Origin of the sequence: Burkholderia sp. Cy-637 (genome assembly GCF_011753175.1) — a bacterium.
Lineage (GTDB): Bacteria > Pseudomonadota > Gammaproteobacteria > Burkholderiales > Burkholderiaceae > Burkholderia > Burkholderia gladioli.
In genome coordinates this window covers 1-55,295 of sequence record NZ_VWWC01000004.1, presented here as the reverse complement: position 1 = coordinate 55,295, position 55,295 = coordinate 1, and the positions used below count along the sequence as shown (strand labels likewise).

The 55,295-nt window shown below is 68.8% G+C and carries 52 protein-coding genes and 1 pseudogene (1 of these 53 running past the window's edge); 20 read left to right on the top strand and 33 right to left on the bottom strand.

Going from position 1 to position 55,295, the window contains the following annotated elements:
- Nucleotides 1-22 carry the start of an NAD(P)-dependent oxidoreductase gene (locus tag F3J10_RS02385; protein WP_025097825.1) on the bottom strand. Its footprint begins 878 nt before the window's first position, so the window shows 22 of its 900 coding nt (coding positions 1-22); the start codon lies at nucleotides 20-22; the stop codon falls past the left edge of the window.
- A 277-nt stretch (nucleotides 23-299) separates the two neighbouring features.
- Here F3J10_RS02385 and F3J10_RS02380 point away from each other — a divergent pair, with 277 nt between their 5' ends.
- The 4 genes from F3J10_RS02380 to F3J10_RS02365 all read left to right on the top strand — a co-directional run bounded on the left by F3J10_RS02380 (nucleotide 300) and on the right by F3J10_RS02365 (nucleotide 4,635).
- Nucleotides 300-1,298, top strand: a complete 999-nt coding sequence (locus F3J10_RS02380; RefSeq protein ID WP_013691262.1) for an ABC transporter permease — start codon at nucleotides 300-302, stop codon at nucleotides 1,296-1,298.
- Between the two features lie 48 nt (nucleotides 1,299-1,346).
- On the top strand, nucleotides 1,347-2,315 hold the full coding sequence (locus F3J10_RS02375) for a sugar-binding protein (RefSeq protein WP_172535059.1): 969 nt from the start codon (nucleotides 1,347-1,349) through the stop codon (nucleotides 2,313-2,315).
- A gap of 94 nt (nucleotides 2,316-2,409) precedes the next feature.
- Nucleotides 2,410-3,912 (top strand): sugar ABC transporter ATP-binding protein, encoded by a 1,503-nt coding sequence (locus F3J10_RS02370; protein WP_167240869.1) that lies wholly within the window; start codon nucleotides 2,410-2,412, stop codon nucleotides 3,910-3,912.
- A 45-nt stretch (nucleotides 3,913-3,957) separates the two neighbouring features.
- Entirely contained in the window at nucleotides 3,958-4,635 is a 678-nt protein-coding gene (locus tag F3J10_RS02365; RefSeq protein ID WP_167240867.1) for an aspartate/glutamate racemase family protein, read from the top strand.
- Here F3J10_RS02365 and F3J10_RS02360 read toward each other — a convergent pair.
- Together F3J10_RS02360 and F3J10_RS02355 are read right to left on the bottom strand one after the other, a co-directional pair.
- Complete coding sequence (locus F3J10_RS02360; protein WP_167240864.1) at nucleotides 4,621-5,403, bottom strand: Crp/Fnr family transcriptional regulator; 783 nt, start codon at nucleotides 5,401-5,403, stop codon at nucleotides 4,621-4,623. The two genes, F3J10_RS02365 and F3J10_RS02360, sit on opposite strands and share 15 nt — an antisense overlap.
- A 300-nt stretch (nucleotides 5,404-5,703) precedes the next feature.
- A complete protein-coding gene (locus tag F3J10_RS02355; RefSeq protein ID WP_167240862.1) occupies nucleotides 5,704-6,636 on the bottom strand; it encodes a LysR family transcriptional regulator in 933 nt (310 codons plus the stop codon).
- Between the two features lie 109 nt (nucleotides 6,637-6,745).
- On the opposite strand from F3J10_RS02355, the gene F3J10_RS02350 reads away from it, so the two are divergent.
- Complete coding sequence (locus tag F3J10_RS02350; RefSeq protein WP_036055483.1) at nucleotides 6,746-7,699, top strand: NAD-dependent epimerase/dehydratase family protein; 954 nt, start codon at nucleotides 6,746-6,748, stop codon at nucleotides 7,697-7,699.
- A gap of 54 nt (nucleotides 7,700-7,753) precedes the next feature.
- On the opposite strand, the gene F3J10_RS02345 is transcribed toward F3J10_RS02350, so the two are convergent.
- From F3J10_RS02345 to F3J10_RS02320, 6 genes are all read right to left on the bottom strand, one after another.
- A complete protein-coding gene (locus tag F3J10_RS02345; RefSeq protein ID WP_167240860.1) occupies nucleotides 7,754-8,299 on the bottom strand; it encodes a hypothetical protein in 546 nt (181 codons plus the stop codon).
- A gap of 117 nt (nucleotides 8,300-8,416) precedes the next feature.
- Entirely contained in the window at nucleotides 8,417-9,403 is a 987-nt protein-coding gene (locus F3J10_RS02340) for an alpha/beta hydrolase (RefSeq protein ID WP_167240858.1), read from the bottom strand.
- Between the two features lie 55 nt (nucleotides 9,404-9,458).
- Complete coding sequence (locus F3J10_RS02335) at nucleotides 9,459-9,842, bottom strand: nuclear transport factor 2 family protein (protein ID WP_167233064.1); 384 nt, start codon at nucleotides 9,840-9,842, stop codon at nucleotides 9,459-9,461.
- 288 nt (nucleotides 9,843-10,130) lie between these two features.
- Nucleotides 10,131-11,192 (bottom strand): hypothetical protein, encoded by a 1,062-nt coding sequence (locus F3J10_RS02330; protein ID WP_025097835.1) that lies wholly within the window; start codon nucleotides 11,190-11,192, stop codon nucleotides 10,131-10,133.
- Between the two features lie 141 nt (nucleotides 11,193-11,333).
- Nucleotides 11,334-12,590, bottom strand: a complete 1,257-nt coding sequence (locus tag F3J10_RS02325) for a M20/M25/M40 family metallo-hydrolase (RefSeq protein ID WP_167240856.1) — start codon at nucleotides 12,588-12,590, stop codon at nucleotides 11,334-11,336.
- Between the two features lie 79 nt (nucleotides 12,591-12,669).
- The gene (locus F3J10_RS02320) at nucleotides 12,670-14,376 is read right to left on the bottom strand and encodes a M36 family metallopeptidase (protein WP_166912665.1); all 1,707 of its coding nucleotides are present in this window, start codon (nucleotides 14,374-14,376) and stop codon (nucleotides 12,670-12,672) included.
- A gap of 732 nt (nucleotides 14,377-15,108) precedes the next feature.
- Between F3J10_RS02320 and F3J10_RS02315 the strand changes: the two genes are divergently transcribed.
- Nucleotides 15,109-16,002, top strand: a complete 894-nt coding sequence (locus F3J10_RS02315) for a LysR family transcriptional regulator (RefSeq protein ID WP_167240854.1) — start codon at nucleotides 15,109-15,111, stop codon at nucleotides 16,000-16,002.
- Between the two features lie 24 nt (nucleotides 16,003-16,026).
- On the opposite strand, the gene F3J10_RS02310 is transcribed toward F3J10_RS02315, so the two are convergent.
- From F3J10_RS02310 to F3J10_RS02290, 5 genes are all read right to left on the bottom strand, one after another.
- Nucleotides 16,027-16,959, bottom strand: a complete 933-nt coding sequence (locus F3J10_RS02310; protein WP_167240852.1) for a 2-hydroxyacid dehydrogenase — start codon at nucleotides 16,957-16,959, stop codon at nucleotides 16,027-16,029.
- Nucleotides 16,956-18,728: an IlvD/Edd family dehydratase gene (locus tag F3J10_RS02305; protein WP_152554340.1), complete on the bottom strand. Its 1,773-nt coding sequence runs from the start codon at nucleotides 18,726-18,728 to the stop codon at nucleotides 16,956-16,958. Before F3J10_RS02305 ends, F3J10_RS02310 begins: the two co-directional genes overlap by 4 nt.
- 96 nt (nucleotides 18,729-18,824) lie before the next feature.
- Complete coding sequence (locus F3J10_RS02300) at nucleotides 18,825-19,772, bottom strand: dihydrodipicolinate synthase family protein (protein ID WP_025097840.1); 948 nt, start codon at nucleotides 19,770-19,772, stop codon at nucleotides 18,825-18,827.
- A gap of 58 nt (nucleotides 19,773-19,830) precedes the next feature.
- Complete coding sequence (locus tag F3J10_RS02295) at nucleotides 19,831-21,138, bottom strand: MFS transporter (protein WP_167240850.1); 1,308 nt, start codon at nucleotides 21,136-21,138, stop codon at nucleotides 19,831-19,833.
- A 383-nt stretch (nucleotides 21,139-21,521) separates the two neighbouring features.
- Nucleotides 21,522-22,181, bottom strand: coding sequence for an HAD family hydrolase (locus F3J10_RS02290; protein WP_167240847.1), 660 nt, complete (start codon nucleotides 22,179-22,181; stop codon nucleotides 21,522-21,524).
- 219 nt (nucleotides 22,182-22,400) lie between these two features.
- Between F3J10_RS02290 and F3J10_RS02285 the strand changes: the two genes are divergently transcribed.
- Together F3J10_RS02285 and F3J10_RS02280 are read left to right on the top strand one after the other, a co-directional pair.
- Nucleotides 22,401-22,868 (top strand): MEKHLA domain-containing protein, encoded by a 468-nt coding sequence (locus F3J10_RS02285; RefSeq protein ID WP_025097843.1) that lies wholly within the window; start codon nucleotides 22,401-22,403, stop codon nucleotides 22,866-22,868.
- Nucleotides 22,869-22,987: 119 nt separating this feature from the next.
- Nucleotides 22,988-24,043: a hypothetical protein gene (locus F3J10_RS02280; RefSeq protein ID WP_025097844.1), complete on the top strand. Its 1,056-nt coding sequence runs from the start codon at nucleotides 22,988-22,990 to the stop codon at nucleotides 24,041-24,043.
- 164 nt (nucleotides 24,044-24,207) lie between these two features.
- Here the strand turns inward: F3J10_RS02280 and F3J10_RS02275 are convergent, their stop codons facing one another.
- Complete coding sequence (locus F3J10_RS02275; protein WP_025097845.1) at nucleotides 24,208-24,867, bottom strand: metalloregulator ArsR/SmtB family transcription factor; 660 nt, start codon at nucleotides 24,865-24,867, stop codon at nucleotides 24,208-24,210.
- A 208-nt stretch (nucleotides 24,868-25,075) separates the two neighbouring features.
- Between F3J10_RS02275 and F3J10_RS02270 the strand changes: the two genes are divergently transcribed.
- Nucleotides 25,076-26,539 (top strand): MFS transporter, encoded by a 1,464-nt coding sequence (locus tag F3J10_RS02270; protein ID WP_167240845.1) that lies wholly within the window; start codon nucleotides 25,076-25,078, stop codon nucleotides 26,537-26,539.
- Here the strand turns inward: F3J10_RS02270 and F3J10_RS02265 are convergent.
- From F3J10_RS02265 to F3J10_RS02255, 3 genes are all read right to left on the bottom strand, one after another.
- Nucleotides 26,536-27,561, bottom strand: coding sequence for a hypothetical protein (locus F3J10_RS02265; protein WP_167240843.1), 1,026 nt, complete (start codon nucleotides 27,559-27,561; stop codon nucleotides 26,536-26,538). The two genes, F3J10_RS02270 and F3J10_RS02265, sit on opposite strands and share 4 nt — an antisense overlap.
- Entirely contained in the window at nucleotides 27,558-28,511 is a 954-nt protein-coding gene (locus F3J10_RS02260) for a hypothetical protein (RefSeq protein WP_167240841.1), read from the bottom strand. The genes F3J10_RS02265 and F3J10_RS02260 overlap by 4 nt, the downstream gene beginning before the upstream one ends.
- 151 nt (nucleotides 28,512-28,662) lie before the next feature.
- Complete coding sequence (locus F3J10_RS02255; protein WP_166913410.1) at nucleotides 28,663-29,469, bottom strand: sulfite exporter TauE/SafE family protein; 807 nt, start codon at nucleotides 29,467-29,469, stop codon at nucleotides 28,663-28,665.
- Nucleotides 29,470-29,923: 454 nt separating this feature from the next.
- On the opposite strand from F3J10_RS02255, the gene F3J10_RS02250 reads away from it, so the two are divergent.
- Both F3J10_RS02250 and F3J10_RS02245 read left to right on the top strand, forming a co-directional pair.
- The gene (locus F3J10_RS02250; RefSeq protein WP_166913409.1) at nucleotides 29,924-30,235 is read left to right on the top strand and encodes a hypothetical protein; all 312 of its coding nucleotides are present in this window, start codon (nucleotides 29,924-29,926) and stop codon (nucleotides 30,233-30,235) included.
- 27 nt (nucleotides 30,236-30,262) lie between these two features.
- A complete protein-coding gene (locus F3J10_RS02245) occupies nucleotides 30,263-31,366 on the top strand; it encodes a class I SAM-dependent methyltransferase (protein ID WP_025097849.1) in 1,104 nt (367 codons plus the stop codon).
- Between the two features lie 117 nt (nucleotides 31,367-31,483).
- On the opposite strand, the gene F3J10_RS02240 is transcribed toward F3J10_RS02245, so the two are convergent.
- From F3J10_RS02240 to F3J10_RS02220, 5 genes are all read right to left on the bottom strand, one after another.
- Nucleotides 31,484-32,905, bottom strand: coding sequence for a cytosine permease (locus tag F3J10_RS02240; RefSeq protein ID WP_088555590.1), 1,422 nt, complete (start codon nucleotides 32,903-32,905; stop codon nucleotides 31,484-31,486).
- A 492-nt stretch (nucleotides 32,906-33,397) separates the two neighbouring features.
- A complete protein-coding gene (locus F3J10_RS02235) occupies nucleotides 33,398-33,739 on the bottom strand; it encodes a hypothetical protein (protein ID WP_167240839.1) in 342 nt (113 codons plus the stop codon).
- Complete coding sequence (locus F3J10_RS02230) at nucleotides 33,736-34,074, bottom strand: phage holin family protein (RefSeq protein ID WP_345791181.1); 339 nt, start codon at nucleotides 34,072-34,074, stop codon at nucleotides 33,736-33,738. The genes F3J10_RS02235 and F3J10_RS02230 overlap by 4 nt, the downstream gene beginning before the upstream one ends.
- An 88-nt stretch (nucleotides 34,075-34,162) precedes the next feature.
- Nucleotides 34,163-35,155, bottom strand: a complete 993-nt coding sequence (locus F3J10_RS02225; protein ID WP_167240837.1) for a YrzE family protein — start codon at nucleotides 35,153-35,155, stop codon at nucleotides 34,163-34,165.
- 141 nt (nucleotides 35,156-35,296) lie between these two features.
- A complete protein-coding gene (locus F3J10_RS02220) occupies nucleotides 35,297-35,545 on the bottom strand; it encodes a CsbD family protein (protein WP_025099978.1) in 249 nt (82 codons plus the stop codon).
- 464 nt (nucleotides 35,546-36,009) lie between these two features.
- Here F3J10_RS02220 and F3J10_RS02215 point away from each other — a divergent pair, with 464 nt between their 5' ends.
- From F3J10_RS02215 to F3J10_RS02195, 5 genes and pseudogenes are all read left to right on the top strand, one after another.
- Nucleotides 36,010-37,539 carry a helix-turn-helix transcriptional regulator gene (locus tag F3J10_RS02215; RefSeq protein ID WP_167240835.1) on the top strand — a complete coding sequence of 510 codons (1,530 nt, stop codon included), beginning with the start codon at nucleotides 36,010-36,012 and terminating at the stop codon, nucleotides 37,537-37,539.
- Nucleotides 37,540-37,591: 52 nt separating this feature from the next.
- Nucleotides 37,592-38,155 carry a lipocalin family protein gene (locus F3J10_RS02210; RefSeq protein WP_167240833.1) on the top strand — a complete coding sequence of 188 codons (564 nt, stop codon included), beginning with the start codon at nucleotides 37,592-37,594 and terminating at the stop codon, nucleotides 38,153-38,155.
- A 140-nt stretch (nucleotides 38,156-38,295) separates the two neighbouring features.
- On the top strand, nucleotides 38,296-39,219 hold the full coding sequence (locus tag F3J10_RS02205) for a LysR family transcriptional regulator (protein ID WP_167240831.1): 924 nt from the start codon (nucleotides 38,296-38,298) through the stop codon (nucleotides 39,217-39,219).
- 89 nt (nucleotides 39,220-39,308) lie between these two features.
- Complete coding sequence (locus F3J10_RS02200; protein ID WP_167240829.1) at nucleotides 39,309-40,052, top strand: type IV toxin-antitoxin system AbiEi family antitoxin domain-containing protein; 744 nt, start codon at nucleotides 39,309-39,311, stop codon at nucleotides 40,050-40,052.
- 33 nt (nucleotides 40,053-40,085) lie between these two features.
- A pseudogene (locus tag F3J10_RS02195) lies at nucleotides 40,086-40,223 on the top strand (nucleotidyl transferase AbiEii/AbiGii toxin family protein); the annotation flags it as partial.
- A gap of 32 nt (nucleotides 40,224-40,255) precedes the next feature.
- Here F3J10_RS02195 and argE read toward each other — a convergent pair.
- The 5 genes from argE to F3J10_RS02170 form a co-directional block, all read right to left on the bottom strand.
- Complete coding sequence (gene argE, locus F3J10_RS02190; RefSeq protein ID WP_230678028.1) at nucleotides 40,256-41,452, bottom strand: acetylornithine deacetylase; 1,197 nt, start codon at nucleotides 41,450-41,452, stop codon at nucleotides 40,256-40,258.
- Complete coding sequence (locus F3J10_RS02185; protein WP_013691297.1) at nucleotides 41,445-42,122, bottom strand: DUF1028 domain-containing protein; 678 nt, start codon at nucleotides 42,120-42,122, stop codon at nucleotides 41,445-41,447. The genes argE and F3J10_RS02185 overlap by 8 nt, the downstream gene beginning before the upstream one ends.
- A 20-nt stretch (nucleotides 42,123-42,142) precedes the next feature.
- Nucleotides 42,143-42,580, bottom strand: coding sequence for a RidA family protein (locus F3J10_RS02180; protein WP_167240827.1), 438 nt, complete (start codon nucleotides 42,578-42,580; stop codon nucleotides 42,143-42,145).
- 88 nt (nucleotides 42,581-42,668) lie between these two features.
- Complete coding sequence (locus tag F3J10_RS02175) at nucleotides 42,669-43,103, bottom strand: RidA family protein (RefSeq protein ID WP_025099971.1); 435 nt, start codon at nucleotides 43,101-43,103, stop codon at nucleotides 42,669-42,671.
- The gene (locus F3J10_RS02170; protein WP_167240825.1) at nucleotides 43,103-44,443 is read right to left on the bottom strand and encodes an NAD(P)/FAD-dependent oxidoreductase; all 1,341 of its coding nucleotides are present in this window, start codon (nucleotides 44,441-44,443) and stop codon (nucleotides 43,103-43,105) included. Before F3J10_RS02170 ends, F3J10_RS02175 begins: the two co-directional genes overlap by 1 nt.
- A 452-nt stretch (nucleotides 44,444-44,895) precedes the next feature.
- Here F3J10_RS02170 and F3J10_RS02165 point away from each other — a divergent pair, with 452 nt between their 5' ends.
- Nucleotides 44,896-45,516 carry a hypothetical protein gene (locus F3J10_RS02165; RefSeq protein ID WP_240155325.1) on the top strand — a complete coding sequence of 207 codons (621 nt, stop codon included), beginning with the start codon at nucleotides 44,896-44,898 and terminating at the stop codon, nucleotides 45,514-45,516.
- Between the two features lie 88 nt (nucleotides 45,517-45,604).
- On the opposite strand, the gene F3J10_RS02160 is transcribed toward F3J10_RS02165, so the two are convergent.
- From F3J10_RS02160 to F3J10_RS02145, 4 genes are all read right to left on the bottom strand, one after another.
- Entirely contained in the window at nucleotides 45,605-46,795 is a 1,191-nt protein-coding gene (locus F3J10_RS02160; RefSeq protein WP_036055457.1) for a M20 aminoacylase family protein, read from the bottom strand.
- Nucleotides 46,796-46,889: 94 nt separating this feature from the next.
- Complete coding sequence (locus tag F3J10_RS02155; RefSeq protein WP_167240823.1) at nucleotides 46,890-48,224, bottom strand: DUF3100 domain-containing protein; 1,335 nt, start codon at nucleotides 48,222-48,224, stop codon at nucleotides 46,890-46,892.
- 47 nt (nucleotides 48,225-48,271) lie between these two features.
- Complete coding sequence (locus F3J10_RS02150; protein WP_167240821.1) at nucleotides 48,272-49,789, bottom strand: aldehyde dehydrogenase family protein; 1,518 nt, start codon at nucleotides 49,787-49,789, stop codon at nucleotides 48,272-48,274.
- Between the two features lie 69 nt (nucleotides 49,790-49,858).
- A complete protein-coding gene (locus F3J10_RS02145) occupies nucleotides 49,859-50,731 on the bottom strand; it encodes an NAD(P)-dependent oxidoreductase (RefSeq protein WP_036040212.1) in 873 nt (290 codons plus the stop codon).
- A 143-nt stretch (nucleotides 50,732-50,874) separates the two neighbouring features.
- On the opposite strand from F3J10_RS02145, the gene F3J10_RS02140 reads away from it, so the two are divergent.
- Nucleotides 50,875-51,783: a LysR family transcriptional regulator gene (locus F3J10_RS02140; protein ID WP_025099964.1), complete on the top strand. Its 909-nt coding sequence runs from the start codon at nucleotides 50,875-50,877 to the stop codon at nucleotides 51,781-51,783.
- Between the two features lie 95 nt (nucleotides 51,784-51,878).
- The gene (locus tag F3J10_RS02135) at nucleotides 51,879-52,598 is read left to right on the top strand and encodes a YceH family protein (RefSeq protein WP_025099963.1); all 720 of its coding nucleotides are present in this window, start codon (nucleotides 51,879-51,881) and stop codon (nucleotides 52,596-52,598) included.
- Nucleotides 52,599-52,727: 129 nt separating this feature from the next.
- Here the strand turns inward: F3J10_RS02135 and F3J10_RS02130 are convergent, their stop codons facing one another.
- Complete coding sequence (locus tag F3J10_RS02130) at nucleotides 52,728-53,990, bottom strand: MFS transporter (RefSeq protein WP_025099962.1); 1,263 nt, start codon at nucleotides 53,988-53,990, stop codon at nucleotides 52,728-52,730.
- 732 nt (nucleotides 53,991-54,722) lie between these two features.
- Here F3J10_RS02130 and F3J10_RS02125 point away from each other — a divergent pair.
- Nucleotides 54,723-54,860 carry a hypothetical protein gene (locus F3J10_RS02125; protein WP_013691309.1) on the top strand — a complete coding sequence of 46 codons (138 nt, stop codon included), beginning with the start codon at nucleotides 54,723-54,725 and terminating at the stop codon, nucleotides 54,858-54,860.
- Nucleotides 54,861-55,295: the final 435 nt, after the last annotated feature.

Sequence of the window (55,295 nt, the reverse complement as noted above, 5' to 3'; positions counted from 1 at the left end):
TCACTATCACGCGCTTCGTCATCTGCTGCTCTCCTTCAGATCGGGGTCACATGGCGAGCGCCCACGCGTTCGCCGCTTCGCAGAGCTTAGCGAGGGAAGCCGCCGCAAATCTGTGACGTCCGTCATAGCCCGGCCCGGCTTGTCGGGATCGCGCGCGGCCCGGCCCGCGCCTGGCGCCCCTCGCCTCCGGGACAACCCCGATCCGCTTGTATGACGGGCGTCACAGTTTCCCGTTCGGACCTGCTCGTATGCTTGCCGCATCGACGAACGACAGCCGTGCACGATCCAGGAGACCCGCGTTGAAAGCCATTCCCAGCCACCTCGACACCCATCGCGAAGCGCGCCTGCCGGCCCTGCTGCGCGCCTGCCTCGGGGTACGCGAATTCAACATCCTCGCGGTGCTGATCGCGGTCGGCGTGCTGATCAGCCTGTTCTCGCCGTACTTCCTCACCACCAACAACCTGATGGGCGTGTTCCGCTCCTTCTCGCTCACGGCCATCATGGCGATCGGCATGATGCTGGTGATCGTGACGGGCGGCATCGACCTGTCGGTCGGCTCGGTGATGGGGCTGTCCTCGCTGGTCACCGCGCTGGCCTTCCAGCACGGCCTGGGCAGCCTCGCGGCGGTGGCGGCGGGGCTGGTGACGGGCATGCTGGCCGGCGCCGTGAACGGCCTGCTGGTGACGCGCATCGAGCTGCCGCCCTTCATCGCCACGCTCGGCACGCTCAGCATCGGCCGCGGCCTGATGTACATCATCACCAAGGGCGTGCCGGTCACGCCGGACGTGCCCGACGGCTTCACCTTCCTCGGCCAGGGCTACCTCGGCTTCATCCCGTTCCCGGTGATCGTGATGGCCGCGCTGGCCGCCTGCTTCGCCGTGATCATGCGCCGGACCCGCTTCGGCCGGCACGTCTACGCCACCGGCGGCAACGAGACGGCCGCCCACCTGAGCGGCGTGCGCACGCGGCGCGTCAAGTTCCTGGTCTACCTGCTGTCGGGCACCATCGCGGCGCTGGCCGGCGTGATCAGCTTCTCGCGCTTCGTGTCGGCCGAGCCGGCCGCCGGCTTCGGCGCCGAGCTCGACGTGATCGCGGCCGCCGCGATCGGCGGCGCCAGCCTGTCGGGCGGCATCGGCAGCGTGGAAGGCGCGGTGATCGGCGCCGCGCTGGCCGGCATCATCGCCAACGGCGTGGTGCTGCTCAACATCGATACCTACGCACAACAAACCATCACCGGCTGCGTGATCCTGATCGCGGTCAGCATCGATATCTGGCGGCTGCGCCGCAAGGCGCGATGAATTCGGTCGCGCATCCCTGAACGTCCCTTCCCTCCTTCTCGACACACCATGAGCAAATCCGGTCTGCTTCGCACCACCCTGGCCAAGGGCCTGGGCATCCTCCTCGCGGCTTCCGCGCTGGGCGGCCTGGCCGCGCAGGCGGCCGCGGCCAAGGATGCGAAATCCATCTCGATCGCCGTGATCCCGAAGGTCGCCGTGCCCTTCTTCGACGACTGCAACACCGGCGCCAAGGGCGCGGCCGACAAGCTCGGCGTGCAGTACCAGTGGGTGGTGCCGCAGAACACCCAGGGCTCGACCCAGGTGCGCATCATCGAGGACCTGATGGCGCGGCACGTCGACGGCATCGCGATCTCGGTGAACGAGCCGAAGTCGGTGGAGAGCGTGATCCGGCAGGCGCAGCGCAACGGCATCAAGGTGCTGACCTACGATTCGGATTCGCCCAACAGCGGGCGCTCGATGTACATCGGCACCAGCAACGTCGCGGCCGGCGCGACCATGGCGGCCACCATGGCGCGTGCGATCGGCAGCAGCGGCGAGGTGGCGATCATCACCGGCCAGCTCGGCGCCGTGAACCTCAACGAGCGCATCGCCGGCATCAAGCAGGAGCTGGCCAAGTATCCCGGCATCAGGATCGTCGAGACGCAGGGCACCGACGACGATCTCGCACGCGGCGTCTCGGTGGTCGAGACCACGCTGCGCGCCCATCCGCAACTGAAGGGCATCTTCGGCGTCAGCCAGGTGGGCGGCCCGGCCGTCGCCAAGGTGCTGGCCACGCGCGAGTTCGGCGCGCAGAAGGGCAAGCTCGAGGTACTGGCCTTCGACGACCTGCCCGATACCGTCAAGGGCGTGAAGGATGGCCTGATCCAGGGGATCATCGTGCAGCGGCCGGTGACCATGGGCCGTCTCGCGGTCGAGCACCTGTATGCGCAGATACAAGGCACCGAGGCCGGCGCCAAGGACATCGACACGGGCGTGACGGTGGTGACCAGGGACAACCTCGGCAGCTACAGCAAATGAACCCGATGCGAGCTCACGGGCAGCCGGCAAACACGAGGCACGCGGCGCGGGCGGCAGCCCGTGCCCGCCGCGAGCGCCGGGCGCGAGGCAGCCGATGACACCCTACCTCGAAGTCAGCCGGATCTCGAAGACCTTCCCCGGCGTGCGCGCGCTCGACCAGGTGAGCCTGCACGTCTCGCGCGGCGAGGTGCTGGCGCTGGCCGGGGAGAACGGCGCCGGCAAGAGCACCCTGATGAAGATCCTGACCGGCGTGCTGCAGCCCGACGCTGGCGGCACGATCGCCGTCGAGGGCCGCCCGGTGGTGCTGGCCGACAGCCATCATGCGCGCGCGCTGGGCATCGGCATCATCTACCAGGAGCTGTCGGTGGTCGACAACCTGAGCATCGCCGAGAACATCTTCCTCGCCCGCGAACCGCTCAACCGCCTCGGCTTCGTCGATCGCGCGCGCATGAACCGCGAGGCGCGCGAACTGCTGGCCGGCATCGGCATGACGATCGACCCGCGCCGGCTGGTGGGCGAGCTCAGCGTGGGCCAGAAGCAGATGGTGGAGATCGCCAAGGCCGTGTCCTGCCAGCCCCGCATCCTGATCATGGACGAGCCCACCGCCTCGCTGAGCCATCACGAGACGCGCCTGCTGCTCGAGCTGATCGCCAGGCTGCGCGCGCGGGAGATCGGCATCGTCTATATCTCGCACCGGCTCGAGGAACTGTTCGAGCTGGCCGATCGCGTCACCGTGCTGCGCGACGGCAGCACCGTGGCCGACGCGCCGATGGCCGCGGTGGACCGGGCCTGGCTGGTGCGCAAGATGGTGGATCGCGAGCTGGACGAGCTCTACTCGAAATCGGCCTCCCACGCGACGCGCGAGGTGGTGCTCGAGGTCGAAGGCCTGTCGATGCGCTCGCGCAAGGGCGCGCCCGGCTGGGTGCGCGACGTGTCGTTTCGCGTGCATCGCGGCGAGATCCTCGGCATCGCCGGGCTGGTGGGCGCCGGGCGCACCGAGATCATGGAAATGATCTTCGGCATGCGCCCCGCCTCGGGCGAGGTTCGCGTGGCGGGCAGGCCCGTCGCGATCCGCGGCCCGCACGACGCGATCGCGCACGGCATCGGCTTCGCCACCGAGGATCGCAAGGGCCAGGGCCTGGTGGCCGGCATGAGCATCCGCGAGAACTTCAGCCTCACGCATCTCGAATCCTATTCGCCCTGGCAGTTCGTCAGGCATGCCGAGGAAGCGCGGCGCTGCCGCGAGTTCGTGCGCGAGCTCGGCGTGAAGACGCCGTCGATCGAGCAGAAGGTGGTCAACCTGAGCGGCGGCAACCAGCAGAAGGTGGTGCTGGCGAAATGGCTGGCGCGCCGGCCGCGCCTGTTGATCGTCGACGAGCCCACGCGCGGCATCGACATCGGCGCCAAGGCCGAGGTGCACGCGCTGCTGGCGCGCCTCGCGGAACAGGGGGTGGCGATCATCGCGATCTCCTCGGACCTGCAGGAAGTGCTGGCCATCAGCGACCGGATCCTGGTGGTGCGCGAAGGCCGCGTGACCGGCGATTTCGCGCGCGACGAGGCCAGCCAGGAACGGGTGATGGCGGCCGCCACGGCCTGAGCCACGCACCCGGCATATCGATCATTCAAGGGAATCGCAGACAACATGACCACCATCGTCGTCATCCATACCGGCCCCGTCACGGTGCAGCCGCTCAAGGACCAGTTCAGGCAGCAGCTTCCCGACGCGCGCATGATCAACATCGTCGACGACAGCCTGCTCAACGACGTGCGCGCCGCCGGCCACCTGACGCCGGCCGTCACCGCGCGCCTCTATACCTACATGGCGAACGCGCAGGCCATGGGCGCGGACTACATCCTGAACGCCTGCTCCTCGGTGGGCGAGGCGGTGGACGTGCTGCGCGGCATGATCGACACGCCGATCGCGAAGATCGACGAGGCGATGGCCGACGAAGCCAGCCGCATCGGGCCGCGCATCGGCGTGCTGGCCACCGTGCGGACCACGCTCGAGCCGACCGTGCGCCTGATCCGCAAGAAGGCGCAGCAGGCCGCGCGCGAGGCGCGGGTGGTGGAGCGCGTCGCGGAAGCCGCCTTCGAGGCGCTGCTGGCCGGCGACACCGTGGGCCACGACGCGATCCTCAAGCAGACCATCCTGGAACTGGCCGAGCAGGTGGACGTGATCGTGCTCGCGCAGGTGTCGATGGCGCGGCTGCAGCCCTCGCTCGGCACGCTGCGCGTGCCGGTGCTGTCCAGCGCCGCGAGCGGCGTGGCGGCGCTCAGGCAGGCGCTGGCCGGGCGCGAACGCGTCTCAAGCGTTGGCTGAGCTGGGCTTGATCTCGTCGCGATAGGCCGGCTTCGCCAGTGCGGCGCCGGCCGCGACCGGCGGCATGGCCGGCAGGTCCAGCTCGGACAGGTGGCGCGAGACGAACAGCGGCGTGAGCACGATCTTGCGCTGGTGCGTGTCGACCAGGCCCTCGGCCTTCAGGTCGCTCAGGTGCCGGTTGACCGACTCGCGCGAGGTGCCGATGAAGTCCGCCAGCTTGTCCTGCGCGATCGGCAGGTCGATCAGCAGCGCGCCGCCGCTGCCCTCGTGGACGAAGGGGCTGCCGATCTGGCCGGCGAACATCGACAGAATGTTGACCAGGCGCTTGCGCACGTCGTGCAGCGAGAGGTTCTCGATCAGGCGCTGCGCCTCCTGCCAGCGCTGGTGGTGGCTGCGCAGCACGAAGCGGCTGATCACCGGGTAGCGATCGAGCAGGTCGCGGAAATTCGCCTTGTTGATGTAGCAGATCCGGCAGTCGGTGAGCGTCTGCGCGTAGTGCGAGTAGCCGGCTTCGTTGAGCACGTCGCCGTCGCCGAAGATCATGCCGGCCTTGATGAAGGACAGCGTGATCTCCTGGCCGTCCTCGGTGATGCGGTAGAGCCGCAGGTGGCCGACCTTGAGCAGGTAGACGTAGTCGCTGCGTTCGTCGGGACGATAGACCACGGCGTTCTTGCGCAGCGCCCGATGATCGCTGAACGCGGGCATCACGTCTTCCAGGCAATTCTTTTCAATCAGCGAGAGAAGCTCGCTCTTTCCGACGAACCACATCGCATGTCTCCTTTCATGAGCGTCGTGTTCCCGACGCATGTCCTCATCGAATCCGGCGCGGCCCCGGCAGGCGTTGGGGGGGCGGATCGGCGCGCCTCGCACCGGCCGGGCCAGCGGGGCTAGCGTAGCAAGAACAACCGCCCGCGCGCCAGCTTCGCATGACATCGCAGTCCCGCGCGGCGCGGACGGCGAACTGACAGCCTGTAAGTGTCGGACCACGCTGCCGGGCCATGACGCATCATGCGCCAGGCCGCGGATTCCGGCAGGCTCGCCGGATCGCCGCCATGCGGCGCCGCCGGTTCAGGCCGTGCCGCGCGCGTATCGGCCCAGGCCCTCGGCCAGCGCCGTGAACACCGCCATGCAGCGCGCGCTGCGCCGCAGGTCCTCGTGCATCGCCACCCAGGTGTCCAGCGTCAGCGAGATCGCGCGCGGCAGCAGGCGCACCAGCTCGGGATCGCGCGCGCCCAGCGCCACCTGGCACAGGCCGATGCCGAAGCCGGCGCGGATCGCCGCCAGTTGCGCGAGATCGCTGTCGGTGCGCAGCGCGAAATCCTCGCGCGTGAGCGGCGCGATGCGGTGGCTCAGGGAACGCACGAAGGCCGTCTCGCGATCGAAGCCGATCAGCGTGTGGCGCGACAGCTCGGCCATCGTGCGCGGCGTGCCATGCCGCGCGAGGTAGGCCCGGTGCGCATGCAGGCCGATCTCGATGCTGCCGGCGCGGCGCACCAGCAGCGCGGCCTGCTCCGGCCGGAACATGCGCACGGCGATGTCGGCCTCGCGGTGCAGCAGGTCGTCGACGCGGTTCGACAGCATCAGCTCGATGCGCAGCGCCGGATGCGCATCGCGCAGCGCGGCCAGCATCGGCGGCAGCACCTCGACGCTCACCACCTCGCTGGCAGTGATCCGCACCGTGCCGCGCACGCCGTCGCCATGGCCGCTCGCGGCGCGCCGCAGCGCGGCCGCCGAGGCGGCGATGGCCGCCGCGTGCGGCTGCAGCTCGCGCGCGGCGTCGGTGGGCGCGTAGCCGTCCACCGAGCGCGTGAACAGCGTGAGGCCCAGCGCGGCCTCCAGGCTCTCGACATGGCGGCCGACGGTGGGCTGGGCGAGGCCCATCGCGCGCCCCGCCGCCGACAGCGAGCCGGTGTCGAGCACCTGCAGGAAGCTGCGGTACCACTCCCAGTTGGGCTCGCGGCTTGCCGCCCGGCCCGCTTCAGCGTCGCTCATGATATGCATTTATGTATGGATGAGCCACGATATTAGCCAATTTTCATTCAGGCGCGGGAAGACCACACTGCAAGGCATCGAAGGCGGCACCGGGCCGCCGACAACAAGGAGCCTCGATATGTCGAAAATCGCCCTGTTCGGCGCCGCCGGTGCCATCGGCCAAAGCATCGCCGCCGCGCTGCGCGCCTCGCAGCGTCCCTATCGCGTGGTCGGCCGCAACGCCGCAGCCCTGCAAGCCGGCTTCGGCGACGACCCGCTCGCCGAGATCGCCACCTGGGATCCGGATGCGCCGGGCTCGATCGAGGCCGCCGCGGCGGGCATCGACACCCTGGTCTACCTGGTCGGCGTCAATTATTGGCAGTTCGAACTGCATCCCGCCCTGATGCGCAAGACCATCGACGGCGCGGTGGCGGCCGGCGTCAAGCGCATCGTGCTGATCGGCACCGTCTACCCCTATGGACGGGCGCAGGCCAACCCGGTGCGCGAGGATCATCCACGCGAGCCGCACACGTTCAAGGGCAGGATGCGCAAGGCGCAGGAGGACCTGCTGATGGAGGCGCACGCCGAGGGCCGCATCGAGGCGACCGTGCTGCGCCTGCCGGACTTCTACGGCCCGGGCGTGACGGCCAGCATGCTGCACGGCGCGATCCGCGCGGCCGTCGAGGGCGGCACCGCCGAGCTGCTGGGCCCGCTCGATCGCGACCACGAATTCGTGTTCGTGCCCGACGTGGGGCCGGTGGTGGAACGGCTGCTCGACACGCCCGCCGCCTATGGCCGGATCTGGCACCTGGCCGGCGCGGGCACCACCAGCCAGCGCGTCCTGCTCGACGAGATCGAGCGGCAGACCGGCCGCAAGCTGAAGCTGCGCGTGGCGAACAAGACCATGCTGCGCGTGCTGGGGCTGTTCAGCCCGATGATGCGCGAGCTGGTGGAGATGAACTACCTGATGACGGAGCCGTTGATCCTCGACGACACGGCCCTGCAGAAGCTGATCGGGCCGATCCGCAAGACGCCGTATGCCGAGGGGATCCGGCTTTCGCTGGCGGCGCAGGCCGCGCGCGTGGCGGCCTGAAGCCCGCAAGCGCGTGCCTGGAACGGCCGGCGCGGGCGCCGGCCGCCGGCGCGCTCACATCTTGCCGATGCCGGCCAGGATCGCCCCGCGTACCTGCTGCAGCGCGGAACGCGCGTTCGCGATCTCGGTATCGCGCGGCTTGTCGCCGGCGCCCTGGGTGATCTGCTTGAGCACCTCGGGATCGATCGCGGCATCGAACATCCGCTTCACAGCCAGTTCCGCGTACAGCTTGGCGTCGGTCACCAGCCTGGCGGCCTGCATCACCAGCTCGTTGCGCTTGGCCTGGTCCTTCTCCGAGCCCAGATCGCGCCGGTGCTCGAGGACGAACACCAGGCTGCTCATCGACTGGGTGAAATCGCGGCTGGCACGGCCGAAGGCGACCGAGTGTGGATCCGAGCCGGTCACGATCCGGCCCCGGTTGACGGTGGTATCGAAGGCGCCGCCCGTCAGGCTGCGCTGCAGGGAGGCGACGCTGGCATGCAGCACGCGCCCCTCGCTGGTATCGCCGATCTTCGAGCGGATCATCATGTCCGCCACGTCCCGGATTGCCTTCAGCAATCCGGCGGCGAACAGGTGGTCGCCACGCTTGCTGGTATTCATCGCCTCTGCTCTCTCTTCGTTGTTGTCGATGTTGCGGGCTCCCCCGGCGCGCGGTCGCCGGGGCCCCGTTACTGTAGGAGAAAATCGAGCAGGGCGAAAGCGCCGGGCGTCCCGGCTTCAGTCCTTGAGCGTATCGAGGAAGGCCAGCGTCAGCTGGGCGATCCGATCGACCTGCTCGTCGGTCGCGAAATGGCCCGCGTCGAGCACATGGATCTGCGCATCGGGCAGGTCGCGCCGATAGGCCAGCGCGCCCGGCACCAGGAACGAGGGATCGTAGCGGCCCCACATCACCAGGGCAGGCGGCCGGTGCTCGCGCAGCCAGGCCTGCCAGCGCGGGTAGGCGGCGACATTGTTGCGGTAGTCGTAGATCAGCTCGCCCTGGATCTCGCGCTCGCCCGGCTTCGACAGGAAGGCGTATTCGTCGAGCCAGGCCTGCGGATCGTAGCGCTCGGGATGCGGGCTGCCGATGATGTGACGGTTGCGGGTCAGCACGAAGGAGGTGAAGTTGTCGAGCACCTCGGGATGCGCGTCGCGATCGGCCCAGTAGCCGGCGATCGCCTGCCAGTTCTTGCCGAGCCCTTCCTGGTAGGCATTCGCGTTCTGGATCACCAGGGCACGCACGCGCTCGGGATGCGCCTCGGCGATGCGAAAGCCCACCGGGCCGCCATAGTCCTGCATCAGCAGCGTGTAGCGGCCGAGCTTGAGTTGTTCGAGCAGGGCATTGGTGGTTTCGGCCAGGTGATCGAATGTATAGGTATAGCGCGACGGCGGCGGTGCATCGCTTTCGCCGAAGCCGGGGTAGTCCGGCGCGATCACGTGGTAGCGCGTCGCCAGCAGCGGGATCAGCGATGCGTACTGCTTCGACGACGACGGATAGCCGTGCAGCATCACGACCACCGGCGCATCCTTCGGCCCCGCCTCGCGATAGAACACGCCGACGCCGTCCACCTCGGCGCGGTGGTAGGTGGTGGTCGAGGCATCCGAGGGCGTCGTGGCGGGCTCGGCCGAGGCAGCGGAGGTGCCGAGCACGCCGGCCAATGCACCGGCCGCCAGCATTGCGCCGAGCCGGGCCAGCAGCTTCAGCGGCGTTCGATTCTTGTTCATCCATACTCCTAAGCAAATAGATTGCAATCCAGCGGTCCCGATCGTGTCGATCGGATCAGATGCGTGCGTCAGCCACGGCCTTGGTGTCGATGTACTGGCGGAAACGCGCGATCCGGCCGCTCCGCACCGTCCAGACATGCGCGTAACCCGCATCGGCGGTCTTGCCGGTCGCGCCATGCGTGCCGACAAAGCGCCCGATCGACACCACCGTCTCGCCCTCGTTCACGAATTCGGTGGGCGCGATCCGGAAGCTCGACCACTCGGCCATCAACGGCGCCAGCAAGCCCTCGGCCACCGCCTGCGGCCCGCGCTCCTTCACCTGGTAATGCCACATCGTGGTCCATTCGATGTCGTCGGCCATCAGCGCGAGCGCCTGAGGCGCGTCGCCGCGCTCCAGCGCCGCGTAGAAGTTCTGGACGATTTCGACCGCGGTAGTCATGGTGATGTCTGCCTTCTGAAAGTGAGGAAACGAGGGGCGCCCAGCCCGATGCGGGGCTCTTCCCGGGTCATGTCGATCAACCGTGGGCGTAACGTAGCATCGCCATTAGTAACCTGTCAAAGTATATTTTTACGGTTACCAAATCGAAACGAACGAAGTGGCGACGCGGCCTGGGCAGGCCGGTGATATCGATGGGGAAGGTGATGAAGCGAACAAGCGCCGGCATGCCGGCGCTTGCAGGTGAAGCGGGAAGGATGGGGAGCAGGCGCCTTGTCGTGGCGCGCGGGCCTATTGGATCGCGTCGGGCTTCACCTCGATCCAGTTGCGATCGGCCGTCACGCGCTGCCCGAGCGCCTTCTGCCGCGCCGCCGCTTCCGTCCGCCAGCGCCGCATCTCCTTCAGGTTCTTGTCCTTCTTGTCGACCCAGACGCGCACGCCGCCATGTTCGACGTCGGTGGCATTGAGCAGCATGTAGCCATCGGATATCGGCGTATCGCCGGCCACCAGCACCGGCTTCTTCCATTGGTCGATATAACCGACGATCGAGCCGAGCTTGCCCTCGTACCAGGTCATCGGGTTCATCAGGTAGGGGGTGATCACCAGCGAGCGGTTGCGCATCTCGTCGTAGTCGCCCTTGCGGATCTGGATCCGCGAGGTGGTCAGCGCCTGCGTTTGCGGATCGCGCAGCAGCGTGGTCACGCCGATCACGTTCTGCGGCTTGACGTTGTAGCCGTATTTCGGATCCGCCACCACCATGCGCGTGAGTTCCTCGTGCGCGGCCGTCATCACGTAGACGGTGATGCCGTTCTCGCGCAGCTTGTTGTACAGCTCCTGCATGCCGGTGAAGAAGCGCGGCGGCTCGACCGTGCCCTCCTCCACCTTGTCGCCGCTCCAGTAGCGGATCGGGATCGGCTTGCGCGTGGCCAGCATGGCGTCGATCTGCGTCTTCAGCTCGGCCAGCGACAGCCCCGAGAAGGCCTGGGCGATCCAGGGATAGCAGACCAGGTCGTCGATCTCGCAGAGCCGGTAGTAGTAGCTGGTCAGCGATTCGCGGTAGTCGGGCGTGTCCTTGAAGGGGATCAGCTTCAGCGAGGGATCGAGCGTCTCGCGCGTGAGCCGCCCGTTCTGCTCCAGGTAGGGGAGCAGCGATTCCTCCAGGTCGTAGCGGTAGGTGGTGTTGTCGGCGTCGAATACCGCGTAGTCGCCGCGATTGGCGTGGGCGGCGATCATCGCGTCGAGCTTGCGCGCCGCCTCGGGCGGCCAGTGCGCCAGGTCGGTGGCGCCCGCCGAGGCGGCGAAGGCGAACAGGGCGAGGCTGGCGGCGGCAAGGCGCCGGACGGATTTCGGCATGGAGGGCTCCTGGGGATCGCTGCGGCAGCGTCGATTGTGCAGACGCTTCGCGATCCGAAGCGTCACGAAAACGTCACACACTTGTCTACCCGCGCCATGCCGCCGGCAGGCAGCGGCCCGGAGGCCGCGCCGCCGCCTGCCTCAGCGTTTCGCCACCGCCGCGCCGTCGCCCAGGTCCACCGCATAGGCCAGCGCCAGCTTGCCGAACTTCAGCGCGTGGTTCGCCTGCCGGTCCGAGTTCGCCAGCGTGTCGTTGACGGTATGGATATACGGGCTGTCGTTCTGGTCGGCCTCGAACGGGAACGAGGCGCGATAGCCCTGCGCGGTCCACGAGGCATGATCCGAGCACGCATAGCCGCACACCGAGGTTCCCACCGAGAGCTCCGGCAGGTAGGTCTTCGCGAGCGTCTGCAGATAGCTGTTCTGCGCGGCGTTCGTGTAGTCGGTGATCAGGTAGATATCCTTGGCGTCGCCCTTGTAGTTCGTCATGTCGAGCTGCAACACGCCCACCACGTTGACGTTCTGCGCGCGGAACTGCTTCGCGATCTCGTTCGAGCCCAGCAGGCCGGCTTCCTCGGCCGAGTAGCCGATGAACTTGATGGTGCGCTTCGGCTTGTAGTTGTTGGCCAGCATCACGCGCAGCGCCTCGGTCAGGCTGGCGATGCCGGAAGCATCGTCGTCGGCGCCCGGCGCGCGCGTGTTCTCCGAGGTCCGGCCGACCGTCGAATCGAGGTGGCCGCCCAGCACCACCGTGCCCGCCGACGGGTCGCTGCCCTGGATCGTCAGGATCACCGACTTCTGCGCCCACTTGCTGTGCGTGAACTGCTCGACCGTGATGTCCCCGCGCGAGCCGGCCAGTTGCTTCCATTGCTGGGCCAGCCAGTTCGAGGCGGCCACGCCATGCGAGGTGGTGTAGTAGCGATTGGTGAAGTTGGTCGAGAGCGCCGTGATGGTGCTGACGATGTTGCTGGCCTGCAGTTGCTGGACCCATACCGCGATCGGCTGGGCGCTGGCGAGCGCGAAGTCGGCGTCGTCGGCGGCGGCGGCCTGCTTGGCCTGCGGCGCCGGCTGCAACGCGCGCCGCGCCGCGTCGAAGGAATCGTGCACGATGAAGCCGGGCCCGTGGCCGCGCCCGTGATGCACGGCGTAGGCGAGCTCGCCGAGCACGGCGTCGTCGACGCGCGCGATATGCACGGTCTCCTCGTGCGCGGCGCCGTCGGCGGTCTTGCCGGCGGAAAGCGTGGTGCTGTAGAGCGAGGCCGCGCCGGCATCGAGCTGCCGGAGCTGCTGGAAGGCCGGATCGCCGAGCGTGATCCAGACCGGCGCCGCGTGCGCCGCGGCCGCGAACAGCGCGCCGCACAGCGCGAGCGCCAGGTGTTTCGGTTTCGGTAGAGGCATGGTCGTCCCGTCAAGGGTCATGATGTCGAGAAATCGGCGCGCGCCGCGGGTCGCGCGGCACGCGCCGGCCAGGCGATCCTCAGGATTTCTGCGGCACCGTCACGGCGTAGGTGCAGCTCTTGTTGTAGGCGTTCGCGATCGCGTTGATCTGCGTGCTGCTGTAGCCGAGCGCCGAGGCCGCCGTGATCACGGCCTGCGCGGCCGCCTTCTGGTTGGTCGAGCCGTTGGTCATCGACAGGCCCTTCAGGAAGGCCTTGTCCATCGCCTGGCCGCCGATCGCGTCGCGCGCCACCAGATTGCACGAGGCCCAGTACTGGCCGGCCGTGTGGATCTCGGAGCTGCGGATCTGCGCATAGGTGCGGCCGACGTTGTAGTTGGTCACGCGGCCCGGCCAGAATTCGTTGTGGCCGTCCCAGTTGTAGACCCAGTTGTACTGCGCGTCGGACGGGCTCCACTGGTTGAAGTCGCGGCTGTAGCCGGCCGCCAGGTAGTCGCCCACGCCTTCCGACAGGCCTTCCGATTGCGACAGCCCGCCGTTGGTGATCCAGTCGTGGATGCCGTGGCCCAGTTCGTGGATCACCACGTCGGCGTCCTCGGCGTCGTCCACGCCGCCCTGGCCGAAGGTCAGCTGGCCGCTGCCCGACGAATAGGCCGAGTTGTCGTCGCCCGATTCGCCATGCGGATCGAACTGCACGCCGCCCGTGTACTGGTAGGGCAGCGCCTTGATGCCCAGCGTCTGGTTCACGTAGCGCAGGAAGGTATCGATGTGGTAATAGGCGTTGACGGCCTCGAAATAGAGGTTGCCGCGCGTGAACTCGAAGGCCGGCGAGGACTGCACCGGGCAGGCGTTGTCGCGCGGCGCATCGAAGTCGACACAGGAGGCGAACGGTCCCGACAGCGAATAGCTCGCGCCCGATTGCTTCAGGTCCTTCAGCGTCACGCGCACGCGCGCGGCGGTCAACTGGGTGGAATCGGCGTTGTTGTTGTCCTTGTAGCCGGTGCTGCCGTAGCTGCTCTTGGTGGAGGACAGCGGATCGGGGCGGAACACGTAACCCGAGCCGTCGACGGCGTAGAAAGCCTTGTCCTCGGCGCGCAGCACCTCGCCGCTGGTCGCGTCGATCAGCAGTTCCCAATCGCCCTTCGGGCCGCCGTCGGGCCGGCCGCGCACCTTCCAGGCCGTGTGCGTGCCGGCCGCGTCGCGGAACGCCACCAGTTGCGCCTCGGCGTTGCGCAGCTCGCCGATGCCGAGATAGCTGCGCGCGCGATCGAGCGCCTGCTGCTGGTCCACCGCCTGCGTCTTGGACGCCTTGGGCGCCACGCCGCCGATCGCATTGCTGGCGACGTACAGCACGCTGCCGTCCTTGCCGATCGTCACGGCGATCTCGCTGCCGTAGACGGGCAGCCCCGCCGCCACCTGCCGCAGCCGCACCACCGTGAAATCCGGGTCCTGGCGCTGCGACACCAGCTCGAGGCCGGCCAGCGCGGTCGCGTCCAGGCCGAGCTGCCCGGCCTGCGTGGCCAGGAAATCGCGGGCGGTCGCCTCGGGCGTCGAGGCGGTCTTCTTCACGCGGTAAGCCGGATTCGCGAGCGTGACCGACACCGCGCCGGTGCTGCTCGGCGCGGCCTCGCCGCCGGCGGCGGGCTTGGCCACGCCGCGCGTCAGGCTCTCGCGCAGGTTCTCGGCCTGCGGGTTGCCGGGCTTCGACTGTGCCGCGACGCCATGCACCATGCCGAGACCCAGTGCGATGCTCAATGCGAGCGGCAATGCCTTGCGTGCTGTCTGCATGTGTTCACCTCTTGCTACGGTTAGGTTGGAACCGCGCCCGGGCGGGTCGCGGGTACGGCAGGTACGACCAGGCGCCGCGCGGCGGCACGACGATGCCGTCACGCAGTGCGAGACTGCGATGCCTTGATTAGTGAAACTAAGTATCTTGCGCGGGCCGGGCGCGCGAAGCGGGCGCGCTGGCTACGAGGTGCCGGAAGGCGGCGGGCGGACGGAGGAAACCGGGGATTGGCCGCTTGCTTGCATCGTCATCTGATACCCCTCGATGGATCGAAACGTCGATGGTGCCGCGGCAGCGATGCGTACCGATTGTGTCGGCCGGATTCTCGTGCAGCCCGCGGAAGTGTCGGACATATTACAGAATATTTTCTTGGAGATTGCGAATTATTTTCGATACTTCTTTCGTTGAAACCTTCCATTAACAAAATGACCGCCGCATGCCGCTGAAGCGGCATGAAATACCGGCCGCATCGCCTTGTCGCTTATGGCGCGGCAGGAACGAATCCATTCCATTTCGCGTCGATTGCGCTGCCAATGCGGATTCTTTTATTTATGGCAATTGATCACGATTCGATTAAAGATAAACGCGATCATCGACGGCAGGCTGAATGGCGCCGGTAAACGCGGCCTCCATCGCGATAGCCGGGCGAACCGGTTCCGGTCGCGGCCCGCGCGAACCCGCGCGTCAGCACTGGCACCGATGGAAGCGGTTCCGCCCCGCCCCTACAATGCGCCATGGACATTCGTTACGTGCAGAGCTTCGTCGCGGTGCTGGAATGCGGTTCGATCGCCGAGGCCGCGCGCCGGCTCGACCTGACCGCAACGGCGGTGTCGGCGCGCATCCATTCGCTGGAGGAAGCGCTCGGCGCGCAACTGGTGCGCCGCTCGGGCCGGCGCGTGGTGCCGACCGCCGAGGGCCTGAAGATCATCGACAGCGCGCATGCGGTGCTGCGCTCGGTGCGCGACATGCAGGCGGTCGCGCAGGACGGCCGCACCGAGCTCGGCGAACTGCGCGTGGGCGTGTTCGTCTCGGCGATGGTCAGCCTGCTGCCTTCGCTGCTGCAGCGTGTCTACGCGGCTTATCCGGGCTTCCGGATCTTCGTCGAACCCGGCGCCTCGGTGGAGTTGTGCAGGAAGGTGGGCACGGGGGAGCTGGATATCGCGATCGTCGTCGAGCCGCAGTTCACCATCCCCAAGACCTGCGAATGGCGCATTCTCACCGAGGAACCGCTGGTGGTGGTTGCGCCCGCAAGCATGGCGGGGCGCGACGCGCACGAGCTGCTGCGCGCCGAGCCCTTCATCCGCTACGACCGCAGCGTGCTCGGCGGCCAACTGGTCGAGCGCTACCTGCGCGACCACGACCTGCATCCGAGGCAGCGCCTGGAGATCGACGGCCTGCTGGCGATCGCGGCGCTGGTCGACAAGGGGCTCGGCGTGTCGCTGCTGCCGGACTGGCCCTCGCTGTGGACCAGCGGCCTGGCGATCGCGCGGATCGCCCTGCCCGATCGCGCGCCGGTCAGGCGCATCGGCATGATCATCGCGCGACACACGCCGCGCCTGCCGCTCGCGCAGGCCTTCGCGCACGAAGCGGCCGAGTTGTTCAGTCCCGAACGCGACGGCGGTGACTGAGCCGTCGACATCGACACGCGCGCATCACACCGGCGTCAGCGGCGCCTCCCCCGCCAGCACGCGATGCACGTTGTCGAGCATCAGCCGCAGCATGGTGCGGCGCGTCTCGTGCGTGGCCGAACCCGCATGCGGCGCCAGCACCACGTTGGGCATCGACATCAGCGGCGAATCCGCCAGCGGCTCGGCCTCGAACACGTCGAGCGCCGCGCCGCGTATCGTGCCGCGCGCCAGGGCGCGGGCCAGCGCGGCCTCGTCGACCACCGAGCCGCGCGAGACGTTGACGAGATAACCCACGGGGCCGAGGCTCTCCAGCACGTCGGCATCGATCATGCGATGCGTGGCCGCGCCGCCGGGGCAACTGACGATCAGGATCTCGGCGTGCCGCGCCAGCGCCGCCGCCTCGCGAAAGTGGAGATAAGGCACCGGCTTCGGCTCGCGGCCGCAATAGGCGAGTTCGACGCCGAACGGCGCGAGCCGCTTCGCGATCTCGGCGCCGATGCGCCCGAGCCCGACGATGCCGACGCGCTTGCCGGCCAGCCCCGTGGTCAGGGGATAGGCCGCGCGCGTCCAGTCGGAGGAGCGCACGTGGCGGTCCATCGCCGGAATCTCGCGCAGCAGCGCCAGCAGCAGGCCGACCGCCAGCTCCGCGACGGCCGCGTCGAGCACGCCCGGCGTATTGCTGACCACCACGCCGTGCTCGCGCGCCGCCGCCAGCGGAATCGCGTCGTAGCCGACGCCCGAGGTGGCGATGATGCGCAGCGCCGGCAGACGCTCGAGCCAGGCCGGCGCGACGGGATACTGGCTGCGCGTGACGATCGCGCGGATCCGGCCGGCGAGCGCCGCGTCGTGCGCCAGGTCCGCCTCGACGTGGCATTGCAGCTCGGCGTCGATCGCCTGCTGCAGCTCGGCCGGGAATTCGCCGATCCGCAGCACATGGGGACGTTCCGGCCGGCTCATCGCGGGTCGCGCTCCTTGGCCCCGGCCTGCAGGCTCGCGGCGCGCAGGAAATCGAAGTCGACGCCTTCGTCGGCCTGCGTGACCGTCTGCAGGAACAGCTTGCGATAACCGCGCTCGGCGCTCGGCCGCTCGATCGGCGTCTCGGCCGCGCGCCGCGCGAGTTCCTGGTCGGATACCAGCACCGACACTTCGCGCCGCGCCACGCTCAGGCGGATCCGATCGCCGTTGCGCACATGGGCCAGCGGGCCGCCGATCGCCGATTCGGGCGTCACGTGCAGCACGATGGTGCCGAACGCGGTGCCGCTCATGCGGCCGTCCGAGATCCGCACCATGTCCTTCACGCCGGCCCGCGCGAGCTTGCGCGGGATCGGGATGTAGCCGGCCTCGGGCATGCCCGGCGCGCCCAGCGGCCCGATCCGCTTGAGCACCAGCACGTCGTCGGCGCTCACGTCGAGCGCCTCGTCGTCGATCCGCGCCACCAGGTCCTCGATGCTCTCGAACACCACCGCGCGCCCTTCGTGCTCCATCAGCCGCGGATCGGCGGCCGACTGCTTGATGATCGCGCCGCCCGGCGCGAGGTTGCCGCGCAGCACCGCCAGCCCGCCCTGCGGATAGATCGGCCGCGCGAAGGGGCGCACCACCTCCTGCTCGAAGCCGGCGCCGCTCGCCTCGATCCGCTCGCCGAGCGTCTCGCCGGTCACCGTCAGCGCATCGAGGTGCAGCAGCGGCTTGAGCTCGCGCAGCAGGGTGGCCACGCCGCCGGCCTTGTGGAAGTCCTCCATGTAGTGCTGCCCGGTGGGCTTGAGGTCGAGCAGCACCGGCGTCTCGCGGCCCATGCCGTCGAGCGCGTCCAGGTCGATGCGATGGCCGAGGCGCCCGGCGATCGCGGCCAGGTGCACGATCGCATTGGTCGAGCCGCCGATCGCCAGCAGCACGCGCAGCGCGTTGTCGAAGGCCTTCGGCGTCAGCACGCGGTCGATGGTGAGCCGCTCGGCCGCCAGCTTCACGGCCGCCGTGCCGGTTTCCTCGGCCGCGCGGATCCGGTCGGCGGTCACCGCGGGCGGCGTGGCCGCGCCGGGCACCGTCATGCCGAGCGCCTCGGCGATGCAGGCCATGGTGCTGGCGGTGCCCATCACCGAGCAGGTGCCCACGCTCGCCACCAACTGGTTGTTGACGTCGGCCACCTCCGGCTCGTCGATCTCGCTGGCGCGGAACTTCGCCCAGTAGCGACGGCAATCGGTGCAGGCGCCCACCCGCTCGCCGCGATGCGAGCCGGTCAGCATCGCGCCCGTCACCAGCTGGATCGCCGGGATCCCGGCCGAGGCGGCGCCCATCAGTTGCGCGGGCACGGTCTTGTCGCAGCCGCCGATCAGCACCACCGCGTCCATCGGCTGCGCGCGGATCATCTCCTCGGTGTCCATCGACATCAGGTTGCGCAGGTACATCGAGGTCGGCGAGGCGAAGCTCTCGTGGATCGAGATGGTCGGGAAGTCGACCGGCAGGCCGCCGGCCAGCATCACGCCGCGCTTCACCGCCTCGATCAGCTGGGGCATGTTGCCGTGGCAGGCATTGAAGCCGCTGCCGGTGTTGACGATGCCGATCACGGGACGGTCGAGCGCCTGGTCGGTATAGCCCGCGCCCTTGATGAAGGCCTTGCGCAGGAACAGCGAAAAACCGGCGTCGCCGTATGAGGTGAGGCCGCGCTTCATGCCGGTGGCTTCGTCGTCGCCTGGGTTGCGCTTCGTCTGCTCGGAGGATCGATCGTCCATCATGTGTTCCTTGCTGGTGTCGCTGGTGTTGCCTGTGGCGCGGGCCTCGAAGGGCTCGCGCCTCCTTTGGAGTGCTGCGTGTTTCGTCTCGCGCGCTCAGGCCCGCTGCGCGGGCGCCACGCCCGGCATCGCGAAGCCGGCCGCGTCGAGCTCGGCCTGCAACTGCGCGGCGGCCGCTGCGTCGAGGGCCGTCAGGGGCGGGCGCACGATGCGCCAGCGCTCGGCGCCGCGCCGGTGCGCGAGCGTGGCCTTCATCGCCGGAATCATCGGCCGCGACTGGAAGATCTGGCGGATCGCCGTCACCGCCTGTTGCTGCGCCTGCGCCTCGGCACCGCCATCGCCGCCCAGCGCGCAGAGCCGCGCGATGGCGGCCGGATTCAGGTTGGCGGTCGCGCTGATGCAGCCCGCGCCGCCGATCGGCAGCGCCGCGCCGAGCAGGGCCTCGCTGGCCGGGAAGATATCCAGGCCGTCGGCCGCGAAGCGCTCGATCATCGCGCGCGTGTTGTCCCAGTCGCCCGAGGAATCCTTCACGCCGGCGATCGTGTTCGGGTAGCGGCGCAGCAGCCGCTCGATCAGCGCCAGCGTGATCGGCACGCCCGACAGCGCGGGGATGTGATAGAGGTACAGCGCGAGCCGCGCGTCGCCTACCCGCTCGATCACCTCCGAGTAGTAGGCGAACAGGCCGTCCTCGCCGAGCGGCTTGTAGAAGAACGGCGGCAGCATCAGCACGCCGGCCGCGCCGGCCCGCACCGCGTGCCGCGTGAGCCGCACCGTGTCGGGCAGGGCCGAGGTGCCGGTGCCCGGCATCATCCGCGCGGCGGGCACGCCGGCCGCGAGCAGCGCCTCGGTCAGCTCGATGCGCTCGCCCACCGACAGCGAGTTCGCCTCCGAATTGGTGCCGAAGATCGCCAGGCCCGCGCCGCTCGCGACGAGCCAGCGGCAGTGTTCGACGAAGGCCTCGGCGTCGGGCGCGAGATCCTCGCGAAACGGCGTGAGCACGGGCGCGAGGACGCCGCGCAGGCGAGGGAGGGAAGAAGCGTTCATGCCTGGATTTCCTGGAGATCGGGAACGGGGCCGGCGCGGCGCGGCTGGCGCGATGCTTTCATCGGTTGACGATCCGCGCGGGCAGGAAGACGACGATCAGCAGCGCGGACAGCGTCAGCGTGCCGGCCACCAGATAGAGGCCCGAGGACAGCGTGTGGGTCTGCGTCTTGAGCCAGCCGATCGCGGCGGGGCTGACGAAGCCGGCCAGGTTGCCGGTCGAGTTGATCAACGCGATGCCGGCGGCGGCGCCCGTGCCGCCGAGGAACGAGGTGGGCAGCGCCCAGAACATCGGCAGCGCGCAGATCACGCCGACCGTGGCCAGCGTCAGGCCGATCATCGCCAGCATCAGCGAATTGCCGCCGAACGCGCACAGGCAGAAGCCGGCGGCGGCCAGCAGCGCCGGCGCGCCGACGTGCCAGCGGCGCTCGCGGGTGCGATCGGCGTGGCGGCCCACCAGCAGCATCGCCACCAGCGCGCAGGCATAGGGGATCACGGTCAGCAGCCCGACCATGAACGGGTCGGCCACGCCCGAATTGCGGATGATGGTGGGCTGCCAGAAACCGATCGCGTAGGAGCCCATCACGATCCCGAACAGGATCAGGCACAGCAGCCAGACGCGCGCCGAGCCGAATACCGCGCCAACCGAGCCGTGCGTGCGCACGGCGGCATCGCTGCCCACCTCGTCGGCGATCACGGCCTTCTCGTGCTCGCTGAGCCACTTGGACTGCTCGACGCGATCGTCGAGGAAGAAATAGATCACCACGCCCAGCACGACCGCCGGCAGCGCCTCCACCACGAACAGCCACTGCCAGCCGGCATGGCCGGCCGCGCCGTTGAAGGCATGCATGATGTAGCCCGACAGCGGCCCGCCGACGATGCCCGACACGGGATTGCCGGCCATCAGCACGGCCACCATCTTGCCGCGCCGGTGCGAGGGGAACCAGTAGGTCAGGTAGAGGATCATGCCGGGGAAGAAGCCGGCCTCGGCCACGCCGAGCAGGAAGCGCACCACGTAGAACATGGTGGGCGTGGTGACCCAGGCCGTCACCAGCGAGAGCACCGCCCAGCTCACCATGATCCGCGCGATCCAGCGGCGCGCGCCGAGCCGGTGCAGCAGCAGGTTGCTGGGCACCTCGAAGAAGAAGTAGCCGACGAAGAACAGGCCCGCGCCGAAGCCGTACACCGCCTCGCTGAAATGCAGGTCGCCGAGCATCTGCAGCTTCGCGAAGCCGACGTTGACGCGATCGAGGTAGGCGACCACGTAGCAGATGAACAGCAGCGGCATGAAGCGCCAGGCTGCCCGCCGGAAGGTCGCGTCGGCGGACGGCCGGGCCGCCCCCAGGGGTATCGCGGGGTGAGTCGACATTCGCTTGTCTCCGTGTGCCGGCGCGCGCCCGGACGAGGCGCGCCGTCTTGCGAGCGCGTCTCTGGCGGACGCGCTTCGTCGGTACCTGGATCGGCTCAGGTACGGTCCGCCGGAGCGTGCTGCGGGAATCGCTTGGTTTCCGGCGTTGCAGCGAGTATTGCAAGCTTCACCAGGCCGAAAAAGCAGGGATTGCGTCGTTCAGACCTCAAAATTTTTTCTGTTTGGCGTCGAGGCTCGGAACGTGGACTTCGTGGTTTCGAGGGGAAATGGCACGGCTCGCTCGAGTCAATCGGCCAACTTGACGAATCCAGAACAAGCACATCGCAGCTGTCCACTGTCCATGGACCGTGGACAGCTGCGCAACATCGCGATCGGAATCCGGCTCAGCCCTCCGCCCCCATCTCCAACACCTCCCCCAGCTCCCGCTCGATCGCGCGGCACCCGCGCTCGCGCCATTGCGCGCTCGAGATCTTCCCCGTCACCGCCCCGACGAAACGCGTGCCGGCCGCCGCCGCGGCCTGCTGGTCGGCCGTGTGATCGCCGACGTAGATCGCCTCGTCGGCCTTCACGCCGAGCAGGTCCAGCGCTTTGAGCAAGCCTTCGGGATCGGGCTTGTGCCGGCCGACATCCTCGTGGCCGACGATCACCGTCACCAGCTGGGCGAGATCGAGATGGCGCAGGATCTGCTCGATCCGGTAGCGGTACTTGGTCGAGACGATCGCGACCGGGATCCGCCGCGCATGCAGCTCGGCCAGCAGCGCGACCGCGTCCGGGTAGAAGCGCGTCATGCCCACCATCACCCGGTCGGCATGCGCGACGAAGCGGCTCCGGTAGCTGGCGGCCAGCGCCGCATCCTGGTTGCCGGTCAGGAAGGCGAAGGTCTGCTCGAGCGTCAGCCCGATCGAGTCCTCGATGCGCTCGCGCGGGGGCACCGCCTGCCCCATGTCGGTCAGCGCCGCCGCGGCGCAGAAACAGATCGCATCGCTCGAATCGGCGAGCGTCAGGTCGAAGTCGAACAGGTAGGCGCGGGGAGAAAAGGACATGGTCGGGCCGGGCAAAAAGGGCTTTCGATCATAACGGATCGCACCGCGCGACGCCGCTTCGCGTCGTCCCCGCCAAGCTCGGGCACGGCGCCGACGCGGCGCGCGTTTGTCGCCTACAATGCCCCGAGCTTCGCCGCCTCGCGCCCGCTCCGGGCGCGCCGGTTTCATCCATCCACGCCCCGTCGCCTCACAGGTATGACCCAGCCCACCCCCGCCCCGCTGTCGCGCAGTACCGATCCCGAATTCTTCGCCCTCCTGGCCGACAGCTATCGCCGCCTGCTCGGCAAGCCGCTGGTGCCCGACAGCGTGCCCGCCGAGGCGCGCGCGGCCTGGCTCTACGAAAGCGCCCCATTCGGCATCCTCGCGCACAACACCGAGGCCGATCCGGTGTTCGTCTACGGCAACCGGCGCGCGCAGGCCATCTTCGGCTACGACTGGCAGGAGCTGACCTCGCTGCCCTCGCGCCTGTCGGCCGAGGCGCCCGAGCGCAGCGAGCGCCAGGCCTTCCTCGATCAGGTGGGCGCGCACGGTTATGTCGACAACTATCGCGGCATCCGCATCGCCAAGTCGGGCGAGCGCTTCTGGATCGAGGGCGTGACGGTCTGGCAACTGAGCGATGCCGACGGCACCTGGCGCGGGCAGGCCGCGCTGCTGCCGAACGTGACGCCGATCGAGGCCGCGCGCTGAACCTCGCCCGGCGCCGCCGGGCCGCCTGTCGATCGACGGAATAAGCACGCCCCGCCGGGCGTTCTGCCTCTGAACGGAGCGTCATCCCCGACGTCTCCCCCGCTTCGGAGCGCAGTTTCATGGACCCTACGCGCAGCACCGCCCGCCGCCGGCTCGCCGGCGCCCTGCTCGGCGCCTGCCTGGCCGGCACGATGGCCCTGCTCGCCAGCCTGCCGGCCGGCGCCGAGCCGGCCCCCCACCTGAGCGACGTCGAGCGCAATTACCGCCGCCTGCTGGAGGTGCTGCAGCACAGCCCCGCGGCGCTGTCCGACCCTGCCCAGCGCACCGAGCTCACGCGCGCCTCGGCGCTGTTCCTCGCCGCGCTCAAGCGCGACGGCAGCGCCCGCGACGCGCTGGTCACCGACACCCGCAACATCGTCGCCTCGCTCGGCGACGGCAGCTTCAGCGCGGCCGGCAGCATTCGCGCGCTGCAACGCGACGCGGCCGCCGGCAACGCGCTGCAATCGGGCCCCTGGGACCCGAGCACGCTGCCCGGCGCGTCGATCGCGGCGCCGATCGGCATCAACCTGGTGCAGAAGCACGAGGGCGACTGCGTCGGCATCTCGGTGGTCAAGGCCTTCTCGACCACGCCGACCGGCAAGGACATCCTGCATCGCGCCGTGCGCCAGCTCGGCCGCGACCGCTACAGCGTCAGCCTGCCCGGCGATCCGTCGCGCACCTACACGCTCGCAGCCGACAGCCTCGACCAATACGGCACCGGCGATCCGGCGGCGGCCGCCATCGTCGGCGCGATGTTCCAGTATTTCCATCTCGACCCGGCCAAGGGCTCGCTGCCGACCAACAAGGTGATGGCGGTGCTGGCCGGCGGCTACGGCACGCATGCGCGCCTGGCCGATCGCGACAGCAGCAGCCAGGACATCGTCGGCTTCCTCGGCCAGCACGCCGACGAGCTCGGCTCGCGCGTGGCGATGGTGTTCGGCGGCAAGCCCGACCGGCACGGCGACTGGTCCAAGGGCGACGGCCATGCCTTCGCGGTGATCCGCGTCGACGTGCCCGGCAACATGGTCTATTACACCAACCCGTGGAACGAGTCGGTGGTCAGGAAGATCGCGCTGTCCGATCTCGCCAGCCAGGCGGCAGGCACCTCGGCCGACTTCGAGTTCGTGCGCTTCTAGGCCGGCGCGACGGCTTCAGACACGGGCTTCAGACCCAGGCTTCACACAGGCTTCAGAGCGAGCCCGGCCGCCGGTCCGGGATTTCAGTGCCGAAGGCGTGCCGCGCCTTCGGCTTTTTTTCGTCGGCGTCGCGGCGAGATCGAACGTCGAACGCCCGACCTCGCTCAGGCGGCGGCCCGCTCCCGCACGCGATAGACGCAGCGCCGCGCGCCTGCCGGCACATGCTCGACGCGCTCGATCGAGGCCGCGTCGCCGAGCATCTCGCGAAAGATCTCCAGCTCCGAGCGGCAGAACCCCTGGCAGGCGGTGGCCGCCGCGCAGATCGGACAATGGTTTTCGATCAGCAGCCAGCCGTCGCCGTCCTCGGCGCGCGCCCATTCCGCGAAATACCCCTCGCGATCGCGCAGCTCGGCCAGCTTCGCGAGGCGCGCCTCGAGCCCGGTCACGCCCGCCAGCGCGCGCGCATAACTCTCACGCGTCTCGGCCTCGCGCGCGCGGATCAGCAGGTCGAGCGTGGGCTCGCCCAGCGTGCCGCGGATGATGCGGATCAGGTCGACCGTCATGTCCGCATGCGCGTCGGGGAAATGCCCGTGCCCGAGCGCCGTGAGCCGCCAGACCCGCGCCGGCCGCCCGACGCCCTGCGGCACGTTCTCGGCCGCCACCAGGCCCTCCGCCTCCAGCTTCTTCAACTGCTGACGCGCGGCCTCCGAGGTGGTGCCGAGGCAGGCGCCCAACTCGGCCGATTGCTGCGGGCCGCGGCGTTTCAATACGTTCAGCACGCGCTCGGAAACAGGCAGCGCGGACTGCGGAAAGGATTCGTCCATCGATCGCTTGTCAATCAGGGGGCTTGTTCAAAGCAGGGAAACAATCGGAGCCAGCGCAATATTCACCCGAATAAAACAAGGGAATTCTTGACTAACTGGCCCACCAAGGCAAATCATGTGCGCGATTCTTACAAAATGCCTGGGAGATTGTCATGCCCCGTTCCCTTCTATTTCCGGTTCTCCACCGTCCAGCCCGGCGGGCCGCGAGATGAGCCCGGCCACCACCACCTCCTCCTGGGGCGAGCTGCTGTCCGGCCGCAACGGCCTGCGCTCGATCGCGCTGGCCGGCGGCGTCGCGCTGCACGCGATCAACATCTACCTCGCCACCACCATCCTGCCTTCGGTCGTGCACGAGATCGGCGGCCTCGAGTACTACGCCTGGAACACCACGCTGTTCATGGCGGCCTCGATCGTCGGCGCGCCCTTGTCGACCAACCTGCTGGCCCGGGTCGGGCCGCGCGCCGCCTACCTGGTCGCGCTGGCGGTGTTCTGCGCCGGCACGCTGGCCTGCGCGGCCGCGCGCGACATGCCCTGGATGCTGGCCGGGCGCGTGGCGCAGGGTTTCGGCGGCGGGATCCTGGTCGCGCTCAGCTACGCGCTGATCCGCATCGTGTTCGCGCCGCGGCTCTGGTCGCGCGGCATGGGCATGGTGTCGGGCATGTGGGGCATCGCCACGCTCTGCGGCCCGGCGATCGGCGGCCTGTTCGCCGAATCGGGCCACTGGCGGCTGGCCTTCCTCGCCCTGCTGCCGATCGCGGCCCTGCTGGCCCTGATCGTGATCGCGCAACTGCCGGCACGACAGACGCAACGCGTCCCGGCCGCGCCCGCCGCGCTCGGCCGGATCCTGCTGCTGGCCGCCTCGGTGCTGGTGGTGTCGGTGGCGAGCCTGTCGCGCAGCGCCGCGGCGAACGTGGCCGGCATCGCCGTCGGCGTCGCGCTCACGCTCTGGATCGCGCGCCTGGAGCGCGACCCGCGCGTGAGACTGCTGCCGAGCGGCGCCTATTCGCTGCGCCAGCCGCTCGGCGCGATCTACGCCTGCATGAGCCTGCTCGGGATCGGCGTGACCACCGAGATCTTCGTGCCGTATTTCCTGCAGACGATCCATGCCCAGCCGCCGCTGCTGGCCGGCTACCTGAGCGCCCTGATGGCGGCCGGCTGGTCGATCGGCTCGCTGGTCGGCTCGGGCCGCGGCCCGCGCGCGGCGCGTGTGCTGATGCGCGGCGGGCCGGTGCTGGTCGCGCTGGCCTTGCTCGCGCTCGCGCTGCTGATGCCGGTGCCGGGCCTGCTGGCCGCCGGCGCGGGCATGGCGGCGCTGTGCGGCGCGCTGGTGGCGGTCGGGCTCGGCGTCGGGATGGGCTGGCCGCATCTGCTCACCCAGGTGCTGACGCGCGCGCCCGCCGGCCAGGAAGACCTCGCTTCCGCCTCGCTCACCACGGTCCAGCTTTACGCGACGGCGATCGGCTCGGCGCTGGCCGGGCTGGTCGCGAATCTCGGCGGCTTCACCGAGCCGGGTGGCCTGGACGGCGCGCGGCAGGCGGCCGCCTGGCTGTTCGCGGTATTCGCGATCGCGCCGCTGCTGGCCGCGATCCTGGTGCGACGCGTATCGGGGGCGCCGCCGGCGGCAACGGCCGCGCCCGTGGCGGCAGCCTCGAAGTCGACCGAGGACGCCTAGGTCGAGGCCGGCGACGAGGGCGCCGGCGCTGCCGCCGTGGGCACTGCCGCACCGGCGGACGATGACGCAGCAGCAGCAGCAGGCGCCACCGCACTGGTGGATGATGGCGCAGCCGCCACCGCGGGCACCGCCGCACCGGCGGACGATGGCGCAGCAGCAGCCGTGGGCACCGCCGCACCGGCAGACGACGGCGCAGCAGCTACCGCCGCGGGCGCCACCGCACCGGCGGACGACGGCGCCGCCATCGCCGCAGCCGGTGCAACGGCAGCGGCAGCCACCGCGCCACCACCGAGAGCCATGAGGGCAGCAGCGGCAGGATTCGCAACGGGGGCCGGCGGCGCCACCGCCGCCCCGGCAGTCACCGCCGCCGGATACGCCGGCCGCATCGCGATTGCCAGCGGAAACCCGCTGACCTCGTGCATGCCGTGATCCACATAGACCTGGTCCGGTTCGCTCGACGGCTGCGCGTTGGTGATCAGCCCCGAGCGCGCATAAACGCCGCTACCCACGCCGTGGAACGGCCCCGGCGGCACGCGCGGGAAGCCGAGCTGCTGCGCCGTGTAGAGGAAGTCGCTGACGTTGGTGTCGCCGATCGGCGAGCCGGCTCGCTCGGAGAACTTCGCGTCCCAGATCGCGGTGACCTGCCCGAAGGCCGGCGTCGCATCGCCGGTCTTTTCCGTGATCGAGATATCGGGCGCGCGCAGCTTGCCGTAGCGGTCGCTGATCTTGATGCCGGGGTTGAGATCGTATTCGTGCGCGCCGCCGGCCTTCGGCGTGATCCTCGCGTAGGAAAAATTGCACTTGAGCGCCGGCCTCTTGGGCCACACCGCCTTCTTCTTGCGCGTTACCACCTCGAGTTCGTGACCGACCTCGAGCTCGGCGCACAGGTTCAGGAAACACAGGAATTCGAAGACATAGGAATCCTGGTCCGTGTCCACCGCCGCGTGGGTGCTCCAGACAGCGGCATCCGCGAGCGTGTGTTTGACGGCGCGCAGGCGTTTCAGCAGATCGATTCGTTTCATCGTGCGGCGAAGGTCCGTTCGAAGCTCAGTTCGCTGGTGCGATTGCCGTCGCTGGAGACGAAGGCCATCAGTTGCGCGAGAAAACCGCCGTCGACCGGGCCGAGGTCGATGTCGAGATAGCTCGGCGGCAGCCGCTGCAGATCGTCCAGCGACTCGAGCACGATCCGGTTAGGGTTCGCGGCGTCATCGGGCAGCGGCTCGAGCTCGGCGAACAACGCCTCGAAGGCGCGCAACTGGCGGCCCGCCGATGCGCTGCCGCGCGTGTCCTCGTCGGCGAAATGCACGGCGTCGAAGGTGCCGATGCGCTCGGCGGCGCCCAGTTCCCGCCACTGCGCGGCGGCCTCCACCAGCATCTCGCCGACCGGCAGGATGCGCGCCTCCACGAAGCCGATCAGCCGTTCGAGCCGCGCCCGGTAGCTGGCCTGCCGGGACGGGTTCAATGCCTCGCGATGGTCGAACTCGATGCGCGTGCGCGCCGGCAAGGCGTAATAGAGCGAATAGAAGGCCGTGCGCGAGACGAAGATGCGATTGTTGAGCAGCACGTCGGCGTCGACCTGGGGAATCTCGCGGAACGGAAAACGGAAATGCCGTTCCGGTGCCTCCAGGCGCTTGACGAAGCTGAGGCTGTAGAGGAAATCGTCGAGTTCGAGCGGATGATCGAGCCCCAGCTTGCGCCCGAGTTCGAAGCGATAGCGATAGACCTTGGCCTCATCCTCGATCGGCAACTGATAGCCCAGCGCGAAGTCTTCCGGCAGCTCCGGCGCCGCGTCGCGCTCCTTCATCTCCACGGCCTCGACCACATAGAGCATCGGCTCGATATGGCCCATGCCGTTGCCGAGAAACAAGGCGTCGCCGACGGCAATGCGCACGCGGCGACGCGATTCGATTCCCAAGCTGTCGTCGCCGAATCGGATCGATTCGGCCTTCCCGTTGATCAGCCAGAATTTCATTGGCCCGTTGGTCGTTTGAATTGTGATGGTTCCTGCCTCGAACCCCGGGCCGCGCCTTCAATCTCGGCCGTCCCATGGTTCCCCCGTGGGACGGCATCATACAGCGGCGGCGCGCGCTTGGCCCAAGCCGGCACGCGCCCGCCGCCCGCCCTCAGGCGCCGAACGCCGCCTTGGCCAGCAAGCCGGCCGCCACCAGCGTCAGCACCACGGCGAAACCCGTCTGCACATGGCGCGCCGCGAGCCGCCGCGAAGCCAGGCGCCCCGCCACCATCCCGGCCGCCGTGGTCGCGCTGAACCAGAGCGCCACCTCCACCGGCACCGGCGTGCCATGCGCGATCGTCGAGGCGATGCCGCCGGTGCCCACCAGCGCGATCACCATCAGCGAGGTGGCGACCACGCCGTGCATCGGCACGTCGGTCAGCTTGCGCAGCATCGGCACGATGATGAAGCCGCCGCCCACGCCGAGCAGGCCCGTCATCAGCCCGGTGACGGCGCCGGTGCTCGCCAGCGCGGCGGCGGTGGCCGGCGTCCAGGCCAGGCGCCCGGTGTCGGGATTCATATGGCCGACGCACAGCGGCGAATGATCGACCACCTCGGCGCGGCCGGCGCGCACCTGCCGCCAGAGCCGCGCCGCCACCACCAGCATCACCACCGCGAACAACGCCAGCAGCAGCCGCTGCGGCAGCGCCTGGGCCGCGCGCACGCCCAGCGAGGTGGCCGGCACGCCGGCGGCGGCCATCAGGAGCGCCGCGCGGTAGCGCACCAGCCGGCGCCGGAACGCTTCCAGCGCGCCGATCGCGGCGCTGCCCGCCACCGCGATCAGGGCCACCGGCGTAGCCTGCTGGATGGTCCAGCCGAGCCCGGCCACCAGGGCCGGCACCGCGAGGATGCCGCCGCCCGCGCCGGTCAGGCCGAGCACCGCGCCCACCAGCGCGCCGAGGATCAGGGCGATGGTCATCCGCGCCCTCCCGCCAGGGGATCGGATGCAGCGGCTGGAAAGCGGGACCGGCTTGGCGACAAACCGGGGAGACGAGAAAGCATGGAACGATCGGGCAAGACGGACCTCGGGGAATCGATCGCCCGCGCTGACGCGGGCACATGAACTGCGCTCCCCTACACAAGTCGCGTGCCAGATGTGCCGCGCCGTCCGGGCCTGTCGCAAGCCCTTGATTTTGTTGATCGCGCCGGGCCGCGCCGGCGCGGCCGCCGGGCGAAAACCGCCAGCCGGGCCGCATCGTGGCAGTCGATGGCAGTGCTGGCAGTCGCGCCGGCCGGGGCCTGCCGGCGCCCGTCGGCGTTTCATCGCGCTCAACGCCGCGCGCGAATCCTGTCGTTTCTGGCTGGGCATTCCCCCGTATTGACCTGCGGCCCGACTTAATGAAAATGGAAGCATTCATCCGCCAGGAGAGGCGATGCGTAGCGTTTTCATTTCCCACGATGCAAACCGCGCGACGAGCACGCCGATGGCGTGCGGCCTGTCTCCGACCTGTCCCTCCTTGCCCTTCCCCGCGTTTGCCGCGGTCGATTTTTTTTCGCACCGCAACCTGAGTGCTCCTGACGATCGCCGCGAACCGCTCGCGGCGCCGCTGTCGCGTCATGCTGCAAACGCACGTAACCGCCTCTTCGCCGCCCCGGCGATGCCGATTCGGGGCCAGATATCCGGCGTGCCCGAGAGACGCGCCTGCCTCCTCCATCCCGCGACCGCCGCCGGCGGCCGACCATAACGATTCCTACGAACGGAGCCCACGATCATGACTGCGACCACCTTCGACTCGAAGTCCGTCACCGACACCGATGGCTGGTTCATCCGCTATTGCGAGCGCGGGCGAATCTCCGACTCGGTGATCCGCGGCGGCATCAGCGCGCTGCTGTGGCAGAAGCTGCGCGCCGAGCATGTCGACGACGACGTGGCGCGCATCGACGCGCTGAACGCCTTCGTCGAGGAGCTGAACCGCGCCCCGCTGATCGCCGACGCGCAGACCACCAGCCGCGAGCTGCACGACATGCCGGCCAGCTTCTTCGAGGCCTATCTGGGCCCGCGCATGAAGCAGTCCTGCTGCTACTTCCCGCAGGGCGAGGACACGCTCGCGCATGCCGAGGACGCGATGCTCGAGTTGTACGGCGAGCGCGCGGAGCTGGTGGACGGCCAGCGCATCCTCGATATCGGCTGCGGCTGGGGCGCGCAATCGCTGTGGCTGGCCGAGCGCTATCGCCAGTCGCAGGTGGTCGGGCTCACCAGCTCGGCGCGGCAACGCGAATTCATCGAGCAGCGCGCCGCCGCGCGCGGCATCACCAACCTGAAGATCGTCATCGGGGACGTGGCCACCTATGAATTCGCCGCCGGCGACGCCGGCTTCGACCGCGTGCTGTCGATCGAGAACTTCGAGCACATGAAGAACTATCGCGCGCTGCTCGCGAAGATCTCGCACTGGATGAGCGACGACGGCAAGCTGTTCGTACACCTGTTCGCGCACCGCCTGATCGCGTATCACTTCACGGCGCAGGACGGCAACGACTGGATGTCGCGACACTTCTTCGGCGGCGGCACCATGCCCTCGGCCGACCTGCTGCTGCGCTTCCAGGATCACCTGCGCGTCGAGAAGCAATGGTGGCTCGACGGCACGCACTACCAGCGCACCGCCAACCATTGGCTGGCCTCGCTCGACGCGGCCCACGAACAACTGCTGCCGATCCTGCGCGAGACCTTCGGCGAGGACGACGCGCCGATCGTGTTCCAACGCTGGCGCATGTTCTACATGGCGGTGGCCGGGCTGTTCGGTTATCGGCACGGCCGCGAATGGGGCGTCGCGCACTACCTGTTCGACAAGCGTTCGGCCAGCGGCGCGCAGGCCTGAGCCGGCCCGCATCTCCCCTACAACGACAAAGCCGCGTGGGCCTTTCGGTCCACGCGGCTTTTTCATTGCGGGCCCGTGCATCGTGCACGGGCCCTTCCTCTTTCAACGCATCCTCGCTCAGCGCGCCGCGCCGGCGGTTGCCCGCGCATCGGCCTGGCGGCGGCGATACGCCGTGTCGCGCGTGGCCAGCCAGTAGTACAGCGGCGAGGTCAGCACCAGCCCGATCACCCAGGACAGGTCCGCGCCGTCCAGGTAACCCGGCACCGGGCCCGCGTACATCGGCGTGTTCATGAACGGGATCTGCACCAGGATGCCCACCGCGTAGGCGATCAGCGCCTGCGGGTTGAAGCGGCCGTAGATGCCGCCGTCCACGCGGAAGATCGACTGGATGTCGTAGTCGCCCTTGTGGATCACGTAGAAGTCGATCAGGTTGATCGCCGTCCAGGGCACCAGCACCACCAGCAGCGCGAGCACCAGGTCCACCAGGCTCGACACGAAGTTGGTCGACACGCCGATCGCGAAGTAGCAGCAGGCGGCCAGGATCACGATCGAGAACACGGCGCGCGCGCGGGCGGTGGGAATCCAGCGCCAGGCGAAGGTCTGGATCGAGGTGATCGAGGACAGCACCGCGCCGTACAGGTTCAGCGCGTTGTGGCTGATCACGCTGAGCAGGAACAGCACCAGCATCAGCGAACCGAACGGGCCGGTGGCCTGCTTGACGGCGTCCATCGTATCGACGCCCGGCGCCACGGCCAGCACCGCGACCGCGCCGAACACGAAGGCCAGCGACGAGCCGATGGTGCAGCCCAGGTAGGTGGCCCAGAAGGTCGAGGACACCTTCACGTCGGCCGGCAGGTAGCGCGAATAGTCGGAGACGTAGGGGGCGAAGGCGATCTGCCAGAGCGCCGAGAGCGACACGGTGGCCAGCCAGCCGGCGAAGTTGAAGCCGCCGCGCGTCAGGAAATCGGCGGTGCCGACGTGCGTGAAGATGTACCAGAAGCCCACCACGATGCCGATGCCCAGCACCCAGGTGCCGATCCGGTTGAGGATGTGGATGAAGCGGTAGCCGATGATGCCGATCAGGCCCGAGCCCAGCGCGCCGATCACGATGCCCACCGGCAGCGGCACCGCCGAGGAGATGCCGTGCAGCGACTTGCCGGCCAGCACGATATTCGAGGCGAAGAAGCCGACGTACATCACGCCGGCGATCACGGTGACCAGCAGCGCGCCCCAGGAGCCGAACTGCGCGCGGCTCTGGATCATCTGCGGGATGCCCATCTGCGGGCCCTGCGCCGAGTGCAGCGCCATCAGCACGCCGCCCACCGCCTGGCCGACGATGATCGCGACGATGCCCCACAACAGGTTCAGGTGGAAGATCTGCACGCCGAGCGCGCCGGTCACGATCGGCAGCGGCGCGATATTGCCGCCGAACCAGAGCGTGAACAGGTCGCGCACCTTGCCGTGGCGGTCCTCGGGCGGCACGTAGCCGATCGTGTGTTTCTCAATCAACGGGGACGCATTGCGCTCCGGGGTGCTCACGATGGTGTCTCCTTGCGTGCGCGGGCAACCGCGCTGGTCCGGTCCAGGGCTCGCCCGGACCCCTGCGATCATCAGCCGGCATCGCTGCCGCCACCCTGCCCCGAATCCGTTCCTGTTTCGATATCCGAATCAATTTCGAATGCGCGGCGAGCTTGGCGCCGGTGCCGCGGCAAGCCCTTCCGGGCCGGTCCGCTTTGATGTGAAGCAAATTTAGCGAAGCCGAAAAAAATTGAGAAATATCGTTTTAGTGTGTCTTGCAAAGCTTTTTGCTATGTCCAGAAGTGAAACAGTTCCGGCACGAAAGCGGTGCGCGCATGCACTGGATCGGGGGCGAGGCGGGAGGGGATGGAGACGGGCGCGGCGCGGCGCCCGGATGCGGTTTTGGCGATTTCGAGCCGGTTTTCGTGGATTTCCGCTGGAAAACACGGCTCGAATCATCGATATCGAATCGACGACGCAACAGTCTTACATTTCGTCAGGAAGTGGATGTCGTCAGTCGCGGCTCGATTCGCGCCCCCGTCGCCCGGCCAGCGCATCACGCATGATGCGCTCGATCGCGCCGCTCAGCCCGGCGCGCATGGCGAGCCGCAGCAGGCGCCCCGGACGCAGCACCAGCGCGCCGGCGAGCAGGACGGCAACGGTCGCCACGGCCGCGCCGTCGATGCCGGAGCGCCTGACGACGGGGCTCGCGGCGCGACCGCCCGGCGACAGGCGCCGCGCGGCCGCGATCGTATCGTTGGCTTGCAGCAGGCGCGCGCGGGATCGCGCCATGCCGGCAAGCAGGGCTTCGCGCCGGGCCAGCGGGCGGCTTCCGGAATCGGATCGGGAACTCATCGCAGGCTCTCCCGGATCGCTTCGATATCGCGCTGCCAGGTGTCCTGCAGCGCCTGGAAGGTGCCGGCCGCATCGCGCCGGCGCACCGCCACGAACGCGCCCAGGCCCACCAGCACCCAGAAGCCGGCCACCGCCCAGGTGGTTTCGATCAGATAGGGCGTGCTCGCCGCGCTCACGATCACGGCCACGCAGACGAAGGCCAGCCCGAACATCGCGCTGAGCCCCAGCAGCGAATAGAGCATCAGGTCGCGCAGGAAGCGCTGCCGGGCGATCTCGAGTTCGACGGCCGCGAGGTTCGCGTAGTCGCCCAGGCGCGACGCGGAGAATCGCGCCACGTTCTGCCATTTCCTCAAGCTGGAAAACATCGGCTCCCTCCCCCAGGAGATCGCCCGCCGGCAGCGGCGGCCGGCGGGCGGGACAGGTTCAGACGCGGGCCACGTCCCGATCCGGGTTGCTGCGCCATCCGGCGAAACCGGCCAGCCCCGAGACGATCATGCCCAGCAACAGCAGCGCCGCCGCGGCCCAGGCGGCCTGGCTGAGCTTCCTGGCCGCGAGTTCGCCGGCCTCGCGCGCCCGCTGCTCGGCCTGCTGCTTCAAGGCCTGGTACTTCGCGACCGCCTGGTCGTAGGCCTGCGCATAGTTATCGGCGATCTGCTCGGCTTCGGCCCGGCTTTTCCCCGTGCGCGCCATGATCAGGTTGACGAGCGCGCTCTTGTCGGCGGCGTTCAAGGCCGGATTGGCACGCTGCCTGAGGCTGGCGAACCAGTCGCCCAGATCGTCCGAAGCCTGCTGCGGATTGGCCGCGGCATCGCTGGCCGCCGCCTTGCCGTCGTTGACCGCGTCGCGGGCACCTTGCTTCAGCTTGGACGGGGCGAGTTCCGGCTTGCCGGTCTGGCGCAGCAGGGTATCCAGGCGGCCTTGCCAGTTCGAGAAATCGAAGGCATCGCCGTCCTTGTGCAAGGCACCGGCCACGCCCGAGGCCAAGCCCGGCGCGGCGGCCGCCACGCCCTGCCCGGCCAGCGACAGGCCCGCCTTCGCCATGCCCGAGGCCGCGCCGATCGCGCTGCCGGCCAGGCCGGCGAGCAGGTAGAGCGTGACCAGGATCGACACCGATCCGCTCAGCACGCCGTGCAGGGTGCCGCGCCGCGGCGCCGAGCGGCCGGCGAAGAAGGCGCCCACGGCCAGCGAGACCAGGGTGGACAGGCCCAGCCAGATGCCGGCGCCGGTACCGAAGCCGGCGAACGGATCGCGCCGGCCGAGCGGGTCGAAGCTGCCGGCGCCCAGCGCCGTGCCCAGCATGCCCAGAATCAGATAGGTCATCGAGGCCAGCAACACCCCGGCGAACACGGCGCCCCAGGAAATGCGCGTCGGATGCACGGCGACCACGGGGTCGGCCGGCGAGAGATATCGGCTCATGTCGGTTCCTTGTTCCTTGCTTGTTATCGATGTTCCTTCCCGGCATCGTGGCCGGGAGCTACGCCAACGGACTTCGACGACGGCCCGGCCCGGACCGTCGCGCGGCCACCGGAGGCGATCCGGAGGCCGCAACGCGGCGGCTCAGCGCCGGGACCAGAGCGCGCCGACCACGAAGCTCACGGCGGCCACCGCCGCCAGCGCGGCGAGCGGCTGGCTGGCGGTCACGTCGCGCAACTGGTCGAGCGCGCCGCCGTAGGACTCCTGCATCCGGCCCGCGACCTGGCGCGCCCGGCCCTCGAATTGCGTGCCGCGATCGCCGATCACGTCGCCGACCGCTTCCTGGACCTTGCCGGCGAGGTTCTGGGCACGGCCTTCGGTTTTTTCGAACATGGTGTCTCTCCTGGTCAAGACGGACGACCCGCCGGTCGTCAGCATGGATACCCTGCGCGGCTTGCGAAGCCGCTGGGCCCGGGGCGGGCTGCCCCGCTCGGTCACGCCGGGAAGCATCGAGCCCGGCTCGCGAATCCGATGCCGGCAACTGTAGCGAGGCGCAGATTGGGTCGTCTCCGTAGAAATTGACCAGGTGGACTAGTATGTTTGGCCCAGGTCGCCTGCCTCGCGCGAGGGGATGGGAGGATCGGCCAGCCGGCCCGTTTCCTTGCTCCGGGCCGGCCCGGCGGCCATGAACCGTCGTCGCGGAGGCTCGATGGGGTATGGATGCACTATCCCGCCCGGTGCATCCGTCCCTTGCACCGCGCCAGCCCACCGGCGAAGATTCCGCAGACACGCCAACGCCCGGGCAAGCCGCCCGAGCCACGCCGGAACGAGCCGGCATGTCATCCGGAACACCAACCATGAACGAAGCCGTCAACGAAGAACAGGCGCTCAAATCGCATACCGATCGGCGCCAGTTGCACCAGATCATCGCCGGGCTCACCGAGGGCGTGATCCTGGTCGAGCCGGACCAGCGCATCGTCTGGGCCAACGACGCCGCGCTCGAGATGCACGGGGTGCATACGCTCGACGAACTCGGCGCGAACGTCACCGAATACCGCGAGCGCTTCCGGCTGCGCTACCGGAACAATCATCCGGTGCAGGAAGGCCATTACCCGATGGACCGCGTGATCTCCGGCGAGGAATTCAGCGACGTGACCGTGGAAGTGTTCCGCGCCGACGACGAGGAACAGAGCTGGGTGCACCGGATCCGCAGCCTGGTGCTGACCAACTCGGCGGGCGAACCCGATTGCCTCGCGCTGGTGCTGCACGACGCCACCGAGCTGGCCAGCGCGGAGCAGCGCTTCGAGCGGACCTTCAACGCGAATCCGGCGCCCGCCGTGATCTGCCGGCTCAGCGACATCCGCTACGTCAAGGTGAACCAGGGGTTTCTCGACATGACGGGCTACCAGCGCGACGACGTGCTCGATCGCACCGTCTACGAGGTCGACGTGCTGGAGAACGCCGAGCGCCGCGAGCTGGCGATCGAGCGCCTCGGCGAAGGCGCGACCATCCCGCAGATGGAAGCCGTGCTCAAGCTGCCGGGCGGCGGCACCAAGGCGGTGGTGGTGGCCGGGCAGCCGATCGACATCGGCGAGGAGCCCTGCATGCTGTTTACCTTCATGGATCTCGAGCCGCGCAAGCAGGCCGAGCACGCCTTGCGGCAGAGCGAGGAACGCTTCGCCAAGGCGTTCCGCGTCGCGCCCGTAGCCACCGCGATCGTCACCGCCGAGCGCTTCGAGATGCTCGACGTGAACGATGCCTTCATCGCGCTGACCGGTTATCCGCTCGACGAGATCCGCGGCAAGTCGGTCTCGAGCATCGGCCTGTGGGTGGACGTGGACGCCTTCGGACATGCCGCCGCCCTGCTCACGCGCGACAGCCGGCTGCTGAACGTCGACATCCAGATTCGCAGCCACGACGGCGAGGTGCGCGACTGCCTGATCTCCGCCGATTCGGTCAGCATCCACGATCAGGACTGCATCCTGTTCGCCCTGCTCGACATCAGCGATCGCAAGCGCAGCGAGACGGAAATGGTGCTGGCCATCGAGACGGCGATGCAGGACGCGTCCTGGTTCAGCCGCATGCTGATCGAGAAGCTCGCCAACGTGCGCCGCACCAACTCGCCCGATGCCGGCGCCCAGTTGTCGGACCTGACGGGGCGCGAGCGCGAGGTGTTCGACCTGCTGTGCCGCGGCCTGGCGGACAAGGAGATCGCGATCAAGCTGAAATTGTCGCCCAACACCGTGCGCAATCATGTGGCGACGATCTACGGCAAGCTGGACGTGCACAGCCGCACGGAAGCGATCGTCTGGGCGCGCGAGCGGGGGTTCTTCGGGGATGGCGAGGCGGAGCCGGCGCGCGCATCGAAGGCGAAGCCGCGCGCCTGAGCGCGGCGCACTTCGCGCCTTCCCTCCGCGTTCCCCTTTACCCGGAGCACACATGAAAGCTGGCATTCTCGGTAGCTATGGAAGCTGGGCTCTTTTCATCGCGGCCGTCGCCGTGCTGGCCGGATGCGCCGCGCTCGCCGGCGGCCCCAAGGGCAACGCGAAGGTGCCCGAGCCGGCCAAGGAAGTCGAACTCGAGCGCTACCTGGGGCGCTGGTTCGAGCTGGCGCGCTACGAGAACCGTTTCGAGCGCGGCTGCGAAGGCGTCACCGCCGACTATTCGCTGCGGGCCGACGGCCTGATCGAGGTGCGCAACGCCTGCCGGCAAGGCGCGCCCGACGGGCCGGCGCGCGAATCGCTGGGCCGTGCCAAGCGGGTTCCCGACAGCCGGGGCGCGAAGCTGAAAGTGTCGTTCTGGGGACCGTTCTACGTCGGCAACTACTGGGTGCTCGATCACGCCGACGACTACACCTGGTCGATCGTCGGCGAACCTTCGGGCCGCTTCCTCTGGATCCTGACGCGCGAGGCGCGTCCTTCGGCCCAGCTCCGGCGCATGCTGTTCGAGCGCGCCGCCGCCCTGGGCTACGACACCTCGCGGCTGCGGCCGACCGCCCAGTAACTTCTCCAGAGCCCAGGCGGCGACGGCAGGAAATAAAAATTATGCTCGCGGGATAGGATAAATATCGGCCGGCGGCCCGCACGCGGGCACCCATCATGCGGTAAGGTGCCGACTGGATCGGCGCAGCAGCAGGGGTACCCGTGGCCTTCTATACACTGAGACAACTGAAGTATTTCGTGACGACGGTCGAGGCCGGCAGCGTGGCCGAGGCCTCGCGCCAGCTCTTCATCGCCCAGCCTTCGATCTCGAACGCGATCAAGGGCCTGGAGGAGAGCTTCGGCGTGAAGCTCTTCATCCGCCACCATGCGCAGGGCGTGTCGCTCACGCCGAGCGGCACGCGCTTCTATCGCAAGGCCCAGGAACTGCTGCGCATGGCGCACGAGTTCGAGCAGAACGCGCTGGCCGACAACGACGTGGTGACGGGGCAGATCGACATCGGCTGCTTCGAGACCGTGGCGCCCCTGTACCTGCCGCAACTGATCGCGGGCTTTCGCGAGCTGTACCCCGGCGTCAACATCCGGATCCGCGACGGCGAGCAGCAGGAGCTGGTGCAAGGGCTCACCGCCGGCACCTTCGATGTCGCCTTCCTCTACGACCACGAACTCGACGGCACCATCGAGACCGAACCGCTGATGCCGGCGCAGAAGCCCTATGTGCTGCTGCCCGAGAATCATCGCTTCGCCGGGCAGTCGCAGGTGTCGCTGCGCGACCTCAGCGTCGAGCCGATGATCCTGCTCGATGTGCAGCCGAGCCGTACCTACTTCGTGAGCCTGTTCCATGCGCTCGGCCTCACGCCCAACATCGTGTTCGGCTCGCCCTCGATCGAGATGGTGCGCGGCATGGTCGGCCAGGGCTTCGGCTTCTCGCTGCTGGTCACGCGCCCGCATTCGGAATGCACCTACGACGGCAAGAAGGTGGTGATGATCGACATCAGCGAACCGGTGGCGCGCTCGGGGCTGGTGAGCGCGCGGCTCAAGCGCGGGCAGTTGACCAAGCCGGCGCAGTTGTTCGTGGATTTCTGCCGGGAGCGGTTGACGGAGTTGAGTTCGGTGCAGCGGGGGTGAGGGCGCGGGATGCGCTTCGTTGCATGATTTATTCTCGTTAACTATCGATTTTTCGATGTATCCTTGAAAAAATCATGCGGATTTGACTCATGGCCAGCCGATCGCTTCAACGTGTCATGCAGGGCGCACCGCGCGGACAACCGCTCGATCCGCAACTGCTGCGTGACCATGGCGTGACCGCTCAGCAGACCACCTACCTGGTCAGCGCCGGCTGGTTGCAACGCCTCGCCAAGGGCGCCTATCTACTCGCTGGCGACACGCCCACGCGCGACGGCATCCTCGTGTATCTGAGCCGTCGCGTGCCCGGCCTGCACGTCGGCGGCAAGACCGCACTCGACTGGCAGGGGGTTCGCCATCACGTAGGCTTTCGCGAGCGCGTCGTATTGTGGGCCCCGCGTCCTTGCATGTTGCCGGATTGGGTTGGCGACCACATGCCATACACGCTGCAGACCACCAGTCTGTTCAACACGGCGCTACCCGAACATTTCGGCTTGTCGGCACTGCCTGATCGCCCCGCATCGATACTCGTCGCGGAGCCGGAACTCGCCCTGCTCGAACTGGCGAGCGATATCGGCAAACAAAAATCCAAGGGGCAATCGCTGGAGGAAGCGATGGACATCGTGTCGTCGCTGCGCAATCTGCGTCCCTCCGTGCTGGACACGCTGCTGACTCACTGCATGCGAGTCAAGGTCGTGAAACTGGTGCGGGACCTCGGCGAAGCCGGCGGATACGCCTGGGGACAAGATCTTCAGCGACACGTCGATCGCCTCGGGCCGAACCGTCGTTGGACACGTAGTCGCAAGGGGGCTCCGAAGCTCAATCTGCGGCCATGATGTCGATCTCCTCCCTCCTCGCCCGGGACCGTCATGGACGATCGATATCTCGATACGGTGCGCCTGATGCTGGCAATCGCACCGGATGTATTCGACACGCCGCACTTCGCAATGAAGGGCGGCACCGCCATCAACATGTTCGTGCAGGATCTGCCGCGCTTGTCGGTCGACGGCCCGCATTCGCATGCGGGCCGTTCGTCGTTTCAGGCCGTCGTCAGGTGCTCGACCAAACGGGCCAGCATCGCGTCGCAGCGCTGCAACTGCTCGAGGCTGACGAACTCGTCGGGCTTGTGCCCCTGGTCCATGCTGCCGGGGCCGCAAACCACGGTCGGGATCCCGGCGCGCTCGAACAGGCCGCCCTCGGTGCCGAACGCCACCGTGCCGAACTCGGTCGAGCCCGACAGCAGCGCCAGCAGTCGAGCGGCCTCGCTGTCCGGCGAGGTGGCCAGCCCCGGATACGCGCTCAGCGGCTGGAAACGGATATCCGTATCGGGCTGCACCGCCTGCATCCTCGGCAGCAGCTCGGCGTCGGCATAGGCGCGCAGATCGTCGGCCACTTCCTGCGCGTCGTAGTCGGGCAGCGCGCGCACCTCGAAATCGAACTCGCATTCGGCCGGCACGATGTTCAGCGCGCGGCCGCCCTTGATCACGCCCGTCTGCACGGTCGAGAACGGCGGATCGAAACGCGCGTCGTGATGCTCGGGCTCGGCCAGGCGACGGCCGATCTCGCCGAGCTGGCCGATCAGCCGGGCCGCGTATTCGATCGCGTTGACGCCATACGGCGCATAGGCGGAATGGCAGGCGGCGCCCTTCACGTGGCAGCGCATCGCCAGCTTGCCCTTGTGGCCCAGCACCGGCTTCAGCTCGGTCGGCTCGCCGATCAGGCACAGGCGCGGGCGCGGCTCGCGCCGCTCGAGCTCGGCCAGCATAGGCCGAACGCCGAGGCAACCGACCTCCTCGTCGTACGAGAAGGCCAGATGCACGGGCATCGAGAGTTCGTGCGCGCGCTCGACGAAGGCAGGCACGGCCGCCAGCACCGAGGCGAGGAAGCCCTTCATGTCGGCCGTGCCGCGCCCATACAGCTTGCCGTCGTGCTCGCTCATGCGGAACGGCTCGACGCTCCAGGCCTGGCCGTCCACCGGCACCACGTCGGTATGACCCGACAGCACCACGCCGCCGCGATCGCGCGGGCCGATGGTGGCGAACAGGTTCGCCTTGCTGCGCTCGTCGTTGTAGAACAGCTCGCTCTCGACGCCGAAACTCGTCAGGTAGTCGCGGATGAACTCGATCAGCGCCAGGTTCGAATCGCGGCTGACAGTGGCGAAGCCGATCAGCTTCCCGAGCAGCTCGCGGCTGCCGAGGCGGCCCGCCGCGGCGGGCATGGAGGCGATCTCACTCATCGCCGGGCACGCCATAGCTCGGCGCCGCGGTCGGGTTGATCGCGCGCGTCAGGTAGTCGGCCATCTGCGGCTGGTAGGCCTGCCAGAGGCCGGCGAGCTGGCCGATCGGGTCTTGGTCGGCCCAATCCACGCGCAGGTCGATGATCGGCCAGACCACGTCGCCGACCACCTTGAGCGCCGCCGAATGCACTGGGCCGGCCTCGCCGCCCGCGGCCATCGCGGCCTGCATGGCGGCCAGCAGCCGGTCGGCGAGCGTGCCGGGCGCCTCCTCGAAGGCCGGCACCATCGCCTCGATCACCTTCTGGTGCGAGAGCAGGTTGCCGGCGGCCACGCACTGCTCGCCCGCCACGGCGTGATAGAGGCCCAGCGATTCCTTGCCGCTGAACAGCGCCGTGCGGCCCTGGCCGTCGATCACCGTCACCTGGCGATACTGGCTCCAGCCGTTCGCCGACAGCGCGCGATCGAGCGCGGCGGCGGGATCGAGCTGGCCGGCCTCGAGCAGGTCGAGGATCTGCGGGCCCAGCGCCGGCAGCGTGACGTTCTGCGTGGCCACCGCGCCCACGCCCGCGCGCACCCAGGGGCAACGCGCGCCCACCGCGATGCTCGACGAGCTGATCGCGATGCCGAGCTGCCCGGTTTCCTGACATCGTCCGACGATCGAGAAAGTCATGTTCGGCTCCTTGGCCTGGTTCAGGCCTGTTGCGGCGTCCAGTTGTCGGGGATCACCGCGATCACGTCGATTTCCATCAGCCATTGCGGCTGGCCCAGGGCACTCACCACCAGCCCCGTCGAGATCGGGAACACGCCCTTCAACCACTTGCCCACTTCCTGGTAGACCGGCTCGCGATAGCGCGGGTCGATCAGGAAGGTGGTGGTCTTGACGATGTGCGAGAGGTCGCTGCCGGCTTCCTCCAGCAGTTGCTTGACGTTCTTCATCGCCTGCTCGGCCTGCGCCTGCGGATCGCCCAGGCCCACCAGCTTGCCGTCGAAGTCGGTGCCGACCTGGCCGCGCACGTAAACGGTATTGCCGGCCCGCACGGCCTGGCACAGGTCGTTGTCGAGCGTCTGGTTCGGGTAGGTATCCTTGGTATTGAACATCCGGATACGGGTATGCGTCGGTTGGCTCATGGATGCACCTCGAAATCTTGATTCGGGAAGCCGCGTTGCGGCGGCTTCGTATGGGTCCGCACTGAGGGTCCGCGCTGAGCGTTCGCGCTCAGGCCGCGGCGGGCGGCGTCCAGTTGTCGGGGATCACCGCGATCACGTCGATCTCCATCAGCCATTGCGGCTGGCCCAGAGCGCTCACCACCAGCCCCGTCGAGATCGGATGCACGCCCTTCAACCACTTGCCCACTTCCTGGTAGACCGGCTCGCGATAGCGCGGATCGATCAGGTAGGTGGTGGTCTTGACGATGTGCGAGAGGTCGCTGCCGGCTTCCTCCAGCAATTGCTTGACGTTCTTCATCGCCTGCTCGGCCTGCGCCTGCGGATCGCCCAGGCCCACCAGCTTGCCGTCGAAATCGGTGCCGATCTGGCCGCGCACGTAGACGGTATTGCCGGCTCGCACGGCCTGGCACAGGTCGTTGTCGAGCGTCTGGTTCGGATAGGTGTCCTTGGTGTTGAACATCCGGATACGGGTATGCGTCGGCATCAGTTCACTCCCATTTCGCTGGTCTGGTTCCGGGCTTGCGCCTGGCTGGCGGCCGCGTCGGCCGGTTCAGCGGCTTCGCGCTGCGTGCTGTCGCGGTAGTCGAGGTACTTGCGCTGCGTCGCGATGTGATCGGCGACGTGCTTCGCGTCGTGCCAGACGCCCCAGATGAAGCTGGAGCCGCGGCGCGACTGCCACGGCAGGCCGAGGAAATAGATGCCCGGCTCGACCGACACGCCGCGCTGGTGGCGCGGCTTGCCCTTCGCGTCGAAGGCGTCGACCTGCAGCCAGCGGTAGTCGGTGGCGTAGCCGGTGGCCCAGATGATCGAGGTGACGCCGGCCGCGGCGAGATCGAGTTCCAGGCGCGGCTCGCTCAGGCATGCGGGATCGGCGGGAATCGCTCGCGCCTGAAGTTCTTCCGGCAGGTCGAGGCCGTTGCGCTCGATATAGGCATCGGCCTCGTCGAGCAGCGACAGGTAGTTCTCGTCGCCGCGCGCGATGTTGGCGACCAGGTCGTCCTGGAAGGTGACGACATTGCCCTCGAAGGACTTCGTCAGGCCGACCAGGTTCACGCCCTGGTGCGCGAGACGGCGGAAATCGACGGTATGGCCGCCGCGCGCGCCGCTCACGGCGATCGTCACGTGCTCGCGGCCCGGCACGGCCGCCTCGGCGTCCCACTTGCCGAGCACGCCCAGCCACCAGCAGAAGTCGCGGTTGCGATAGGCACGCGGCGGACGATCGTGCGGGCCGACCGACAGGTAGACGTCGCGGCCGGCGCGCTGCAGTTCGTCGGCGATCTGCACGCCCGAGGAACCGGCGCCCACCACCAGCACGCCGCCCGCCGGCAGTTGCGCCGGGTTGTGATAGTCGGCCGAGTGGATCTGCGTGAGCGAGCTGGCTTGCGGCGCGATCGGCGGAATCACCGGGATCTGGAACGGGCCGGTGGCCACCACCACGCGGCTCGCCTCGATGGTGCCGTCGCTGGTCTCGACCGTGAAGCCGGGGCGACCCGCGTTGCGCGCCACCCTGGTCACCTCCACGCCGGTGCGGATCGGCGCCTGGAATTTCTTCGCATAGGCCTCGAAATAGTCGGCCACGCGGTCCTTCGACGCGAACGCGTCCGGATCGAGCTCCTCGAATTCGAGCCCGGGGAAGCGGTCGTGCCAGGCCGGACCGTTCGCCACCAGCGAATCCCAGCGGCCGGTGCGCCAGCGCTCGGCGATCCGGTCGCGCTCGAGCACCAGATGCGGCACGCCGAGCCGGCCCAGATGTTCGCTCATCGCGACGCCGGCCTGCCCGGCGCCCACCACGAGCGTGTCTACGACTGTTTTCCCGACTGTCATCTCGAGTTCCTCTGAAAGCGGTTCAGGCTGTTGTTTCGTTGTCGCCCACGGCATGGCCGCGCGCGCAAAGGCATGAATCGAATTCTGTTCAGAGAAAACGAATAGCGAAATGATGTTTTTTGTGGTCGCTGGCTAGGAAAAAGCTGGTGGGGCGCCGAGGCCCGCCAGGCTTGGGAGAGGCGCGTTAAAAGGTCGCGAAGCGAGGGGTTTCTGACCTGTCTGGTACCGGCAGTGCCGCCCTGGGGCGCATTGTGCGGATGCCCGAGTCACTCCACCAATACGCATCCGAAGCGGCGGACAAGCATGAAAAAAGACCATGCCCTGCCTGGGTCGACGGGACGCGTCGTCCGAGCCGCGATGCTTGCCTCCTGCCGCGCCCCATCCTCGACCTCCGAGCGAACAGGGTGCGCAGGACACGTGATCCGCGTTCCGACGCCATATCGGGATCGCCAATGCGTGAACTGGCAGCGGCTTATGCAAACACGTGCATCGAGGGCCCAGGAGGCTTCATTTACCCTCTATTCAATCCACTGATCATGTCCGCCATCGAACTCATTCACGATCGTGAAATCTTTACATCATTCTGGCAACGCGCCATTCTGGAAGTCGCATCGTTGCACGGCAAACCTGGCAAGGACTTGCTTTATCTCGATCCTAGCAACCTGCAAACACAGAAATTCTTCGATCTGCTCCGACTTCTGACAACAGCCCAAGGCGCGGACGAATTCGCTGTGATCATTCTCAAACCCGATCCGTTCGGCTATTTTAATTTTCACTTTGGGAAATATCCGGGATTCGTTCATAACAAGCACCACACCGACGATGAATACTTTTCGGCATTGATGGAAGATCCCGGCGACAGCCCGGCCGACGCGATAGGAATCAACTCTTGTCAATACGTCGTCATGCCCTTGCACGGAAACTGGATCGTGTTTGGCGACAGGTATTGGGACATCGCGGTTTTCCATGGTCCGCCCGACATCATGAATCTGGCACGAAACTTCTACCCATTCTTCATCAAGCCGCCGGAAGGCTTTCGTATCGAACCGTATTACCATCGCGAGAGCGACTGAAGGACTGCCATACAACGCGCCGCCTCATTCGGCATCACCCGAACGAGGCGGCGCTCGCTCCCCACGATCGCTTCAAAAAATCAGCCCCCTACCGCCCCAAAACCCGCTCCACCAACCGCACGAAATAACTCGCCCCCACCGGCAGCAGGGCATCGTTGAAGTCGTAACTGGCGTTATGCAGCAGGCAAGGCCCGCCGCCGTGCCCATGCACGCGATGATCGCCCACGCCGTTGCCGAGGAAGGCATAACATCCCGGCTTCTCGCGCAGCATGAACGAAAAGTCCTCCGCCGCCATGGTCGGATCGACGGCTGCGTTCACATGCGCCTCCCCCACCAGCTCGCGCATCACCGCCACCGCCAGCGCCGTCTGCTCGGGGTCGTTCACGGTCGCCGGATACTGGCGCTGGAAATCCACCTCGCTCTCGCAATCGAAGGCTGCGGCGGTCGCGGCCACCACCGCGCGCATGCGCGTCTCGATCAGGTCGAGCGTGGCCTCGGAGAAGGTGCGCACCGTGCCGCCCAGCCAGGCATCGGTGGGCACCACGTTCATCGCCTCGCCCGCATGCACCTGCGTGACCGACAGCACCGCGCCGTCGATCGGATTGCGGTTGCGCGTGACGATCCCCTGCAGCGCGCTCAGCACCTGCCCCGCCGCGAACACCGGATCGCGCCCCAGGTGCGGCATGGCCGCGTGGCAGCCGGCGCCGCGCAGGTTGATCCGGAACAGGCTGGTGGAAGCCATCAGCGGCCCCGGGCGCACCGCGAAATCGCCGGCCGCGATGCCGGGCCAGTTGTGCAGCCCGAACACGGCATCCACCGGGAAACGCTCGAACAGCCCGTCCTCGATCATCGCGCGCGCGCCGCCGCCCGCTTCCTCGGCCGGCTGGAAGAACAGCTGCACGGTGCCGTCGAACTCGCCGTGCCGCGCCAGATGGCGCGCGGCCCCCAGCAGCATGGCGGTGTGCCCGTCGTGGCCGCAGGCGTGCATCGCGCCGGGCACCGTCGAACGATGCGCGAAGGTATTGGCCTCCTGCACCGGCAGCGCGTCCATGTCGGCGCGCAGGCCGATCGCGCGCGCGCTGCCGCCGCGCTTCAGGGTGCCGACCACGCCGGTGCGGCCGACGCCGCGCGTGACGGCATAACCCCATTGCTCGAGCCGCTCGGCGACGAGCGCCGCGGTGCGGAACACGTCGTAGCCGACCTCGGGATGGGCGTGGATATCGCGGCGTATCGCCGTCAGTTCGTCGGCGTGCGCGACGATGGAATCGATCAGTTTCATGCGGATAGGAAGACTCTTGTCGGTCGTCGCGTCGCGGCAGCGGCAGCGGCGGCACCGGCCCTGCCAGTGCCGCCCGCCGCAGCGACGCGAGACATCAGATATGGAACAGCTGCGCCACCAGGGTCGCGCCGATGAAGGTGCCGGCGTTCGCCACGAAGGACACCAGCACGATGCGCCAGCCGAGCCGGCGGAAGGCGGGGATGTCCTTGGCGATCGACAGCCCGGCGAACACCAGCATCGGCGTGGTCACGCCGAGGAAATCGTTGTGCGAGCTGAGCGCGGCGATCTGCGAGGCCCACGGGCTCCACGGCGAGGTCAGGAACATCGCCACCACCGACACCCAGCAGACCGCCGGAATCCGCCGCCCCGTCACGCGCGCCAGCGCATCGCCGACGATCGTCGCGACCACCATGATCGCGATCCCCGGCAGCCCCACCAGCGGCGTGGTGCCATGGGCGATCCAGTCGCACACCAGCGCCATCGCCGCCGTCACGATCCAGGCCAGCAGCTTGCCGCCGTAGCCGAGCGTGGGCGCCTCGGTGCGCACCTCGCCCAGCGACGGGCTGGCCGCCTCGGGCTGCGCCGAGGCCTTGGTGGTGCGGCCGATCAGCGGCTCCAGCACGCGATAGCCCCAGACCGCCAGCGGCAGCGAGATGAACAGCGTGAAGTAGGTGCCGATGGTGGTGGTGATCAGGTTGCTGGCCGCGGCGAAGGCGAGCACGGATTTCGCCGTCTCCGGGTCCTGCTGCGCGGCGATCGCGCCCGAGGCAGCCGCCATCATGCTGCCCGAGCCGACGCCCGAGCCCATCGCCAGCGCGAGTGGATCGAAGATGCCGAGGCTGCTCACGAAGCCCGCGAACACGGCGATGAACACCGCGCCGAACACGGTGCCGGTCAGGTACTCGGCCAGCACGCCGCGGCCCTCGGCCGAATCCATGCCGTACTTCTCGCCGATGATCGCCAGGCTCGGCTCGCGGCCCACCGAGAAGGTCGCGCCGATCGCCTCGCGCTTGATGCCGAGCAGCAGCGCGAGCGGCAGGCCGAGCAGGATGGTGCCGACGAAATGGCCGAACTCCTGGAAGGCCAGCGCCCAGCCCGCCGAGGCCAGCTTGGGCAGCGCGCTGCCCACCATCAGCCCCAGCTTGGAGACGAACAGCAGCAGCGCCGGCTGCAGGATCGCGGCGGCGAAAAACTGGTCGGGCACGCTGAGGCGCGCGCTGCTGTTCCAGCGTGCGCTGGCCAGCCCCACCGCGGCGCCGAGCAGCAGCGCCCAGATCATCGGCAGCAGCACCACCTTGCCCGGTCCGAGCTTGAACGTAAACGAGCCGATCCATTCGGCGACCAGCAGGATGCCGGCCGCGTAGAGCAGGACCTTGGCGGTGGCCGCGCCGCCCAGCTCGCGGCGCTCGATCCCCAGTGCGTGTTCCATGACGAGTCTCCCCTTGAAGCCCGGCTGCCGTCGGATGCGGGCCGGTGTTACAGATAACCGAACGCGGTCGGCGGCGCTTCGGCCGTCTCGACCCAGACGCTCTTGGTCTGCGTGTATTCGTACAGCGCCTCGACCCCGCTCGAGCGCCCGTAGCCGCTCATGCCGTAGCCGCCGAACGGCGAGGCCACGTTGATGGTCTTGTAGCCGTTGACCCAGAAGGTGCCGGCGTTCACCTGCGCGGCCACGCGATGCGCGCGCGCCACGTCGGTGGTCCAGGCCGCGCCGGCCAGGCCGAACTCGGTGTCGTTGGCGATCGCGATCGCCTCCTCCTCGGTGTCGAACGGGATGGCGGCCACCACCGGCCCGAAGATCTCGGTGCGCGCCACCTCCATCGCGTTCGACACGCCGGCCAGCACGGTGGGCGCCACGAAGTAGCCGCCGCGGCCCGGCTCGACGCGCTCGGCCGAGCCGGCGGCGAGCGTGGCGCCCGCCGCCACGCCGCGCTCGATCATCGTCATCACGTGCTCGTATTGCTTGCGATTGTTGATCGGGCCCACCTCGGTCGCATCGTCGAGCGGCGCGCCGACGCGGATCTTCCGCGCGCCGGCGGCGACCATCGCGACGAATTCCTCGTAGACGGCACGCTGCACCAGCAGGCGCGAGCCGGCCACGCAGCTCTGGCCCGCGCCGGCGAAGATCGCCGCCTGGGCGGTCAGCGCGGCGCGCTTGAGGTCGGCATCGGCGAACACGATATTGGCCGACTTGCCGCCCAGCTCCAGCACGCAGGGCAGCACGCGGCGCGCGGCGGCCTCGGCGATGCGCGCGCCGGTGGCCGGCGAGCCGACGAACACCACCTTGCTCACCACGCGATGCGCGATCGCGGCCTGCCCGGCGGTATGGCCGAAGCCGGCCAGCACGTTGACCAGGCCGCGCGGCAGCCCGGCCCGCTCGCCGAGCATCGCCACCGCCAGCGAGGTGAAGGGCGTCAGCTCCGAGGGCTTGAGCAGCACGCCGTTGCCCATCGCCACCGCAGGCGCCACCTGCCAGCCGCAGGTAAACACTGGCGCGTTCCAGGGCGTGATCTGCAGCACCACGCCGGCCGGCTCGCGGCGCGTGTAGTTGAGATGCGAGCTCGGCACCGGGATCACGCTGCCGTAGAACTTGTCGGTCCAGCCCGCGTAGTACTCGAACATCTCGGCGACCTTGGCCACTTCGCCCCGGCAGTCGCGGATCGGCTTGCCCGAGCCGAGCGCCTCCAGCCGCGCGATCGCCTCGGCCTCGGCGCGGATCGCGCGCGCCACCTCCTGCATCACGCGGCCGCGCGCGGCATGCGTGAGCGCCCACCATTCGCGCTGTGCGCGGCGCGCGCTCTCGGCGGCGTGGTCGATCACGGCCGCGCCGGCGTCGCGATAGGCGAGCGTGGCCTGGCCCGTGGCCGCGTCGTGAAGCTGGATCGGCTCGCCCTGGCCGGCGACGAGTTCGCCGTCGATATACGAGCCGATGGTGGCGGCGCCGGGGAAGAAATGCGCGAAGGCGGCGAGCAACTGGTCTGCGTGCTGGGTCATGTCTGGGTTCCGTATCTGGATCGTCGAATGTCGGGCGTCGGGCTCGATCGCGGCGCGGGCCGCCCGGCCTCAGGCCGGATCGAGGAAGTCGACGATGCGGTTGAAGTCCTCGCCGTCCGCGACGTATTCCTCGCTGGCGGCCCACAGGCGCGCCGCCTCGCGCGCCACCGGCGCGACGCTGTCGAACTGGTCGAGCAGGCCCAGCGCGAGCCGCACGTCCTTGCGCATCAGCTTCATGGTGAAGCCGGAGTCGAACTTGCCGTTGAAGATCCAGGTGGGGTAGTTGGTCAGCGTGGCGCTGTTGCGGCCCGAGCCGCCGTTGAGCGCCTCGACCAGCTTCTCCGGATCGACGCCGGCCGCGCGCGCGGTGCGCACCGCCTCGCTGGCAGCCAGCAGGTGCACGCCGGTCAGCAGGTTGTTGAGCAGCTTGGTGACATGGCCGGCGCCCACCGGGCCCACGTGCACGCGCTTGGCGCTGATCACCGCGAGGATCGGCTCGACCGCCTCGATATCGGCGGCCGAGCCGCCCAGCACCATGGTCATGGTGGCGGTGGCCGCGCCCTTGGGGCCGCCGCTCACCGGGCCGTCGACCAGGCCGATGCCGCGCTCGGCCAGGGCCGCCGCCACGCGCCGCGTGCTGTCGGGGTCCGCCGTGGTGGTGTCGATCACGATGGTGCCCGGTTTGGCGTTTTCGAGCACGCCGCCCGCGCCCAGCACCACCGCCTCGACCACCGCCGAGGTCGGCAGCGAGAGCAGCAGCACGTCGGCGTCGCGCGCGATCTCGGCCACCGAATCGCGCGCCGACAACACCTCCTGCCCCGCCAGCGCGAGCGCCACGCCGGGCGCCGCGTCGTAGCCGAGCACCGTGTAGTCGCCGCGCCGCAGCGAGCCGGCCATGCCGCGCCCCATGTTGCCCAGACCGATCACGCCCACCGTTTTCATCCGACGACTCCCGATAACTGTTGGTTCGAGGGCGGCGCGCCAGCTTGCGCCCGCCTTGCATGGCCACGATGTTCGGTCCGGCGATCCGTATAATCAATCAACGCCAATATTGATATTGTTCTCTTTTTTAGAACACTCGAATCATGAGCGATACCCTCACCGACAGCCGGATCATCTATTTCTACGAGGCGGTGCGCTGCGGCACGATCCGCGCCGCGGCCGACTGGCTCGACGTGGCGCCCTCGGCCGTGAGCCGCCAGATCGGGCTGCTGGAGAAGGAGCTCGACGCCACCCTGGTGGAGCGCCACGCGCGCGGCGTGACGCCCACCGAGGCGGGCCGCTGCGTGATCGAGTATTTCCGCGAGCAGCTCGCGCACCGCGACGACCTGATCTCGCGCCTGCAGGAGCTGCGCGGGCTCAAGACCGGCCAGGTCAGCCTGGTGCTCGGCGAGGGTTTCGTCTCGGACCTGCTGGCCGGGCCGATGCAGCAGTTCTGCCGGCAGTTCCCGGGGATCCGCGTCAACCTCGACGTGGGCAGCACCAACGACGTGATCCGCAAGATCTCGAACGACGAGGGCGAGATCGGCCTGGTCTACAACCCGCCCACCGAGCCCAAGCTGGTGTCGCGCGCCTCCAAGCGGCAGCCGATGATGGCGATCGTCGGCCCGGATTTCCCGCGCCGCGGCCACAAGGTGCTGACGGTGCAGCAGCTCGCCACCTACCCGCTGGCGGCCACCCACCCGTCCTACGGCACGCGGCAGATGATGGAGGCCGTGGAATATGCCGAGCGCGTGCGGCTCGGGCCGATCGTCACCACCAACTCCTTCGCGATCCTCAAGGAGTTCGTGAAGTCGGGGCTCGGCATCTCGGTGATGCCGGCCTTCGCGGTGGCCGCCGAGCTGCAGGCCAGGGAGCTGTTCGCGATCGAGATCGCGCATCCGATCCTCGAGAACGCCGAGGCGCACATGGTCACGCGCGTGGGTCGCAAGCTCTCGGTGGCCGCCAACAAGATGCTGCAGATGATGACGGGGCAGATGCGGGCGTTCCGCTAGGCGCCGGCGCGTCGGGCTTAGCGGAACGCCCGCAAGCGTATATCATCGCGGCAACGCTTTCATCCGCCTTCCTCCGATTCCATCCCTCCCGCACGATGAACACGCCCAACGACACTCCCGCCCCGCGCGCCCTGCGTGCGCTCACCGCCCTCGAAGCCCGCATCGTCGGCGTGCTGATCGAGAAGCAGCACACCGTGCCCGATACCTACCCGCTCTCGCTGAACGCGCTGACGGCCGGCTGCAACCAGAAGACCGCGCGCGCGCCCGTGATGAACGCGAGCGAGGCCGAGGTGCTCAGCGCGATCGAGGAGCTGAAGCTGGTCAGCCTGGTGTTCGAGGGCAGCAGCAGCCGCGTGCCGCGCTTCGAGCACAACCTGAACCGCGTGCTCGGCATCCCGAGCCAGGCCGTCGCGCTGCTGACCGTGCTGCTGCTGCGCGGCCCGCAGACGCCGGCCGAGCTGCGCCTGAATTCGGCGCGCCTGCACGGCTTCGCCGACGTGTCGTCGGTGGAGGGTTTCCTGGAGGAACTCGCCGAGCGCGCCACGCCGCTGGTCGTCAAGCTGCCGCGCGCGCCCGGCGCGCGCGAAAGCCGCTGGATGCACCTGCTTTGCGGGGAAGTGGACGTCGGCGCGTATGCCGCGCCGCGCGCGGGCAGCGAGGGCGGCGCCGTGGAGGGGTTGTCGACGGCCGAGTTCGAGGCCCTGCGCGAGGATCACGATCGGCTCGCCGAGGAAGTCGCGCGGCTGCGCGCGCTGGTCGAGCGGATGGCGGGCGAACTCGGCATCGACGCCGGCTCACCCGAGGCGGATGCCTGAGGGGGCGATTAGCGCTTGAGGTGCTCGACGCCTGAGGTGCTGGCCGCCCGAAGCGCCGGATGCTTGAGCCGGCGAATGCCTGAAGCGCTGGATGCCTGAAGCACCAGCGCCGAACGACGGACGCGCGACTCAGTCGAGCGCCCGCCCCTTCAGCTCCGGAATCAGCACCAGCGTGGCGACGATATCGAGCACATAGAGCGCGGCCAGCGCCGCGATCGCCACCGTGAACGAATAGCGCGCCGCCAGCGCGCCCACCGCCAGCGGCCCGAAGCCGCCGATCGCGCGGCCCAGGTTCCACAGCACGTTCTGCGCGGTGGCGCGCGCGGCGGTCGGATAGGCTTCCGACATCAGCGTGCCGTAGCCGCCCACCATGCCGTTCACGAACATCCCCATCAGCGCGCCGGCCCATAGCATCACGGCCGGGTCGCTCAGCCGCGCATAGACGCAGACCATCACCACCGCGCCCGCCTGGTAGAGCAGGAAGGTCGGCTTGCGGCCGATGCGGTCGGCCAGTTGCCCGAAGGCCCAGACGCCCGCCATCATGCCGAGCACCGTCACCGCGGTCCACATGCCCGACTTCGTCAGCGAGAACCCCAGCCGCTTCGACAGGAAGGTCGGCAGCCAGATCATGATCCCGTAGTAGCCGAAGTTCTGCACCGCGCAGAGGATCACGATGCCGAGGCTGGTGCGTGCCGTGCGCGCATCGGCGAACAGCATGCGCAAACGCGCGCCGAAGCCCGGCGCCCGCCCCGGCTGCCGCGTGCGCACGAAGGGCTCGGGCTCGTGCAGGCGATTGCGCAACTGCCAGGCCACCAGCGCCGGCAGCATGCCGACCGCGAACATGCCGCGCCAGCCGATCCATTGCAGCAGGGTGGGCGTGAGCAGCGCGGCCAGCAGCACCCCGCATTGCCAGCCCAGGGCGACATAGGACGATACGCGCGCCCGCTTGGCGGCCGGCCAGGCCTCGGCGGCCAGCGCCATGCCGATGCCGAATTCGCCGCCCAGCCCGACGCCGGCGATGGTGCGATAGACCAGCAGGTCGGCGAAACCCTGGGCCAGCGCGCACAGGCCGGTGAACACCGCGAACAGGGCAATGGTCCAGGTCAGCACGCGCACGCGGCCATGACGGTCGGCCAGCGCGCCGAAGATCAGGCCGCCCGCCACCGCGCCCACCAGGGTCCAGGTCACCAGCGCGCCGGCTTGGCCGGCGTCGAGCTTCAGCGCGGCCGAGATCGCCGGCAGCATGAAGCCGAGGATCAGCAGGTCGAAGCCGTCCATCGCGTAGCCGATCGCCGAGCCGGCGAGCGCCTTCCAGGCATAGCGCGAGACGGGCTCCGGCGAGGCGGTGGAGGCGACGGCGCCGGGGGCGGCAGGTGAGGAATTCGGTGGCATCTCGGTCAGGCGAAGGTGGGAGTCGCGGCAAAACGGGCCCGATGAAAGGCCGATGCAGGGCAAATGCTCAGGGCGGCAAAAACCCGCCGACGGCCGGGTGCTTCCGGCGGCGGCCCGAAGCATACCGCGTCGGCGCGGGCGGCTCCACGGCGCGCCGCCCGCGCCGTCGGCGAACCTCGCCAGCATGCCCTGCACAAAAATCCACAGGAAGCCCGGCCGGCCGGGCTTGACGCGGCTTCGCCGGGCTCTCTAGAATCGCGAATCCTCACTTTCGGAGCCGACGTCTTGGACGCCAGCAGTTGTCGACCTTCCCACGACATTTCCGCCTGATCGACCGACGCCAGCCCCGTCTCACGCTGCCGTTCGCCGACCAGGCAAACGGTGCGCGCGGCAGTATCCGCAGTCCCCTCCTCGTGCATCGCTGAAGCGCCGGAACGCGCCACGCCCTCCTTGCGTACGCGATCCGGTCCCGCCGTCCGGCGGCCCGTGCCCGCGCGCGCCCTTTCCCGGGCCGGCGCCGGCGCCGCCCGCCGCGATGGCCAACCGACCAGGAGCCCGCCATGAACAGCGACAGTTGCCCCAGTTGCCCCTTATGCCGCAAGACCCTTTACCCAACTGGGCGCGGCGAGCATCCGGCCGTCTGACCCGGCATCCCCGGGATTGCCATCAGGCGGCAGAGGCCCGCGCCCGCTGAAGCGGCGAGACCGAGCGTCCGCCGCACGGAGCCTCATCATGAATTTCGGCCTTCTGCTGTCGCAACTCCCGCACGTCGACGAATCGCGCACGCATTACGAAGCGATGCTCGACCTCGACGACCGCAAGCCGCTGCTGGTGCGCTGCTTCCAGCGCATCCGGGCGATCTTCGCCTGACCGGCCCGGCGGCGCCGGCGCGCCCCGCCCCCAGGGCGGGCGCGCCGGCACCAGGCTGGAGCGGCACCCGAACCCCTGTCGGGCGCCACGAACCTCCCCACCCACGCTTTTCCCCCCGCCGTCCCCAATCTCCTCGCGGCCGCCGCCCAGCCTTGTCGCACGGGCCCGCGCACTCGCTTCCCCCGATTCCGTTGCAGTCGCGCGCACGCCGACCGTCATTATTTCGAGATTGATAACCATTCTCATTACCGTTACTATCCGCATCCGGTCATGCGTGCGATCGCACCATGCCGACCGACCCACCGCGATTTCGACCCGATGCCAACCAACAGACCATCCCGGCGCCGCATGGCGGCGCGCCGGCCGCTGCACGCGACCGCCCTGACGCTCGCGCTCGCGGGCGCCGCCCACACGTCGGCCGCCTCGGCCGCCGAA

Excerpts from the sequence above, each read along its gene's own strand:
- F3J10_RS02375 (WP_172535059.1), top strand. The coding sequence starts at position 1,347 with ATGAGCAAATCCGGTCTGCTTCGCACCACCCTGGCCAAGGGCCTGGGC.
- F3J10_RS02370 (WP_167240869.1), top strand. The coding sequence starts at position 2,410 with ATGACACCCTACCTCGAAGTCAGCCGGATCTCGAAGACCTTCCCCGGC.
- F3J10_RS02365 (WP_167240867.1), top strand. The coding sequence starts at position 3,958 with ATGACCACCATCGTCGTCATCCATACCGGCCCCGTCACGGTGCAGCCG.
- F3J10_RS02360 (WP_167240864.1), bottom strand. The coding sequence starts at position 5,403 with ATGTGGTTCGTCGGAAAGAGCGAGCTTCTCTCGCTGATTGAAAAGAAT.
- F3J10_RS02355 (WP_167240862.1), bottom strand. The coding sequence starts at position 6,636 with ATGCATATCATGAGCGACGCTGAAGCGGGCCGGGCGGCAAGCCGCGAG.
- F3J10_RS02350 (WP_036055483.1), top strand. The coding sequence starts at position 6,746 with ATGTCGAAAATCGCCCTGTTCGGCGCCGCCGGTGCCATCGGCCAAAGC.
- F3J10_RS02345 (WP_167240860.1), bottom strand. The coding sequence starts at position 8,299 with ATGAATACCAGCAAGCGTGGCGACCACCTGTTCGCCGCCGGATTGCTG.
- F3J10_RS02340 (WP_167240858.1), bottom strand. The coding sequence starts at position 9,403 with ATGAACAAGAATCGAACGCCGCTGAAGCTGCTGGCCCGGCTCGGCGCA.
- F3J10_RS02335 (WP_167233064.1), bottom strand. The coding sequence starts at position 9,842 with ATGACTACCGCGGTCGAAATCGTCCAGAACTTCTACGCGGCGCTGGAG.
- F3J10_RS02330 (WP_025097835.1), bottom strand. The coding sequence starts at position 11,192 with ATGCCGAAATCCGTCCGGCGCCTTGCCGCCGCCAGCCTCGCCCTGTTC.
- F3J10_RS02325 (WP_167240856.1), bottom strand. The coding sequence starts at position 12,590 with ATGCCTCTACCGAAACCGAAACACCTGGCGCTCGCGCTGTGCGGCGCG.
- F3J10_RS02320 (WP_166912665.1), bottom strand. The coding sequence starts at position 14,376 with ATGCAGACAGCACGCAAGGCATTGCCGCTCGCATTGAGCATCGCACTG.
- F3J10_RS02315 (WP_167240854.1), top strand. The coding sequence starts at position 15,109 with ATGGACATTCGTTACGTGCAGAGCTTCGTCGCGGTGCTGGAATGCGGT.
- F3J10_RS02310 (WP_167240852.1), bottom strand. The coding sequence starts at position 16,959 with ATGAGCCGGCCGGAACGTCCCCATGTGCTGCGGATCGGCGAATTCCCG.
- F3J10_RS02305 (WP_152554340.1), bottom strand. The coding sequence starts at position 18,728 with ATGGACGATCGATCCTCCGAGCAGACGAAGCGCAACCCAGGCGACGAC.
- F3J10_RS02300 (WP_025097840.1), bottom strand. The coding sequence starts at position 19,772 with ATGAACGCTTCTTCCCTCCCTCGCCTGCGCGGCGTCCTCGCGCCCGTG.
- F3J10_RS02295 (WP_167240850.1), bottom strand. The coding sequence starts at position 21,138 with ATGTCGACTCACCCCGCGATACCCCTGGGGGCGGCCCGGCCGTCCGCC.
- F3J10_RS02290 (WP_167240847.1), bottom strand. The coding sequence starts at position 22,181 with ATGTCCTTTTCTCCCCGCGCCTACCTGTTCGACTTCGACCTGACGCTC.
- F3J10_RS02280 (WP_025097844.1), top strand. The coding sequence starts at position 22,988 with ATGGACCCTACGCGCAGCACCGCCCGCCGCCGGCTCGCCGGCGCCCTG.
- F3J10_RS02275 (WP_025097845.1), bottom strand. The coding sequence starts at position 24,867 with ATGGACGAATCCTTTCCGCAGTCCGCGCTGCCTGTTTCCGAGCGCGTG.
- F3J10_RS02270 (WP_167240845.1), top strand. The coding sequence starts at position 25,076 with ATGAGCCCGGCCACCACCACCTCCTCCTGGGGCGAGCTGCTGTCCGGC.
- F3J10_RS02265 (WP_167240843.1), bottom strand. The coding sequence starts at position 27,561 with ATGAAACGAATCGATCTGCTGAAACGCCTGCGCGCCGTCAAACACACG.
- F3J10_RS02260 (WP_167240841.1), bottom strand. The coding sequence starts at position 28,511 with ATGAAATTCTGGCTGATCAACGGGAAGGCCGAATCGATCCGATTCGGC.
- F3J10_RS02255 (WP_166913410.1), bottom strand. The coding sequence starts at position 29,469 with ATGACCATCGCCCTGATCCTCGGCGCGCTGGTGGGCGCGGTGCTCGGC.
- F3J10_RS02250 (WP_166913409.1), top strand. The coding sequence starts at position 29,924 with ATGCGTAGCGTTTTCATTTCCCACGATGCAAACCGCGCGACGAGCACG.
- F3J10_RS02245 (WP_025097849.1), top strand. The coding sequence starts at position 30,263 with ATGACTGCGACCACCTTCGACTCGAAGTCCGTCACCGACACCGATGGC.
- F3J10_RS02235 (WP_167240839.1), bottom strand. The coding sequence starts at position 33,739 with ATGAGTTCCCGATCCGATTCCGGAAGCCGCCCGCTGGCCCGGCGCGAA.
- F3J10_RS02225 (WP_167240837.1), bottom strand. The coding sequence starts at position 35,155 with ATGAGCCGATATCTCTCGCCGGCCGACCCCGTGGTCGCCGTGCATCCG.
- F3J10_RS02220 (WP_025099978.1), bottom strand. The coding sequence starts at position 35,545 with ATGTTCGAAAAAACCGAAGGCCGTGCCCAGAACCTCGCCGGCAAGGTC.
- F3J10_RS02215 (WP_167240835.1), top strand. The coding sequence starts at position 36,010 with ATGAACGAAGCCGTCAACGAAGAACAGGCGCTCAAATCGCATACCGAT.
- F3J10_RS02210 (WP_167240833.1), top strand. The coding sequence starts at position 37,592 with ATGAAAGCTGGCATTCTCGGTAGCTATGGAAGCTGGGCTCTTTTCATC.
- F3J10_RS02200 (WP_167240829.1), top strand. The coding sequence starts at position 39,309 with ATGGCCAGCCGATCGCTTCAACGTGTCATGCAGGGCGCACCGCGCGGA.
- argE (WP_230678028.1), bottom strand. The coding sequence starts at position 41,452 with ATGAGTGAGATCGCCTCCATGCCCGCCGCGGCGGGCCGCCTCGGCAGC.
- F3J10_RS02185 (WP_013691297.1), bottom strand. The coding sequence starts at position 42,122 with ATGACTTTCTCGATCGTCGGACGATGTCAGGAAACCGGGCAGCTCGGC.
- F3J10_RS02180 (WP_167240827.1), bottom strand. The coding sequence starts at position 42,580 with ATGAGCCAACCGACGCATACCCGTATCCGGATGTTCAATACCAAGGAT.
- F3J10_RS02175 (WP_025099971.1), bottom strand. The coding sequence starts at position 43,103 with ATGCCGACGCATACCCGTATCCGGATGTTCAACACCAAGGACACCTAT.
- F3J10_RS02170 (WP_167240825.1), bottom strand. The coding sequence starts at position 44,443 with ATGACAGTCGGGAAAACAGTCGTAGACACGCTCGTGGTGGGCGCCGGG.
- F3J10_RS02165 (WP_240155325.1), top strand. The coding sequence starts at position 44,896 with ATGCGTGAACTGGCAGCGGCTTATGCAAACACGTGCATCGAGGGCCCA.
- F3J10_RS02160 (WP_036055457.1), bottom strand. The coding sequence starts at position 46,795 with ATGAAACTGATCGATTCCATCGTCGCGCACGCCGACGAACTGACGGCG.
- F3J10_RS02155 (WP_167240823.1), bottom strand. The coding sequence starts at position 48,224 with ATGGAACACGCACTGGGGATCGAGCGCCGCGAGCTGGGCGGCGCGGCC.
- F3J10_RS02150 (WP_167240821.1), bottom strand. The coding sequence starts at position 49,789 with ATGACCCAGCACGCAGACCAGTTGCTCGCCGCCTTCGCGCATTTCTTC.
- F3J10_RS02145 (WP_036040212.1), bottom strand. The coding sequence starts at position 50,731 with ATGAAAACGGTGGGCGTGATCGGTCTGGGCAACATGGGGCGCGGCATG.
- F3J10_RS02140 (WP_025099964.1), top strand. The coding sequence starts at position 50,875 with ATGAGCGATACCCTCACCGACAGCCGGATCATCTATTTCTACGAGGCG.
- F3J10_RS02135 (WP_025099963.1), top strand. The coding sequence starts at position 51,879 with ATGAACACGCCCAACGACACTCCCGCCCCGCGCGCCCTGCGTGCGCTC.
- F3J10_RS02130 (WP_025099962.1), bottom strand. The coding sequence starts at position 53,990 with ATGCCACCGAATTCCTCACCTGCCGCCCCCGGCGCCGTCGCCTCCACC.
- F3J10_RS02125 (WP_013691309.1), top strand. The coding sequence starts at position 54,723 with ATGAATTTCGGCCTTCTGCTGTCGCAACTCCCGCACGTCGACGAATCG.